Source organism: Salmonella sp. SAL03688 (genome assembly GCF_046551895.1).
GTDB classification, from domain to species: domain Bacteria; phylum Pseudomonadota; class Gammaproteobacteria; order Enterobacterales; family Enterobacteriaceae; genus Salmonella; species Salmonella enterica.
In genome coordinates this window covers 1-56,101 of record NZ_JBGDVI010000002.1, presented here as the reverse complement: position 1 = coordinate 56,101, position 56,101 = coordinate 1, and the positions used below count along the sequence as shown (strand labels likewise).

General features: G+C 53.2%; 59 protein-coding genes, 1 other RNA gene and 1 pseudogene (1 of these 61 cut by a window edge). 25 read left to right on the top strand and 36 right to left on the bottom strand.

Going from position 1 to position 56,101, the window contains the following annotated elements:
• Together ACLJR2_RS02095 and sdhE are read right to left on the bottom strand one after the other, a co-directional pair.
• Positions 1-403: the 5' portion of a protein YgfX gene (locus ACLJR2_RS02095; protein WP_000244756.1), read on the bottom strand. Its footprint begins 11 nt before the window's first position; 403 of the gene's 414 nt are visible here — the first part of the coding sequence; it begins with the start codon at positions 401-403; its stop codon lies off the left edge, out of view.
• Complete coding sequence (gene sdhE / locus ACLJR2_RS02090) at positions 384-650, bottom strand: FAD assembly factor SdhE (RefSeq protein ID WP_000351186.1); 267 nt, start codon at positions 648-650, stop codon at positions 384-386. Before sdhE ends, ACLJR2_RS02095 begins: the two co-directional genes overlap by 20 nt.
• A gap of 249 nt (positions 651-899) precedes the next feature.
• Between sdhE and ygfZ the strand changes: the two genes are divergently transcribed.
• Entirely contained in the window at positions 900-1,880 is a 981-nt protein-coding gene (ygfZ, locus tag ACLJR2_RS02085; RefSeq protein WP_000874178.1) for a tRNA-modifying protein YgfZ, read from the top strand.
• 115 nt (positions 1,881-1,995) lie between these two features.
• Here ygfZ and trhA read toward each other — a convergent pair whose 3' ends face one another.
• Both trhA and yqfB read right to left on the bottom strand, forming a co-directional pair.
• Complete coding sequence (gene trhA, locus ACLJR2_RS02080) at positions 1,996-2,655, bottom strand: PAQR family membrane homeostasis protein TrhA (protein WP_000250289.1); 660 nt, start codon at positions 2,653-2,655, stop codon at positions 1,996-1,998.
• Between the two features lie 163 nt (positions 2,656-2,818).
• Positions 2,819-3,130 (bottom strand): N(4)-acetylcytidine aminohydrolase, encoded by a 312-nt coding sequence (gene yqfB / locus ACLJR2_RS02075; protein WP_001182978.1) that lies wholly within the window; start codon positions 3,128-3,130, stop codon positions 2,819-2,821.
• 149 nt (positions 3,131-3,279) lie between these two features.
• Here yqfB and bglA point away from each other — a divergent pair, with 149 nt between their 5' ends.
• Positions 3,280-4,713, top strand: coding sequence for a 6-phospho-beta-glucosidase BglA (gene bglA / locus ACLJR2_RS02070; RefSeq protein ID WP_001230140.1), 1,434 nt, complete (start codon positions 3,280-3,282; stop codon positions 4,711-4,713).
• 47 nt (positions 4,714-4,760) lie between these two features.
• Here bglA and ACLJR2_RS02065 read toward each other — a convergent pair whose 3' ends face one another.
• From ACLJR2_RS02065 to ACLJR2_RS02030, 8 genes are all read right to left on the bottom strand, one after another.
• On the bottom strand, positions 4,761-5,654 hold the full coding sequence (locus ACLJR2_RS02065) for a transporter (RefSeq protein ID WP_000819375.1): 894 nt from the start codon (positions 5,652-5,654) through the stop codon (positions 4,761-4,763).
• 455 nt (positions 5,655-6,109) lie between these two features.
• On the bottom strand, positions 6,110-8,983 hold the full coding sequence (gene gcvP, locus ACLJR2_RS02060) for an aminomethyl-transferring glycine dehydrogenase (protein ID WP_000194971.1): 2,874 nt from the start codon (positions 8,981-8,983) through the stop codon (positions 6,110-6,112).
• Positions 8,984-9,145: 162 nt separating this feature from the next.
• Complete coding sequence (gene gcvH / locus ACLJR2_RS02055) at positions 9,146-9,535, bottom strand: glycine cleavage system protein GcvH (protein ID WP_001295377.1); 390 nt, start codon at positions 9,533-9,535, stop codon at positions 9,146-9,148.
• A gap of 25 nt (positions 9,536-9,560) precedes the next feature.
• Positions 9,561-10,655 (bottom strand): glycine cleavage system aminomethyltransferase GcvT, encoded by a 1,095-nt coding sequence (gcvT, locus tag ACLJR2_RS02050; protein WP_000068738.1) that lies wholly within the window; start codon positions 10,653-10,655, stop codon positions 9,561-9,563.
• Positions 10,656-11,109: 454 nt separating this feature from the next.
• Complete coding sequence (gene ubiI / locus ACLJR2_RS02045) at positions 11,110-12,312, bottom strand: FAD-dependent 2-octaprenylphenol hydroxylase (protein ID WP_001192144.1); 1,203 nt, start codon at positions 12,310-12,312, stop codon at positions 11,110-11,112.
• A 124-nt stretch (positions 12,313-12,436) separates the two neighbouring features.
• Positions 12,437-13,615 (bottom strand): 2-octaprenyl-6-methoxyphenyl hydroxylase, encoded by a 1,179-nt coding sequence (gene ubiH / locus ACLJR2_RS02040; RefSeq protein ID WP_000111144.1) that lies wholly within the window; start codon positions 13,613-13,615, stop codon positions 12,437-12,439.
• Positions 13,612-14,928, bottom strand: a complete 1,317-nt coding sequence (pepP, locus tag ACLJR2_RS02035) for a Xaa-Pro aminopeptidase (RefSeq protein ID WP_000193681.1) — start codon at positions 14,926-14,928, stop codon at positions 13,612-13,614. The genes ubiH and pepP overlap by 4 nt, the downstream gene beginning before the upstream one ends.
• A gap of 25 nt (positions 14,929-14,953) precedes the next feature.
• On the bottom strand, positions 14,954-15,532 hold the full coding sequence (locus tag ACLJR2_RS02030; protein ID WP_000027236.1) for a YecA family protein: 579 nt from the start codon (positions 15,530-15,532) through the stop codon (positions 14,954-14,956).
• Positions 15,533-15,698: 166 nt separating this feature from the next.
• Between ACLJR2_RS02030 and zapA the strand changes: the two genes are divergently transcribed.
• The 3 genes from zapA to ACLJR2_RS02015 all read left to right on the top strand — a co-directional run bounded on the left by zapA (position 15,699) and on the right by ACLJR2_RS02015 (position 16,870).
• Entirely contained in the window at positions 15,699-16,028 is a 330-nt protein-coding gene (gene zapA / locus ACLJR2_RS02025) for a cell division protein ZapA (protein WP_001276011.1), read from the top strand.
• A gap of 41 nt (positions 16,029-16,069) precedes the next feature.
• Positions 16,070-16,253, top strand: a non-coding RNA gene (gene ssrS / locus ACLJR2_RS02020) — 6S RNA.
• 20 nt (positions 16,254-16,273) lie between these two features.
• The gene (locus ACLJR2_RS02015; protein WP_001534147.1) at positions 16,274-16,870 is read left to right on the top strand and encodes a 5-formyltetrahydrofolate cyclo-ligase; all 597 of its coding nucleotides are present in this window, start codon (positions 16,274-16,276) and stop codon (positions 16,868-16,870) included.
• Positions 16,871-17,251: 381 nt separating this feature from the next.
• On the opposite strand, the gene serA is transcribed toward ACLJR2_RS02015, so the two are convergent.
• Positions 17,252-18,484, bottom strand: a complete 1,233-nt coding sequence (gene serA, locus ACLJR2_RS02010; protein WP_001151627.1) for a phosphoglycerate dehydrogenase — start codon at positions 18,482-18,484, stop codon at positions 17,252-17,254.
• Between the two features lie 266 nt (positions 18,485-18,750).
• Positions 18,751-19,410, bottom strand: coding sequence for a ribose-5-phosphate isomerase RpiA (gene rpiA, locus ACLJR2_RS02005; protein ID WP_000189741.1), 660 nt, complete (start codon positions 19,408-19,410; stop codon positions 18,751-18,753).
• A gap of 153 nt (positions 19,411-19,563) precedes the next feature.
• On the opposite strand from rpiA, the gene argP reads away from it, so the two are divergent.
• The gene (gene argP / locus ACLJR2_RS02000) at positions 19,564-20,457 is read left to right on the top strand and encodes a DNA-binding transcriptional regulator ArgP (protein ID WP_000828345.1); all 894 of its coding nucleotides are present in this window, start codon (positions 19,564-19,566) and stop codon (positions 20,455-20,457) included.
• A gap of 265 nt (positions 20,458-20,722) precedes the next feature.
• Here the strand turns inward: argP and ACLJR2_RS01995 are convergent, their stop codons facing one another.
• The 6 genes from ACLJR2_RS01995 to epd all read right to left on the bottom strand — a co-directional run bounded on the left by ACLJR2_RS01995 (position 20,723) and on the right by epd (position 26,884).
• A complete protein-coding gene (locus ACLJR2_RS01995; protein WP_000669858.1) occupies positions 20,723-21,469 on the bottom strand; it encodes an oxidative stress defense protein in 747 nt (248 codons plus the stop codon).
• Positions 21,470-21,562: 93 nt separating this feature from the next.
• Positions 21,563-22,198: an arginine exporter ArgO gene (gene argO, locus ACLJR2_RS01990; RefSeq protein ID WP_000626863.1), complete on the bottom strand. Its 636-nt coding sequence runs from the start codon at positions 22,196-22,198 to the stop codon at positions 21,563-21,565.
• A gap of 187 nt (positions 22,199-22,385) precedes the next feature.
• Positions 22,386-23,246, bottom strand: coding sequence for a small-conductance mechanosensitive channel MscS (locus ACLJR2_RS01985; protein WP_000389833.1), 861 nt, complete (start codon positions 23,244-23,246; stop codon positions 22,386-22,388).
• Between the two features lie 225 nt (positions 23,247-23,471).
• A complete protein-coding gene (gene fbaA, locus ACLJR2_RS01980; RefSeq protein WP_000034389.1) occupies positions 23,472-24,551 on the bottom strand; it encodes a class II fructose-bisphosphate aldolase in 1,080 nt (359 codons plus the stop codon).
• A gap of 101 nt (positions 24,552-24,652) precedes the next feature.
• Complete coding sequence (gene pgk / locus ACLJR2_RS01975; RefSeq protein WP_000111274.1) at positions 24,653-25,816, bottom strand: phosphoglycerate kinase; 1,164 nt, start codon at positions 25,814-25,816, stop codon at positions 24,653-24,655.
• Between the two features lie 21 nt (positions 25,817-25,837).
• On the bottom strand, positions 25,838-26,884 hold the full coding sequence (epd, locus tag ACLJR2_RS01970) for an erythrose-4-phosphate dehydrogenase (RefSeq protein ID WP_000218338.1): 1,047 nt from the start codon (positions 26,882-26,884) through the stop codon (positions 25,838-25,840).
• Positions 26,885-27,257: 373 nt separating this feature from the next.
• Here epd and ACLJR2_RS01965 point away from each other — a divergent pair, with 373 nt between their 5' ends.
• From ACLJR2_RS01965 to ACLJR2_RS01945, 5 genes are read left to right on the top strand one after another with little or no spacing between them, the layout of a single operon-like run.
• Positions 27,258-27,683 carry a PPC domain-containing DNA-binding protein gene (locus ACLJR2_RS01965; RefSeq protein ID WP_000218566.1) on the top strand — a complete coding sequence of 142 codons (426 nt, stop codon included), beginning with the start codon at positions 27,258-27,260 and terminating at the stop codon, positions 27,681-27,683.
• A gap of 25 nt (positions 27,684-27,708) precedes the next feature.
• Positions 27,709-28,287, top strand: coding sequence for an ECF transporter S component (locus tag ACLJR2_RS01960; RefSeq protein ID WP_000124001.1), 579 nt, complete (start codon positions 27,709-27,711; stop codon positions 28,285-28,287).
• A complete protein-coding gene (locus ACLJR2_RS01955; protein ID WP_000553280.1) occupies positions 28,288-28,995 on the top strand; it encodes an energy-coupling factor transporter transmembrane component T in 708 nt (235 codons plus the stop codon).
• Positions 28,983-29,660 carry an ABC transporter ATP-binding protein gene (locus ACLJR2_RS01950; RefSeq protein ID WP_001534176.1) on the top strand — a complete coding sequence of 226 codons (678 nt, stop codon included), beginning with the start codon at positions 28,983-28,985 and terminating at the stop codon, positions 29,658-29,660. Before ACLJR2_RS01955 ends, ACLJR2_RS01950 begins: the two co-directional genes overlap by 13 nt.
• The gene (locus tag ACLJR2_RS01945) at positions 29,654-30,343 is read left to right on the top strand and encodes an energy-coupling factor ABC transporter ATP-binding protein (protein ID WP_000956937.1); all 690 of its coding nucleotides are present in this window, start codon (positions 29,654-29,656) and stop codon (positions 30,341-30,343) included. Before ACLJR2_RS01950 ends, ACLJR2_RS01945 begins: the two co-directional genes overlap by 7 nt.
• Here ACLJR2_RS01945 and ACLJR2_RS01940 read toward each other — a convergent pair.
• From ACLJR2_RS01940 to tkt, 7 genes are all read right to left on the bottom strand, one after another.
• Positions 30,312-31,028: a nucleoside/nucleotide kinase family protein gene (locus ACLJR2_RS01940; RefSeq protein ID WP_000684839.1), complete on the bottom strand. Its 717-nt coding sequence runs from the start codon at positions 31,026-31,028 to the stop codon at positions 30,312-30,314. The genes ACLJR2_RS01945 and ACLJR2_RS01940 overlap by 32 nt on opposite strands.
• Positions 31,025-31,534, bottom strand: a complete 510-nt coding sequence (locus ACLJR2_RS01935; protein ID WP_001534165.1) for an MltR family transcriptional regulator — start codon at positions 31,532-31,534, stop codon at positions 31,025-31,027. The genes ACLJR2_RS01940 and ACLJR2_RS01935 overlap by 4 nt, the downstream gene beginning before the upstream one ends.
• 213 nt (positions 31,535-31,747) lie before the next feature.
• On the bottom strand, positions 31,748-32,719 hold the full coding sequence (gene glpX / locus ACLJR2_RS01930; RefSeq protein WP_001534136.1) for a class II fructose-bisphosphatase: 972 nt from the start codon (positions 32,717-32,719) through the stop codon (positions 31,748-31,750).
• Positions 32,716-33,990, bottom strand: a complete 1,275-nt coding sequence (locus tag ACLJR2_RS01925; protein ID WP_000853174.1) for a zinc-binding dehydrogenase — start codon at positions 33,988-33,990, stop codon at positions 32,716-32,718. Before ACLJR2_RS01925 ends, glpX begins: the two co-directional genes overlap by 4 nt.
• A gap of 23 nt (positions 33,991-34,013) precedes the next feature.
• Positions 34,014-35,393: a PTS mannitol transporter subunit IICB gene (locus ACLJR2_RS01920; protein WP_000400413.1), complete on the bottom strand. Its 1,380-nt coding sequence runs from the start codon at positions 35,391-35,393 to the stop codon at positions 34,014-34,016.
• 27 nt (positions 35,394-35,420) lie between these two features.
• Positions 35,421-35,864 (bottom strand): PTS mannitol transporter subunit IIA, encoded by a 444-nt coding sequence (cmtB, locus tag ACLJR2_RS01915; protein WP_001534154.1) that lies wholly within the window; start codon positions 35,862-35,864, stop codon positions 35,421-35,423.
• 316 nt (positions 35,865-36,180) lie between these two features.
• On the bottom strand, positions 36,181-38,172 hold the full coding sequence (gene tkt / locus ACLJR2_RS01910) for a transketolase (protein ID WP_000098656.1): 1,992 nt from the start codon (positions 38,170-38,172) through the stop codon (positions 36,181-36,183).
• Between the two features lie 275 nt (positions 38,173-38,447).
• On the opposite strand from tkt, the gene ACLJR2_RS01905 reads away from it, so the two are divergent.
• Positions 38,448-39,206: a M48 family metallopeptidase gene (locus tag ACLJR2_RS01905; RefSeq protein ID WP_000701830.1), complete on the top strand. Its 759-nt coding sequence runs from the start codon at positions 38,448-38,450 to the stop codon at positions 39,204-39,206.
• A 12-nt stretch (positions 39,207-39,218) separates the two neighbouring features.
• Here ACLJR2_RS01905 and ACLJR2_RS01900 read toward each other — a convergent pair.
• The 6 genes and pseudogenes from ACLJR2_RS01900 to ACLJR2_RS01875 form a co-directional block, all read right to left on the bottom strand.
• Positions 39,219-39,303: pseudogene (locus ACLJR2_RS01900) on the bottom strand (hypothetical protein); the annotation flags it as partial.
• Between the two features lie 3 nt (positions 39,304-39,306).
• Positions 39,307-40,227: an agmatinase gene (gene speB, locus ACLJR2_RS01895; protein ID WP_000105550.1), complete on the bottom strand. Its 921-nt coding sequence runs from the start codon at positions 40,225-40,227 to the stop codon at positions 39,307-39,309.
• 228 nt (positions 40,228-40,455) lie between these two features.
• Positions 40,456-42,432 (bottom strand): biosynthetic arginine decarboxylase, encoded by a 1,977-nt coding sequence (gene speA / locus ACLJR2_RS01890; RefSeq protein ID WP_001278580.1) that lies wholly within the window; start codon positions 42,430-42,432, stop codon positions 40,456-40,458.
• A gap of 8 nt (positions 42,433-42,440) precedes the next feature.
• On the bottom strand, positions 42,441-42,572 hold the full coding sequence (gene yqgB, locus ACLJR2_RS01885; RefSeq protein ID WP_000729109.1) for an acid stress response protein YqgB: 132 nt from the start codon (positions 42,570-42,572) through the stop codon (positions 42,441-42,443).
• Between the two features lie 85 nt (positions 42,573-42,657).
• On the bottom strand, positions 42,658-42,807 hold the full coding sequence (locus ACLJR2_RS01880; RefSeq protein WP_001751809.1) for a hypothetical protein: 150 nt from the start codon (positions 42,805-42,807) through the stop codon (positions 42,658-42,660).
• 59 nt (positions 42,808-42,866) lie between these two features.
• Positions 42,867-43,166 carry a hypothetical protein gene (locus ACLJR2_RS01875; protein WP_001540882.1) on the bottom strand — a complete coding sequence of 100 codons (300 nt, stop codon included), beginning with the start codon at positions 43,164-43,166 and terminating at the stop codon, positions 42,867-42,869.
• Between the two features lie 55 nt (positions 43,167-43,221).
• Between ACLJR2_RS01875 and metK the strand changes: the two genes are divergently transcribed.
• From metK to ruvX, 8 genes are all read left to right on the top strand, one after another.
• Positions 43,222-44,376 carry a methionine adenosyltransferase gene (gene metK / locus ACLJR2_RS01870; protein ID WP_001062140.1) on the top strand — a complete coding sequence of 385 codons (1,155 nt, stop codon included), beginning with the start codon at positions 43,222-43,224 and terminating at the stop codon, positions 44,374-44,376.
• 492 nt (positions 44,377-44,868) lie between these two features.
• Positions 44,869-46,263: a galactose/proton symporter gene (gene galP / locus ACLJR2_RS01865; protein WP_001113171.1), complete on the top strand. Its 1,395-nt coding sequence runs from the start codon at positions 44,869-44,871 to the stop codon at positions 46,261-46,263.
• Between the two features lie 78 nt (positions 46,264-46,341).
• Positions 46,342-46,839 carry a SprT family zinc-dependent metalloprotease gene (locus ACLJR2_RS01860; protein WP_000856775.1) on the top strand — a complete coding sequence of 166 codons (498 nt, stop codon included), beginning with the start codon at positions 46,342-46,344 and terminating at the stop codon, positions 46,837-46,839.
• Positions 46,840-46,934: 95 nt separating this feature from the next.
• A complete protein-coding gene (gene endA / locus ACLJR2_RS01855) occupies positions 46,935-47,642 on the top strand; it encodes a deoxyribonuclease I (RefSeq protein ID WP_000286115.1) in 708 nt (235 codons plus the stop codon).
• A 76-nt stretch (positions 47,643-47,718) separates the two neighbouring features.
• Positions 47,719-48,450: a 16S rRNA (uracil(1498)-N(3))-methyltransferase gene (gene rsmE / locus ACLJR2_RS01850; RefSeq protein ID WP_001675718.1), complete on the top strand. Its 732-nt coding sequence runs from the start codon at positions 47,719-47,721 to the stop codon at positions 48,448-48,450.
• A gap of 19 nt (positions 48,451-48,469) precedes the next feature.
• Positions 48,470-49,417 carry a glutathione synthase gene (gshB, locus tag ACLJR2_RS01845; RefSeq protein WP_000593248.1) on the top strand — a complete coding sequence of 316 codons (948 nt, stop codon included), beginning with the start codon at positions 48,470-48,472 and terminating at the stop codon, positions 49,415-49,417.
• Between the two features lie 215 nt (positions 49,418-49,632).
• On the top strand, positions 49,633-50,196 hold the full coding sequence (locus ACLJR2_RS01840) for a YqgE/AlgH family protein (protein ID WP_001053171.1): 564 nt from the start codon (positions 49,633-49,635) through the stop codon (positions 50,194-50,196).
• Entirely contained in the window at positions 50,196-50,612 is a 417-nt protein-coding gene (gene ruvX, locus ACLJR2_RS01835; RefSeq protein WP_001285491.1) for a Holliday junction resolvase RuvX, read from the top strand. Before ACLJR2_RS01840 ends, ruvX begins: the two co-directional genes overlap by 1 nt.
• A gap of 46 nt (positions 50,613-50,658) precedes the next feature.
• On the opposite strand, the gene ACLJR2_RS01830 is transcribed toward ruvX, so the two are convergent.
• Entirely contained in the window at positions 50,659-51,345 is a 687-nt protein-coding gene (locus ACLJR2_RS01830; protein ID WP_000098337.1) for an IclR family transcriptional regulator, read from the bottom strand.
• Between the two features lie 131 nt (positions 51,346-51,476).
• The gene (locus ACLJR2_RS01825) at positions 51,477-52,457 is read right to left on the bottom strand and encodes a type IV pilus twitching motility protein PilT (RefSeq protein ID WP_001055644.1); all 981 of its coding nucleotides are present in this window, start codon (positions 52,455-52,457) and stop codon (positions 51,477-51,479) included.
• Between the two features lie 17 nt (positions 52,458-52,474).
• Between ACLJR2_RS01825 and ACLJR2_RS01820 the strand changes: the two genes are divergently transcribed.
• Genes ACLJR2_RS01820 through hemW form a run of 5 tightly spaced genes read left to right on the top strand, consistent with a single transcriptional unit; the run spans position 52,475 to position 55,781 of the window.
• Positions 52,475-53,179 carry a YggS family pyridoxal phosphate-dependent enzyme gene (locus tag ACLJR2_RS01820; protein WP_000997812.1) on the top strand — a complete coding sequence of 235 codons (705 nt, stop codon included), beginning with the start codon at positions 52,475-52,477 and terminating at the stop codon, positions 53,177-53,179.
• An 18-nt stretch (positions 53,180-53,197) separates the two neighbouring features.
• The gene (locus ACLJR2_RS01815) at positions 53,198-53,764 is read left to right on the top strand and encodes a YggT family protein (RefSeq protein WP_001094845.1); all 567 of its coding nucleotides are present in this window, start codon (positions 53,198-53,200) and stop codon (positions 53,762-53,764) included.
• A complete protein-coding gene (yggU, locus tag ACLJR2_RS01810; protein ID WP_001277203.1) occupies positions 53,761-54,051 on the top strand; it encodes a DUF167 family protein YggU in 291 nt (96 codons plus the stop codon). Before ACLJR2_RS01815 ends, yggU begins: the two co-directional genes overlap by 4 nt.
• Before the next feature lie 7 nt (positions 54,052-54,058).
• Positions 54,059-54,652 (top strand): XTP/dITP diphosphatase, encoded by a 594-nt coding sequence (locus ACLJR2_RS01805; protein ID WP_001174769.1) that lies wholly within the window; start codon positions 54,059-54,061, stop codon positions 54,650-54,652.
• On the top strand, positions 54,645-55,781 hold the full coding sequence (gene hemW, locus ACLJR2_RS01800; protein WP_001096532.1) for a radical SAM family heme chaperone HemW: 1,137 nt from the start codon (positions 54,645-54,647) through the stop codon (positions 55,779-55,781). Before ACLJR2_RS01805 ends, hemW begins: the two co-directional genes overlap by 8 nt.
• A gap of 91 nt (positions 55,782-55,872) precedes the next feature.
• On the opposite strand, the gene ACLJR2_RS01795 is transcribed toward hemW, so the two are convergent.
• On the bottom strand, positions 55,873-56,101 hold a 229-nt coding region (locus ACLJR2_RS01795), incomplete at its 5' end, for a DUF1202 family protein (RefSeq protein ID WP_254044445.1).

The following is a 56,101-nucleotide window of genomic DNA, read 5'->3' as shown; positions in this document are numbered from 1 at the left end:
CTGATATCGGCTGCTGTAACAGTATCCGACGCAACTCACGCCATTCCGCTTCTTCCATGCTATCCGCCGCCAGCCATAAATGCTGATGACGTCCAGACTCTGCGCGTAAACGCAACACCATCCCGCTCTTCAGTAACCAGGGCGGACGCAAGAGCGTCCAGTCCTGCCCCTGCCAGCGTAAGCGCCCGTCCATGAGTAGCTTGATCTCTCCCTGACAGGTATTAATCCTGCGCTGGCTACGTACACAGTCAAACACGACCAGCGACAGTAGTATCATCCATAACGGGGTATAACTCAGCGGCCAGGGCATCAATAAAATCACCGCGGCAACCAGCCCATGAATGAGCAATGAGATCCACTGAGCGCGCCATGAGACGCGTAAATCAGATTGCCACAGGACCACGTTCCCGATTCCGTGTCTGAATGAGTCGGACCATCTGTTCCAGTTCAGCGTCAGCCGGTTTACCGTGATTCATTAACCAGTTAAATAAATCCGGGTCATCACTCTGCAACAAACGGACAAAAATACGCTTTTCTTCATCACTTAAACTATCGTACTCATGTTCAAAAAACGGCATGATGGAAATATCAAGTTCGCGCATACCGCGACGACATGCCCAGTGAATACGTGCTTTATTGTGAATATCCATGTTCTTCCTGCCTCGCGAAAATGAAGTACCGGGCTATTGTAACGTGTTTTTGGCGTTGTTTTACGGGAATCTCAGTAATCTGGAACGCGATCGCGAAATAAAAGGCTGGGAATCAATATGTTCATCCATTTTGGATACCGCCTCGCAAAACGATCAATCCGCTCTCAATGGGCTATTTAAAGCACTTGCAATGACCGATGGCTCTTTTACCATTAACCATTATTGTTGCAGCTAACCAGGACATTATTTATGGCTTTTATCTCCTTTCCACCACGTCATCCTTCATCGTCAGCCCGCCTGCCGCTGACGCTGATCGCGCTTGACGACTGGGCGCTGTCGACCATTACCGGCGTAGACAGTGAAAAGTATATTCAGGGCCAGGTCACCGCTGACGTAAGCCAGATGACTGAACAGCAACACCTTCTCGCCGCCCACTGCGATGCTAAAGGTAAGATGTGGAGCACTCTGCGCCTGTTCCGTGAGCGCGACGGTTTCGCCTGGATTGAACGCCGTAGCGTGCGTGAAGCGCAATTAACGGAGCTGAAAAAGTACGCCGTATTTTCCAAAGTGGTCATCGCGCCGGATGACGAACGCGTATTGCTTGGCGTGGCAGGTTTTCAGGCCCGCGCGGCGCTGGCTAATGTCTTTAGCGTACTGCCCAATAGCGAAAATCAGGTGGTCAGAGACGGCGCCTCTACGCTGCTATGGTTTGAACATCCTGCGGAACGATTCCTGCTTGTCACCGATGTCGCGACGGCCAACATGTTAACGGAGAAGTTGCATGGCGAAGCCGAACTGAATAACAGTCAACAGTGGCTGGCATTGGATATTGAAGCAGGCATTCCGGTGATTGACGCGGCGAACAGCGGTCAGTTTATCCCCCAGGCGACTAACCTACAGGCGCTGGGCGGCATCAGCTTCAAGAAAGGCTGCTACACCGGACAGGAGATGGTCGCACGGGCAAAATTCCGCGGCGCCAATAAACGCGCGCTTTGGTTGCTGGCGGGCAAAGCCAGCCGGGTACCGGAAGCAGGAGAAGATCTGGAGCTACAGATGGGCGAGAACTGGCGTCGTACCGGCGCTATTCTGGCGGCGACACAGTTGGACGATGGTCAGTTACTGGTTCAGGCCGTCATGAATAACGATTTAGAAGCCGAAAGCGTCTTCCGTGTTCGCGACGATGCCAACACCCTGCATATCGTCCCGCTGCCTTACTCGCTGGAAGAGTGATATCACGTTAAAAGCCGGATAGCCTGATAGCGCAACGCCATCAGGCTCGCACGTGCTGCTCTCGTAGGCCGGATAAGGTACGACAGCGCCGCCATCCGGCACGGGCATCCGGGAATTACGCCTGTCCCACATACAAATAGATGGCCAGGAAGTGGCACACGCTGCCGCCCAGCACAAAGCCATGCCAGATGGCGTGGTTATAAGGTATGCGTTTGCAAACATAGAAAATTACGCCCAGCGAGTAAACGACGCCACCTACCGCCAGCAGCGTCACGCCGCCTATCGCCAGCTTAATCGCCAACTGATAAACCACTATCAGCGACAGCCAGCCCATTGCCAGATACGTAACCAGTGAAAGCACTTTAAATCGGTGCGCAATCGTCAACTTGAAGAGGATACCGAATAGCGCCAGGCTCCAGATCACAATCATTAGTCCGCGCGCCAGCGGCGAATCCAGACCTACCAGCAGAAATGGCGTATAGGTTCCGGCAATGAGCAGATAGATAGCGCAGTGATCAAATTTCTTTAACCAGATTTTTGCCCGCTGATGAGGAATGGCATGATAAAGCGTTGAGGCAAGAAAAAGCAGGATCATGCTCCCGCCATATAAACTGTAGCTGGCGATAGCCGTCATACCCGCATTCGCCTCTACCGCCTGAACCAACAACAGCACCAGGCCGACAATACCAAATACCAATCCAATGCCGTGGCTAATACTGTTGGCGATTTCCTCAGCCAGCGAATATCCCTGCGTCATTAATGGTTTTTGCACCATAACTTACTCCGGAGAAACGTTCATAACGATGAACTGCGCCTCTAGCGTAACTGAGAATGGTTCCAGTGAACACATGTTAGCTAAAATAAATTCGCAAAATTAAATTTTGTTTATTATTCAATAAGTTAATTACAATAACTCAACTAACACGCGTTCATATTTATCAAAGGCATTTAAAATCAATCACATAAAATTGCGTCTGGTTGGGATAGATTTCAGCAATGACCCGTTTCAGCTCATCAAGCGACATATTTTCCTGTTGCGCATGTTTTTTGTTCAGCGTATCCAGCGTCACAGTTGACGTTCCTGTCACTTCGATTGTGCAAAAATAGCCATCATCTTCGAACCGCCCCACGCGTAGCACATCGCCTGCTTTAAAGTGGGACTCGGAGGCATCACGAATAGTGATGGTTTTACGCCCTGCCAGAATGTCATTCTGGAAACGTTGAAAGAAAGTAATGTCATTTGGCTGCATGTGGTTATCCCCCTGAATATGGCCCCTTGAAGTGGATGTTACGATCTGAATGTGTTCTTGCCCCGACACCTGGAATTTTGCGTACGCTTTACATGTCATTTGGTGCAGAATGAATGATAACAGACTAAATAAATTGAGATTATGCAACAATGAGAAAACTCACCCTGCCAAAAGATTTTTTATGGGGCGGCGCGGTTGCTGCACACCAGGTTGAAGGCGGCTGGAATAAAGACGGTAAAGGCCCCAGCATCTGCGACGTGCTAACCGGCGGCGCACACGGCGTGCCACGCGAAATCACCCAGAATGTCGTTGCTGGCAAATACTATCCGAACCACGAGGCGGTGGATTTTTACGGACATTACAAAGAAGACATCCGTCTTTTCGCCGAAATGGGGTTCAAATGCTTCCGTACCTCTATTGCCTGGACGCGTATCTTCCCGAATGGCGACGAATCCCAGCCAAACGAGGCCGGTCTGAAATTCTACGACGACATGTTTGATGAGTTACTCAAATACAACATCGAACCGGTCATTACCCTTTCTCACTTTGAAATGCCATTACATCTGGTACAGCACTACGGCGGCTGGACCAATCGTAAAGTGGTTGATTTCTTTGTCCGTTTTGCTGAAGTCGTGTTTGAACGCTACAAACATAAGGTCAAATACTGGATGACCTTCAACGAAATTAACAACCAGCGAAACTGGCGCGCGCCGCTGTTTGGCTACTGCTGTTCCGGCGTGGTGTATACCGAGCATGAGAATCCAGAAGAAACCATGTATCAGGTCTTACATCATCAGTTTGTCGCCAGCGCGCTGGCGGTAAAAGCGGCACGTCGTATTAATCCACAGATGAAAGTGGGTTGTATGCTGGCGATGGTCGCGCTGTATCCTTTCTCCTGTAAACCAGAAGATGTGATGTTTGCTCAGGAATCGATGCGTGAACGCTACGTCTTTACCGATGTGCAGCTGCGCGGCTATTACCCGTCCTATGTGTTGAACGAGTGGGAGCGCCGCGGATTTAACATCAAAATGGACGATGGCGATCTTGAAGTGCTGCGCGAAGGCACCTGCGATTATCTTGGTTTCAGTTATTACATGACCAACGCGGTCAAAGCCGAAGGCGGTAGCGGCGATGCGATTTCCGGTTTTGAAGGCAGCGTACCGAACCCCTATGTTAAAGCATCTGACTGGGGCTGGCAGATTGACCCGGTGGGTCTGCGCTATTCATTGTGTGAACTGTACGAACGCTATCAAAAGCCGCTATTTATTGTCGAAAACGGTTTTGGTGCTTACGACAAAGTAGAAGAAGATGGCAGCATCAACGACGACTATCGCATTGACTACCTGCGCGCCCATATTGAAGAGATGAAAAAAGCGGTCACTTACGATGGTGTCGACCTGATGGGCTACACGCCGTGGGGCTGCATCGACTGCGTGTCGTTCACCACCGGTCAGTACAGCAAGCGCTACGGCTTCATCTACGTGAACAAGCACGATGACGGTACGGGCGATATGTCGCGTTCGCGTAAGAAGAGCTTCAACTGGTACAAAGAGGTGATTGCCAGCAACGGCGAGAAGCTTTAACCCCTGCACGTTACCCGCCAGTCGGCGGGTAACACTTTGAACGAGTCTTACCAGGTCTTACCTATTTTAAATTCCCAGCGTACATCTTCCATTTTGGTTGGCGACTTCGCTTCCTGCATTACCGGGAAGAAGGCTCCGGCACCAAACCATAATTTCAGTGAATCGACGGCAATATTAAATGACGGACCAACAACCCATTCGGTAGTTCCAGAATGGTTATTAATTACGCTGCCATTAGACAGTTTTTTCGTTCCAGAGGCATTATTGCTGTAGGCACTTTCCAGACCAAGATCCAGCGGTAAATCGCTAAACATATACCGCACCTGGGTATTCCACTGGAATTCGTTACCTCGTTTCACGTCCTGGTTACCGCGCTCAAATGGTCCCTGATATACAAAACCCATATCCCCTTTAATGTTAGGAGTAAATAATTTTGTTAAAGTGAGTGTTACTCTTCCTCCCCAGGCGCTATTCCCAGGCAAATGATTATCTCCATCTTGCCCGGTGGGTAGTAATACTGCCCCGCCTACCGTAACCCAAAACGGATCACCTCTTCGCTGGCTCATTAAAGCATAATTGACCCCCACCGATTGGTCGCCCATTCCCTCTATGTGCTCAGGAGACAGATTGTCTCGTTTGTTATTGATATAGGAACCCACAGTTGATAATTCCAGTCTGTCGGTCAAACCGTAACGAATCTTCAATAACCATATCTGGGAGTAAACATCCGGACTTCCGTGCCCCTCGATTTGATGATCTTTATCGCGAAATGAGCTATTCACGGCGGTTAATAACTTTCCTTCCGGCAATACTGAACCACCAGAAATAGCGGTATTAACTGGTGCACCTAATAGATTACTGGGATTATTTTCTCCGTTAGCTGCCATTGCATTCATTAATAGAAAATATGTCATTAATGGCAGAAATATAAATCGTTTCATTATTCCCTCCAGGTATAAAAAACAAAGCGCTAAGTTAATAAATATTTACGTTATTTATGTTTATTTTTAATTTATAATTTAAATTAATAACTTGATGAATTTAATATACGGAAATTTTTGTAACTATATTGAGAGGTAAATAACGATTCCGGAGAGAAACTATTTGTAACTACATGTAAATATACTGTGTTGTTTTGATTAAATAACAGCAAGGTAAAAATGATGCACAATGAATCATTAGGCTCTAAAAAAGCGGTAATTTAATTCTGGCTAATACACTGATACAAACGCCAGGTTGCCTGACAGGAGCCAACGATTTAGTGTAATATATTGAATTAGTAACACTTTGTAGCCTGAATAAGGCACTCACACTGCATCCGACATAAACAAAGCGCACTTTATTAACAAGCTGAAAAGGCGCCGAAGCGCCTTTAGAAAACAGTCGAATCAGTAAATTACTGGTAGTCCCTAATCGGTACGCAGGAGCAGAACAGGTTACGGTCGCCATAAACATCATCCAGACGTTTCACCGTCGGCCAGTATTTGTCTGCCACGCCTGCCGGGAATACGGCAACTTCACGGCTGTACGGATGCGCCCACTCGGCGACCAGTTCGCTCTGAATGTGCGGCGCGTTCACCAGCGGGTTATCTTCCAGCGGCCAGACACCCGCTTTCACCTGGTCAATCTCTGCGCGAATAGCCAGCATCGCATCGATAAAGCGATCCAGCTCAGCCTTACCTTCAGATTCCGTCGGCTCTACCATCAGCGTGCCCGCCACCGGGAACGACATGGTTGGCGCATGGAAACCGTAGTCGATCAGACGCTTGGCAATATCCAGCTCGCTGATGCCGGTTTCTTCTTTCAATGGGCGAATATCAAGAATACATTCGTGCGCCACACGGCCATCGCGACCAGTATACAGTACCGGATAGGCATCTTTCAGACGGCTGGCAATGTAGTTAGCGTTAAGAATCGCGACCTGACTTGCCTGCTTCAGGCCTTCTGCGCCCATCATGCGGATGTACATCCAGCTGATTGGCAGGATAGAGGCACTACCGAACGGCGCCGCAGAAACCGCGCCCTGACGGGTTAACATGCCTTCGATTTGCACCACGCTATGGCCCGGTACGAACGGTGCCAGATGCGCTTTCACGCCGATCGGTCCCATGCCTGGGCCACCGCCGCCGTGCGGAATGCAGAAAGTTTTATGCAGGTTAAGATGCGAAACGTCCGCGCCAATAAAGCCCGGTGAGGTAATGCCGACCTGAGCGTTCATGTTCGCGCCGTCAAGGTAAACCTGACCGCCGAACTGGTGCACAACTTCACACACCTCACGGATCGTTTCTTCATACACGCCGTGGGTGGACGGATAGGTCACCATGATGCAAGAAAGGTTCGCAGCATGTTGTTCTGCTTTTGCCCGCAGATCGTCCAGGTCGATGTTGCCGTTCTTATCACACGCCACAACCACCACCTGCATTCCTGCCATATGTGCAGAAGCAGGGTTAGTGCCGTGAGCAGAGGCCGGGATCAGGCAGATATCGCGATGCCCTTCGTTGCGGCTTTCGTGATAGTGACGAATCGCCAGCAGCCCCGCGTATTCCCCCTGTGCTCCGGAGTTAGGCTGCATACAGACGGCGTCGTACCCGGTGAGTTTCACCAGCCAGTCAGAAAGCTGGCTAATCATCTGATGATATCCTTCGGCCTGTTCCGGCGGGCAGAACGGATGCAGTTCAGCGAATTCCGGCCAGGTGATAGGAATCATCTCGGCGGCGGCGTTCAGCTTCATGGTGCAGGAACCCAGCGGGATCATCGCCTGGTTCAGCGCCAGATCTTTACGCTCCAGCGAGTGCATATAGCGCATCATCTCGGTTTCGCTGTGGTAACGGTTAAATACCGGATGCGTCAGAATCGCATCGTCACGCAGCATACTTTGCTGAATGGAACGGCTATCAAGCGCCACGTCTTTATCCAGTGTTTCAATGTTCAGACCGTGGCTGTCGCCCAGCAAAACATTGAACAACTGCGCCACATTCTCACGGGTGGTGGTTTCATCAAGGGTAATACCCACCGCGTTATGAATATCGCTGCGCAGATTGATCTCTGCCGCTTCCGCACGCGCCAGTACCGCAGCTTTATCAGCTACTTCCACACACAGCGTGTCAAAGTAGTGCGCATGACGCAGCTTTAAGCCTTTCTGTTGCAGACCTGCCGCCAGAATATCGGTCAGGCGGTGGATACGATTCGCAATGCGTTTCAGGCCAACCGGTCCATGATAAACGGCATACAGACTGGCGATGTTAGCCAGCAGTACCTGCGAGGTACAAATGTTGGAGTTCGCTTTCTCACGGCGGATATGCTGCTCGCGAGTCTGCATCGCCATGCGCAGTGCGGTATTGCCCGCCGCATCTTTTGAGACGCCGATAATACGGCCTGGCATGGAGCGTTTAAATTCGTCTTTGGCGGCAAAGAACGCCGCATGCGGGCCACCGTACCCCATCGGTACGCCGAAGCGTTGCGCAGAGCCGAAAACAATGTCCGCGCCCTGTTTGCCCGGAGCCATCAGCAGCACCAGCGCCATAAAATCGGCGGCGACGCTGACCACAACTTTACGGGATTTCAGCTCAGTAATCAGTGCGCTGTAGTCGTGAATTTCGCCCGTGGTGCCTACCTGTTGTAACAGCACGCCAAACACATCCTGGTGATCCAGTGCTTTCGCCGCGTCATCCACAATGACGTCAAAGCCAAAGGTTTCGGCACGCGTACGCACGACGTCCAGAGTTTGCGGATGGACATCAGAGGCGACAAAGAACCGGTTGGCATTTTTCAATTTGCTGACGCGCTTTGCCATCGCCATCGCTTCAGCGGCGGCGGTCGCTTCATCCAGCAGAGAGGCGGAAGCCATGTCCAGTCCCGTCAGGTCCAGCGTCACCTGTTGGAAGTTGAGCAGCGCTTCCAGACGCCCCTGAGAGACTTCCGGCTGATAAGGAGTGTAGGCGGTATACCAGCCTGGATTTTCCAGCATGTTGCGCAGGATAACCGGCGGTAGCTGCACGGCGGTGTAGCCCATGCCAATATAGGACGTGAAGCGCTTGTTACGCCCGGCGATGGCTTTTAATTCCGCCAGTGCGGCATATTCGGTTGCCGCCTCGCCAACCTGCGGCGGAGTCGCGAGCTGAATGTCTTTCGGCACAATCTGACCTGTCAGCGCGTTTAACGACTCGGCGCCAACCGCATTCAGCATCTCTTGCTGCTGTGCGGCGTCCGGTCCGATGTGGCGTTCAATGAAAGCGCCGCGGTTTTCAAGCTGGCTTAACGTCTGTGTCATGGGCGATGGTTCCTGAAACGTGCAGTGAATCGTGATTGTCTCTAACTCAATTGCCCGGTGGCGCTGACGCTTACCGGGCCTACGCGTGCGAAAACGAATACGCAAAATAATTCGCGTTGCAGTGAGTAGGCCGGATAAGCATTAGCGCCATCCGGCACAACATTATTCGTCTTCTAACAATGCCTCGTACGCGGTGGCATCCAGCAGCGATTCAAGTTCGCTTTCATCGCTGGCTTTGATTTTAAAGATCCAGCCACCGGCATACGGTTCGCTGTTCACCAGCTCCGGGGAGTCGCTCAGCGCATCGTTTACCGCCACGATCTCGCCGCTTACCGGCGCATAAATGTCGGACGCCGCTTTTACGGACTCCGCCACGGCGCAGTCGTCGCCCGCGCTTACGGTCGCGCCGACTTCCGGCAGATCAACAAAAACCATATCGCCCAACAGCTCCTGAGCGTGTTCAGTAATGCCAACGGTGTAAGTGCCATCCGCTTCTTTACGCAGCCATTCGTGTTCTTTGCTGTATTTCAGTTCTGCGGGTACGTTGCTCATCAATTAATCTCCAAAAAAGGATGAATCACGCGACGGCTTTGCCGTTACGCACAAAAACAGGTTTAGTCACTTTTACCGGCATTTCACGGTTACGAATTTGTACAATCGCCGTCTCGCCGATGCCCGCCGGAACGCGCGCCAGCGCAATGCTGTAGCCCAACGTTGGGGAAAACGTCCCGCTGGTGATAATGCCTTCTTGCTGATTGCCCTGCGCATCGGTAAAACGCACCGGCAATTCATTACGCAATACGCCCTTCTCGGTCATCACCAGACCGACAAGCTGCTCATGGCCTTTTTCACGCTGCATCTCCAGCGCCTCACGGCCAATAAAGTCGCGGTCAGCAGGTTCCCAGGCGATAGTCCATCCCATATTAGCCGCCAGCGGAGAGATACCTTCATCCATCTCCTGACCGTACAGGTTCATGCCTGCTTCCAGACGCAGCGTGTCGCGCGCGCCAAGACCGCACGGCTTCACGCCCGCCTCCACCAGCGCACGCCAGAAATCCGCCGCTTTTTCATTCGGCATGGCGATTTCATAGCCCGCTTCGCCGGTATAACCGGTGGTGGCGATAAACAGATCGCCCGCCTGAACGCCGAAGAACGGCTTCATACCTTCTACTGCATGGCGCTGTTGGTCAGTAAACAGAGTCGCCGCTTTTTCCTGCGCATTCGGCCCCTGTACCGCAATCAGCGACAGGTCGTCACGAACGGTAATGTCGATGGCATAAGGTTCAGCGTGTTGGGTAATCCAGGAGAGGTCTTTTTCGCGGGTGGCGGAGTTAACAACGAGACGGAAGAAATCTTCAGTGAAGTAGTAGACGATAAGGTCATCAATCACGCCGCCCGATGCGTTAAGCATACCGGAGTAGAGGGCTTTACCCGTCTTCGTTAGCTTCGCGACGTCGTTTGCCAGCAGATAACGTAGAAACTCTCGTGTGCGGCTGCCATGAAGATCGACAATGGTCATATGCGATACATCAAACATCCCGGCATCGGTGCGCACAGCGTGGTGTTCATCAAGCTGAGAGCCGTAATGCAGGGGCATCATCCAGCCATGAAAATCGACCATGCGGGCGCCGCATAGCGTGTGTTGTTCGTACAAAGGCGTCTGTTGGGCCATCTTTTCCTCGTTGAATTAGCGGGGGCTAACAACCATTTTCATGGGAAATCTTCGCCACGAAACCTGGCATCGACGCCCTTTTTCCTGCGCCGACGCAAACGTTCTCTTGCTCCTGAACTTACCACCGAACCAGGCGCTAAACCATAAGGCTGAATTTACCATCACATTAGCTTATGACTAAAAAACGCCAAAACCCCATCAGCACAAAAAACCACTATTACGCTAAATAACCTCCATAAAAATGAAGCTGATACGATTTATCACAACATAAATTAATATTAAATGTGGAAAAAATGTCGAAAATCTCGTTCGCAAAAAATAGTGGCATTAGAAAATATAATGCGAAATAAGCGGTGAAATTAGATTATTTCAAACGAGGAAAGCCCCCCGGCGCGATAGCCGGGAAAGCAAAGTGTGACGGGTTTCAAACTCTTGCTGGCGTGCAGTCAGACGCTTAACGAAGCCATTGCGGAAGGTCGTTTAGCCCCATTGCCTGGCGAAGCAGTTGGGGTTTGACGCCGGGGAGCGTATCCGCCAGTTTCAGTCCGATGTCGCGCAGCAATTTTTTTGCCGGATTTTCGCCGGCAAACAGGTCACGAAAACCTTGCATCCCGGCAAGCATCATCGCCGCACTATGTTTACGGCTACGCTCATAACGACGGAGATAAAGATGTTGGCCAATGTCTTTGCCCTGGCGCTGAAGCCGACGCAGATCGTCCACCAGTTCGGCCGCGTCCATAAAGCCGAGGTTGACGCCTTGCCCTGCCAGCGGATGGATGGTGTGCGCGGCATCGCCGACTAACGCCAGACGATGCGCGGCAAACTGGCGAGCATAGCGGCCCGTCAGCGGAAAAACCTGCCGTTCGCTTTCCAGGCGGCATAAGCCCAGCCGATTATCGAAGGCGATAGTCAACGCCTGGTTAAACGCCTCGTCGCCGCTCTGTTGCATACGCTCCGCATCCTGCGGAGAAAGCGACCAGACAATGGAACACAGATGCGGATCGCTTAACGGCAAAAACGCCAGAATACCTTCACCATGAAACACCTGGCGAGCAACCGCGCCGTGCGGCTCTTCGGTGCGGATAGTCGCTACCAGCGCATGGTGACGGTAGTCCCAGAAAGTTAAGGGAATATCCGCTTTGTTACGCAGCCAGGAGTTGGCGCCATCCGCGGCAATCACCAGACGCGCGGTTAACATCGCGCCGTCTTTTAAAGTCAGGAAGGCGTCGTTCTCTCCCCAGGCAACCTGCTGTAACTCCGCTGGCGCCATTAAGGTGATATCCGCCGCTTGCTGCGCTTTTTGCCACAATGCGTAGTGAATGACGCTGTTTTCAACAATATGCCCCAGATGGCTATATCCCATGCTTGCGTCATCAAACGTAATACGGCCAAAGCTGTCTTTATCCCAGACTTCCATACCGTGGTAGCAACTTGCCCGTCGCGCCACAATGTTTGACCATACGCCAAGACGGGTAAGCAGTTTTTCGCTGGCGGCATTAATCGCCGACACCCGAAGCTGAGGCGGCGCATCGTTCGCCAACGGCTGGGGGACAACGTGATCCAGTACCGCAACGCGCAAACCGCTCCCCTGCAAGCCGCAGGCGACAGCCAGTCCCACCATGCCTCCGCCAACTATTGCTACATCAACACTTTGCACTATTTACTCCTGGAAACCGGAACAATCAAACCGTAGGCCGGATAAGGCGAAGCCGCCATCCGGTATTTTTACGAACACGATGCCGGATGGCGGCATAAATGCCTTATCCGGCCTACAGATCGGCTTAACGCGCAACCCAACCTAAGGTCCGCTGTGCCAGCGCATCGCGCGCAGGCGGTAATAACTCCATCGCCATTAAACCGATATTGCGCCCAATAACCAGCGGCACCCAACGATTTGCAAACACATGGACCAGACCGTTCGTTACGCCAATCGTCGTATCCCGGTCAACCTGACGACGCTGCTGATAGCGCGATAATACGTGCCAGGCGCCAATATCCTCGCCCGCGTCCTGTGCCGCGACCAGCGTTTCCGCCAGGCTCATGACATCGCGCAGACCGAGATTAAACCCTTGTCCGGCGATAGGATGCAACGTCTGCGCCGCATTGCCGACCACGACAGTCCGGTGAGTAAACACTTTCGCCGCCGTAGTCAGAGCAAGCGGATACGCGCTGCGCTTACCCGCCTGAGTAATTCGCCCCAGCCGCCAGCCGAACGCGGCCTGCAACGCATGACAAAACTGCGCATCGGACCAGCTCAGCACCTCATCGCGCTGGTCGAGCGGGTGACACCAAACCAGCGAACATCGGCCATGCGACATCGGCAACATCGCCAGCGGGCCATTGGGGGTAAAACGTTCAAAGGCGCGTCCCTGGTGCGGGATAGCGGTCGCGACATTCGCTATTACCGCTAACTGTTCGTAAGGCTCCTGACGCCAGTCAACGCCGCAGGCTGACGCCAGCGCGGAGTGGGTACCGTTAGCCGCCACCAGCACGCTGCCAGCTATCACATTGCCGTTTTCCAGAGTGACGTTAACCTGCTGTTGGGTACGCGACACGCTGGCTACGCGCTCCGGGCAGTGCAGCGTAACGCCTGGCGCTTTACGCAAGAGCGCAAACAGACGCAGCCCGATATCATGCAGCTCCGCAACGTGACCCAACGCTGCCAGGCTGTAATCCTGCGCGTCGAGAGTCACAAATCCGGCATGACCGCGATCGCTGACGTGTACGGTGTTGATTGCCGTTGCGCAATCGGAAATCGCCTGCCAGACGCCAATTCGCGCCAGTTGCTGACAAGTGCCCGCCGCCAGCGCAATCGCTCTGGCGTCAAAGCCGGGATGACCGTCGGCTTCAGGCGCTTTCGCTTCAATCAGGTGTACCGGCAACGTCCCATGACTGAACTGAGAGATGGCTAGCGCCAGCGTTGCGCCTGCCATGCCGCCGCCAACGATAATGACGCTCATTGCTGCCGCGCCGCCGCCATTAATGCTTCAATGTCATCCGCCTTCTTCACAACGCCAGCGGTCAGGTTTTCATTACCGGTTTCGGTAATGACAATGTCATCTTCAATTCGAACGCCAATGCCGCGATACGCTTCCGGCACGTCGGCATCCGGCGCGATATAGAGGCCTGGCTCTACGGTCAGCACCATGCCCGGCTCCAGGATGCGGGAGCGATCCGGCCCATAAACCCCGACATCATGAACATCCAGCCCCAGCCAGTGGCTCAAGCCATGCATAAAGAAAGGACGATGCGCATTTTCGGCAATCAGTTGATCAACCTCTCCTTGCAAAATCCCCAGCTTCACCAGCCCGGTTATCATGATGCGCACGACTTCGCCGGTCACCTCCTGAATAGAGGTACCAGGACGGAACAGTCGCAGGCTGGTCTCCAGCGATTCCAGAACGATGTCATAAATTTCACGCTGAGCTGGCGTAAATTTCCCGTTCACCGGGAAAGTACGCGTGATGTCGCCCGCGTAACCTTTATATTCACAGCCCGCGTCGATAAGCACTAAATCGCCGTCGCGCATTTCACTTTCGTTTTCAGTGTAATGCAGGATACAGCCATTTTCACCGCTGCCGACAATGGTGTTATAGGAGGGATAGCGCGCGCCGTGGCGATTAAATTCGTGGTGAATTTCCCCCTCCAGCTGATACTCAAACATCCCCGGACGGCATTTTTCCATCGCGCGGATATGCGCCAGCGCGCTAATTTCCCCGGCGCGGCGCAGGACAGCAATCTCTTCCGGCGATTTGAACAGGCGCATCTCATGGACGATCGGTCGCCAGTCAGTCATGGTGGCCGGCGCGGTCAGATTCTGGCGGGAGCCTTTACGCAGCTTCTCCAGCGCAGCCAGAACAATCTCGTCGGCATACGCATATTCGCCCTGCGCGTGGTACACCACATCCAGACCATTAAGCAACTGAAAGAGTTGCTGGTTGATTTCGCTAAACGCCAGCGCCCGGTCAACGCCCAGTTTTTCCGGCGCGGCATCCTGTCCTAAACGGCGACCAAACCAGATTTCCGCCGTCAGGTCGCGAACGCGGTTGAACAAAACGCTGTGGTTGTGGGTGTCATCACTCTTAATCAGTACCAGCACGGCTTCCGGTTCGTTAAAACCGGTGAAATACCAGAAGTCGCTACTCTGGCGATACGGATATTCACTGTCTGCGCTGCGCGTCGCCTCCGGCGCGGCAAAGATCAGCGCGGCGCTGCCGGGCTGCATTTGCGCCAGTAATGCCTGGCGACGGCGTTGGTATTCCTGCTGAGTCATGACATGGCCTCCATTTCGTTTTTTCTTAGTGTAGCGTCGGTTTACGCACTTCCGGCGCGGTCGGCTGTTGGCGCGTGAAAGTGTCATGACATAACAGCGCCGCAACACGGACATATTCGATGATCTCTTCGAGCGACATCTCCAGCTCTTCCTGATCTTCGCTCTCATCATAACCAAGCTGCGCAATATTACGCAGGTCGTCAATCGCTTCACCCGTTTCGCCGGTGACTTTATCAAGTTTAGGCTGCGTTACGCCGAGGCCAAGCAAAAAGTGGTTAACCCACCCGGCTAATGCATCTGCGCGATCGAATACGCTGACATCGTCGCCTTCAGGCAGATAAAGCTGAAAAAGAAAGCCGTCGTCTTCCAGCGCGTCGCTGGTCGCCGCGTGCATTTTGCGCAGCGCCTGAGCAAGCTCATGCCCGAAGGCCAGACCTTCGTTCGTCAGGTCGTGCAACAGCGGCTGCCATGAGCTATCGTTGTTGCCGCCGCAAATCATCCCGCTGATTAAACCATGCATTTCAGCCGGGGTCAGACCGGCCCCTTGTTGATTCAAAAACCGGTTCATTTCGTTGTAACCAGGCATTTCGTTCTGTATAGACATAAGCATTCGTCATCAAAGGGAGGATATTCATGATATGCTACCACTTTGGACCCTGGTGAACCAGAAAAGGGCTTGTATCTTCACACCAGGGTAGCTATAGTGTCGCCCCTTCGCGGACCCTGGGTCTGGAGACGAAGGCAGCGCAGTCAATCAGCAGGAAGGTGGCATGTCTGCACAACCCGTCGATATCCAAATATTTGGCCGTTCACTGCGAGTGAATTGCCCGCCTGACCAAAGGGATGCGTTGAATCAGGCTGCGGACGATCTGAATCAGCGGTTGCAAGATCTGAAAGTTCGCACTAGAGTCACAAATACTGAGCAGTTGGTTTTCATTGCCGCATTGAATATCAGCTATGAGTTAACTCAGGAAAAAGCGAAGACCCGCGATTACGCGGCGAGCATGGAACAACGTATTCGGATGCTACAACAGACCATCGAACAGGCGTTGCTTGATCAAGGTCGCATAACCGAAAAAACGGGCCAAAACTTTGAATAACACTTTTCGCTTTACTATGGTAAAGTGATTGTGAAAACAGAATTTCTCTGAGATGTTTGCAAGCGGGCCAGTCCCCTGAGCCGATATTTCATACCACAAGAATGTGGCGCTCCGCGGTTGGTGAGCATGCTCGGTTCGTCCGAGAAGCCTTAAAACTGTGACGACACATTCACCTTGAACCAAGGGTTCAAGGGTTACAGCCTGCGGCGGCATCTCGGAGATTCCCCTTCTGACTGGCGACAGCCATGACGCAACTTCCCGAACTCTCTTTATCACGACAAGAAATCCGCCGAATGATTCGGCAACGTCGCCGTGCGCTGACGCCAGAGCAGCAACGCCGCTTTGGTCAACAGGCCGCCGCCCGAATGCTCAGCTTTCCTCCCGTCGTGATGGCGCACACTGTCGCCGTGTTTCTCTCCTTTGATGGAGAACTCGACACCCAGCCGCTGATTGAACAGCTATGGCAAGCGGGCAAGCGCGTCTACCTTCCGGTTCTTCATCCCTTCAGCCCTGGCAACCTCCTGTTCCTGCACTATCATCCGCAGAGTGCGCTGGTGACCAACCGCTTAAAGATCCGGGAGCCACGGCTTGATGTCCGCGACGTATTACCGCTGGCAAAGCTGGATGTGCTGGTAACGCCGTTAGTCGCGTTTGACGAAGACGGGCAGCGCCTGGGGATGGGCGGCGGATTTTATGACCGTACGTTGCAAAACTGGCAGCAGCATAAGATCCAGCCCGTGGGCTACGCACATGATTGCCAGTTAGTAGAAAAGCTGCCGGTTGAAGAGTGGGATATCCCGCTGCCTGCGGTGGTGACGCCGTCCAAAATTTGGGAGTGGTAGCCGTGTTTTGTCGATTGACAGCGTCGCTTTTTTGACCTAAATTTCTCGGTGAAGGGTGAGGGAGGCGAACCTCCCTCCTGCGTACTCTCTGTTAATATGCTGGCGTAGCGATGATTAACAGGATCAGCAGCATGATGACGTATCTCATCATCGTCCCTTTCCTTTTTAGAGCCCCTGCTTCGGTAGGGGCTTTCCCGTTTCAGCGCTATGCTGAGCCCTTATCGTAAATTCCTTTTATTGCTGTACAACACGCAACGCTGCCTTTAATTACCAATTGCGGCAAGGCTCGAAAACAGAATGTATGCGTTACACGAAGAGATGTTGAGGCAGGGAAACCAGAAGAAAGGATGGGCAGGTCATCTCCTGCCCATTTAGAGGAAATTAGTACAGCAGACGGGCGCGAATGGTGCCCGGAATCGCCTTCATCGCCAGCAGCGCTTTCTCCGCCACATCGCCATCGGCTTCTATATCAATTACCACATACCCCATTCGGGCGGAGGTTTGCAGATACTGTGCGGCAATGTTAACGCCCTGCTCGGCAAAGATCTGGTTAAGCGCGGTCAATACGCCCGGGCGGTTTTCGTGGATGTGCATCAGGCGACGACCGCCGTGCAGCGGCAGCGACACTTCCGGGAAGTTCACGGCGGACAGCGTCGAGCCGTTATCCGAGTACTTAATCAGTTTTCCTGCGACTTCCAGACCGATGTTTTCTTGCGCCTCCTGCGTCGAGCCGCCGATATGCGGCGTCAGGATCACGTTATCGAATTCGCACAGCGGAGAGGTAAACGGATCGCTATTAGTGGCCGGTTCCGTCGGGAAGACGTCGATAGCCGCCCCCGCCAGATGTTTCGTCGCCAGCGCGTCGCACAAAGCCGGGATATCCACTACCGTACCGCGCGCGGCGTTAATCAGCAGCGAACCCGGCTTCATCAGGGCTATCTCTTTTGCGCCCATCATGTTTTTGGTGGAGGCGTTTTCAGGTACGTGCAGACTGACCACATCGCTCATATTCAGCAATTCAGACAGGTGCTGCACCTGAGTTGCATTACCGAGCGGCAGTTTATTTTCAATATCATAGAAATAGACATGCATCCCCAGCGATTCCGCCAGAATGCCCAACTGCGTTCCGATATGGCCGTAACCGATAATGCCAAGCTTTTTACCGCGCGCTTCGAACGATCCCGCCGCCAGTTTATTCCATACGCCGCGGTGCGCTTTGGCGTTCGCTTCCGGCACGCCGCGCAGCAGCAGCAATAGCTCGCCAATCACCAGCTCCGCCACGGAACGGGTATTCGAGAATGGCGCGTTAAAGACCGGAATACCGCGTTTTGCCGCCGCATTTAAATCCACCTGGTTGGTGCCGATGCAAAAACAGCCAATCGCCACCAGCTTCTCTGCGGCGTTAATCACTTCTTCTGTCAGATGAGTACGGGATCGCAGACCGATGAAGTGGGCATCGCGGATGGACGCTTTCAACTGTTCAGCGTCCAGCGCGCCCTTGTGATATTCAATGTTGGTGTAACCTGCCGCACGAAGGCTTTCCAGCGCCTTTTGATGCACCCCTTCAACCAGCAGAAATTTAATTTTATCTTTCTCCAGCGATACCTTTGCCATTTCCCCGATCCTGTCTTTTTTTGCCATCTGATGTTGTGTGTGGATTTGCATCCGTCCTTCAACATATCAAAAAAAATTATCACGGCAATATGAACGTTTGCGCCAGCGTCGTGAAGGAATCGCATACAGCGGGAAATAGCAGATGAAAATACCGGGAATAACTTTTTCTTTGGAGGGATCGGCAGGGCAAACGATTAAACGTGATACATGTCACCAAATTTGCCCTGACCGAATTTTTTACGCGGCAGGAAATACGCCTGGCGGGATCATTTTACGATGGTTTTCACCCCGTCCGGCGTGCCGATCAGTGCGACATCGGCGCCACGGTTGGCGAACAACCCTACGGTCACGACGCCCGGAATCGCGTTAATGGCGTTTTCCAGCGCGATGGGATCAAGGATTTCCATACCATAAACATCCAGAATCACGTTGCCGTTATCCGTGACCACGTTCTGACGGTACTCCGGACGCCCGCCCAGCTTCACCAGTTGACGAGCGACCGCGCTGCGCGCCATCGGAATCACTTCGACCGGCAACGGGAATTTGCCAAGAATATCCACCTGTTTAGAGGCATCCGCAATACAAATAAATTTCTCTGCCACGGAAGCAATAATTTTCTCACGGGTTAATGCCGCGCCGCCGCCTTTGATCATCTGCATATGACCGTTGATTTCGTCCGCGCCATCGACATAGATACCCAGGCTATCCACTTCGTTGAGATCAAACACATGAATACCGAGGCCTTTGAGTTTTTCAGTCGAGGCGTCCGAGCTGGAGACCGCGCCTTCAATCTGGCCTTTCATTGTGCCCAGCGCATCAATAAAGTGTGCGGCCGTTGAGCCTGTACCAACGCCCACAATGGTGCCGGGCTGTACATACTGAAGTGCCGCCCATCCTACCGCTTTTTTCAGTTCATCCTGCGTCATAGATCGTTTCGCCTGTGGTGTGAAAATACAGCCGCATTATAGAACATTGTCGGGAAAAATCTCCGTGTCCGTACACAGGCTACGGATTTCATCTGTACCGACGGCAAATTTATGTCATAGTGCGGAAAAAAATAACAGGAGCATGACACAACAATGAAACGTCCGGACTACAGAACACTACAGGCGCTGGATGCCGTTATACGTGAACGAGGATTCGAGCGCGCCGCCCAGAAGCTGTGCATCACGCAATCCGCCGTCTCACAGCGCATAAAACAGCTTGAGAATATGTTCGGACAACCTTTGTTGGTGCGTACCGTTCCTCCTCGCCCCACGGAGCAAGGGCAAAAATTACTGGCTCTGCTGCGTCAGGTTGAACTGCTGGAAGAAGAGTGGCTGGGCGATGAACAAACCGGCTCTACGCCGTTGCTGCTGTCGCTGGCGGTTAACGCCGACAGTCTGGCGACCTGGCTGCTTCCGGCGCTGGCGCCGGTGCTGGCGGACTCCCCTATCCGTCTCAATTTACAGGTGGAAGATGAAACGCGCACGCAAGAACGTCTGCGTCGCGGCGAGGTGGTGGGCGCGGTGAGTATTCAGCATCAGGCGCTGCCCAGTTGCCTGGTAGACAAACTGGGCGCGCTCGACTATCTGTTTGTCGCGTCAAAGCCGTTTGCCGAGCGCTATTTCCCCAATGGCGTTACCCGGTCGTCGCTGCTGAAAGCGCCCGCCGTCGCGTTCGACCATCTGGATGATATGCATCAGGCCTTTTTGCAACAGAATTTCGATCTACCGCCCGGCAGCGTGCCGTGCCATATCGTTAATTCATCCGAAGCGTTTGTACAACTTGCGCGTCAGGGCACGACCTGCTGCATGATCCCTCACCTGCAGATTGAGAAAGAGCTGGAAAGCGGCGAGTTGATCAACTTAACGCCTGGTTTGCTACAGCGCCGGATGCTTTACTGGCACCGCTTTGCCCCGGAAAGCCGGATGATGCGCAAAGTGACCGACGCGCTGCTGGAGTACGGGCACAAGGTGCTGCGTCAGGATTAGCCTCTCTATGAATGCCGGATGGCGGCGTGAACGTCTTATCCGGCCTGCATGACCCCTTATTCCCTCGTCACTTCTTTGAAGTTCATCACAAAATCATTGCGTTCAGGCGGCAAAAAACGACGCGCCATTGGCTATTTTTTGCTGGCGACAAGGCGATTCAAAACGCTCACCGTATTAGCAAATCTTCATTTCATTGCGTAATACGGAGCAAAAAACGAGAACACCGGGAGAAAACGCGGCCTGGAAGCGCCCAGGCCGGGCAAGATTACTGCGTGCTGGCGGCCGTTGTCGACGTCTGCCCTGTTCCAGGTTCAAGCTGGAATACCACATCGACCTGATCGTCGAACTGAATGGTCGGCTGCTCGTAAGTTTCCTGCGCGGATACTGGCGTAGCATCTGCGGCTTTCATCATTCGCACCACCGGACTCGGCTGATAATTAGAGACATGATAACGAACGCTGTAAACCGGCCCCAATTTGCTGTTAAAACCGGCTGCCAGCGCTTGCGCCTGATGAATCGCGTCATCAATGGCGGCTTTGCGGGCCTTGTCTTTATAGGCGTCCGGTTGCGCCACGCCCAGCGATACCGAACGAATCTCGTTCAGACCCACCTTCAGCGCGCCGTCCAGCAGCGAATTGAGTTTATCTAACTGACGCAGCGTCACCTCAACGGTTCGCACCGCGCGATATCCTTTCAGAATGCTTTTACCGTTTTGGTAATCATAATCCGGCTGCGTGCGCAGATTCGCCGCGCTAATGTCTTTTTTCGCAATCTGATTTTGCTCAAGGAAGGAAAGATATTGCGCCACGCGCTCATCGGCCTGCTTCTTCGCCGTCGCCGCATCCTTCGCCGCGACGTTCACTTCAATCGCTAAGGTGGCGATATCAGGCACAGCATCGACGCTTGCCGTACCGGAAGTCACGATGTGCGGGCCTTCCGGCAATTCGCTTGCCTGCGCCGACATTGCACTTAAACCCACTAATGCCGCCAGGGCCATCACTTTGAACTTCACAGTCTCTCCTCCATATTGCAGTCATTGCCCTGATATACAGGGCGCATGCAGGCAAGCTTAGCGGATATCGGCCTGTTGTCCATCAGACAACGCTTAGTTGAAAAGCGCGTGCATATGCGCGACGCCTTCCCGCGCCAGTTGGAAGGCGATAAGCCACATCACCACCCCAACCAGAATGTTGATAATGCGTTGAGCTTTCGCCGTACGCAGTCGAGGCGCAAGCCAGGCCGCCAGTAGCGCTAACCCAAAAAACCATAAGAACGACGCGCTAATCGTGCCGAGGGCGAACCAGCGCTTTGGCTCCATAGCCAGTTGTCCGCCGAGACTGCCCAACACGACAAACGTATCCAGATAAACGTGCGGATTCAGCCACGTTACCGCCAGCATCGTAGCAATAATTTTCCAGCGCCCCTGCTTCATAACCTCGGCGCTGGCCAGCTCCAGATTACTGCTCATTGCCGTTTTCAGCGCGCCAAAACCGTACCATAACAAGAACGCGACCCCGCCCCATGTGACCAGCGCCAGCAGCCACGGCGACTGCATCAGCAACGCGCTACCGCCAAAAATACCGGCGCTAATCAGGACTAAATCACTTAACGCGCAAAGCAGCGCTATCATGAGGTGGTACTGGCGACGAATTCCCTGATTCATCACAAACGCATTTTGCGGGCCAAGCGGAAGGATCATGGCGGCGCCAAGGGCAAACCCTTGAAAATAATAAGATATCACGTTAACTACCCTGAGCTGTTTTTCTTAAAGGCAGACTATAGCGCGGGAATATTATTAGCGGAAATTGATAATTTTAATCACTAATAAGAAAAGATAATGAAGAGACTGAATAACGGATGGCGGCTACGCTTATCCGCTCAATAACCAGAGAATACTGGAGGCGGATAAGCGCAGCGCGGGAGAAAAATTACTCCGCGGCGTTATCTTTCACGCGTTTAAAATTGACGTCCATCTGCGGGTACGGGAAGCTAATACCAGCGGCGTCGAATTCACGTTTAATACGTTCCAGCACGTCCCAGTAGACATTTTGCAGGTCGCTGCTTTTACTCCAGACACGCACCACAAAATTAATCGATGAGGCGCCCAGCTCATTCAAACGCACCGTCATTTCGCGATCTTTTAAAATACGATCGTCGGACTCGATAATCGTCGTTAGCAGCTGTTTCACCTGATCGATATCCGAATCGTAGGCCACCCCAATAATGAATTCGTTACGGCGAACCGGCTCACGAGAATAGTTGATGATATTTCCCGCGATAATTTTGCCATTCGGAATTACAATAATTTTGCCGTCTACCGCGCGCATTGTTGTGGAAAAGATTTGCACATTCAGTACCGTACCGGCAACGCCGCCTAAATCGACATACTCACCGGCGCGGAACGGACGGAACATAACCAGCAATACCCCAGCCGCAAGGTTAGAAAGCGATCCCTGTAATGCCAGGCCAACGGCTAAACCAGCGGCGCCCAGTACGGCAATAACCGAGGCGGTTTGAACCCCCACGCGACCCAGAGCCGCAATCAGCGTAAAAGCGATAACCCCATAGCGCACCAGCGCAGAAAGAAAGTCGGCCACTGTCGCATCAATATGACGCGCACGCATCAGACGATTTACCGTATTGGAGATCACGCGCGCTACAATCAAGCCGATGATGATAATAGCGATAGCCGCAACAATATTCACAGCATAGCTGAGCAATAACGCCTGGTTGCGTACCAGCCAGGTGCCCGCACCATTTATGCTGTCGACAACATTCAAATCTTCCATTCAATATTCCTTGGTCATAGCAAAACAAGCAAATGAGATCATTCTCACGAAAAGAACTTTTTAAAGGTAAACAAAAACAGAAGAATATGCCATTTTTCGGCATCATCCCAAAAAGGCAGGTACACTGTGAGTTGGCCGGATGAAAGCGCTAACTAACGCCGCTCTCCGGAAATAACGATAAAAAAATGGCTTCCCAAGGGAAGCCATTTCAATCAGCAGACTATATTACAGAACGTCAATCGCGTTCAGTTCTTTAAATGCTTTTTCCAGACGAGCGATCATCGAAGTCTGGCCAGCACGCAGCCATACGCGCGGGTCATAGTATTTCTTGTTCGGCTGATCTTCGCCTTTCGGGTTGCCCAGCTGACCTTGCAGATACGCTTCGTTTTCTTTGTAGTAGTTCAGAACACCTTCCCAGGTTGCCCATTGGGTATCGGTATCGATGTTCATTTTCACTACGCCGTAGCTTACGGAGTCTTTGATTTCCTGAGCAGTAGAACCGGAACCGCCGTGGAAAACGAAGTTCAGGCTGTTGTGCGGCAGGTTGTGTTTCTTAGAAACATAGTCCTGAGAATCACGCAGAATGGTCGGGGTCAGAACCACGTTACCCGGCTTGTAAACGCCGTGTACGTTACCGAAGGAAGCGGCAATGGTGAAACGCGGGCTGATTTTGCTCAGCTCAGTGTACGCGTAATCAACGTCTTCCGGCTGGGTGTACAGGGCAGAAGCGTCCATGTGGCTGTTGTCCACGCCGTCTTCTTCACCACCGGTGCAACCCAGTTCGATTTCCAGAGTCATGCCAATTTTGGACATGCGCGCCAGGTATTTGGAGCAGATTTCGATGTTTTCGTGCAGAGACTCTTCAGACAGGTCAATCATGTGAGAAGAGAACAGCGGTTTACCGGTAGCCGCGAAGTGTTTTTCACCCTCGTCCAGCAGACCGTCGATCCACGGCAGCAGTTTCTTCGCGCAGTGGTCAGTGTGCAGGATAACCGGAACGCCATAATGTTCAGCCATCTGATGAACGTGATGCGCGCCAGAGATAGCGCCCAGGATTGCCGCGCCCTGAGGTACGTCAGTTTTCACGCCTTTACCCGCGATGAAGGACGCGCCGCCGTTGGAGAACTGAACGATGACCGGTGCTTTAACTTTTGCAGCGGTTTCCAGAACAGCGTTGATGGAATCAGTGCCCACGCAGTTAACTGCCGGCAGAGCAAAATTGTTTTCTTTTGCTACCTGGAACACTTTCTGTACGTCATCACCAGTGATCACGCCTGGTTTTACGAAATCAAAAATTTTAGACATGTTTCGTTGTCCTGTATCGTCGGGCTTTGGGAAAAAACACGGGCCGCCCTGAATGTCAGATCGGCGATAAATCAACGGGCAGGAATCCCTGCCCGTAACGATTACTTCTTAGCGCGCTCTTCGAGCATCGCTACGGCTGGCAGAACTTTACCTTCCACGAATTCGAGGAATGCGCCGCCGCCAGTAGAAATGTAGGAAATTTTGTCAGCAATGCCGAACAGGTCGATTGCCGCCAGGGTGTCGCCGCCGCCAGCGATGGAAAACGCTTCGCTATCAGCGATGGCATTCGCCACGATTTCAGTCCCTTTACGGAAGTTCGGGAACTCAAACACGCCAACCGGGCCGTTCCACAGAATGGTTTTGGCATTCTTGAGGATTTCAGCCAGCTGCTGAGCGGAAGCATCGCCGATATCCAGGATCTGCTCGTCTTCTTTCACGTCGTTAACGGATTTCAGAGTCGCCGGTGCGGTTTCGGAGAACTCGGTGGCAACGCGAACATCGGTCGGAACCGGGATATCGCAAGTGGTCAGCAGACGTTTTGCTTCGTCAACCAGGTCAGCTTCGTACAGGGATTTACCGACACTGTGGCCCTGAGCGGCAACGAAGGTGTTGGCGATACCGCCGCCGACAATCAGCTGGTCAGCGATTTTAGACAGGGAATCCAGAACGGTCAGTTTGGTAGATACTTTAGAACCACCAACGATAGCCACCATCGGACGAGCCGGTTCTTTCAGCGCTTTACCCAGCGCATCCAGTTCAGCGGCCAGCAGCGGGCCTGCGCACGCAACATCAGCAAATTTGCCGATACCGTGGGTAGAAGCCTGCGCGCGGTGCGCGGTACCAAAGGCGTCCATCACGAATACGTCACACAGGGCGGCGTATTTTTTAGACAGCGCTTCGTCGTCTTTCTTTTCGCCTTTGTTAAAGCGAACGTTTTCCAGAACCACCAGCTCACCTTCGGCCACGTCAACGCCGTCCAGGTAATCTTTGACCAGGCGAACCGGGTTAGACAGTTTGTCTTTCAGGTAGTTAACAACCGGCAGCAGAGAGAATTCTTCGTTGTACTCGCCTTCGGTAGGACGACCCAGGTGGGAAGTTACCATCACTTTCGCGCCCTGTTTCAGAGCCAGTTCGATGGTCGGCAGAGAGGCGCGGATACGCGCGTCGCTGGTCACTTTCCCTTCTTTAACAGGTACGTTCAGATCCGCACGGATAAAAACGCGTTTCCCGGCCAGATCCAGATCGGTCATCTTAATTACAGACATGGTGAATCCTCTCAATGATGCTTAAAGTTTTGTCGACGCTGACGCGTCGAGCCTGAAACCAACTGCGGCCATCGCTAACGTGGTGTCGAGCATCCGGTTAGCAAAGCCCCATTCATTATCGCACCAGACCAGCGTCTTGATCAGGTGGGCGCCACTGACCCGGGTTTGCGTGCCATCAACAATGGCGCTGTGCGGGTCGTGGTTAAAATCTATCGAGACCAACGGTGATTCCGTATAGTCAACTATACCATGAAATGCACCTTGTGCTGCTTTTTGCAGCAACTGGTTGACTTCACTGGCTTTTACTGGTTTTTTCACCGTTACGCTTAAATCGATCGCCGTCACATTAATGGTTGGAACGCGCACCGCAATCGCCTCAAAACGGTCGTTAAACTGCGGGAATATACGCGTAATGCCTGCCGCCAGTTTTGTATCTACCGGGATAATCGACTGGCTGGCCGCGCGCGTGCGCCGTAGATCGGAGTGATACGCGTCGATCACCTGCTGATCGTTCATCGCGGAGTGGATCGTCGTGACGGTACCAGACTCGATGCCGTAAGCATCATCCAACAATTTAATGACGGGAATTATGCAATTCGTGGTACAGGACGCGTTTGAGACAATACGATGTTCCGCACGCAGTTGGTTCTGGTTCACGCCAAAAACGACGGTGGCGTCAAGATCGTTGCTGCCCGGATGAGAAAAGAGCACTTTCTTCGCGCCAGCGGCAATATGCGCCTCGCCATGCTCCCGGTTGCCATATACGCCCGTACAATCCAACACGACATCCACGCCCAGTTCGCGCCACGGCAGATCCGCCAGCGTTCGTTCATGCAGAATACGAATGACATCGTCGCCGACAAAAAGCTGCTCGCGCTCGTGGCGAACCTCCCATGCAAAACGCCCGTGGCTGGTATCGTATTTCAACAAATGCGCCATGCCTGCGGCATCCGCCAGCTCGTTGATGGCCACCACGGTAATTTCCGCCCGACGTCCGGATTCATACAAAGCACGAACCACGTTACGCCCGATGCGACCAAAGCCATTAATCGCTATGCGTACGGTCATAGGTCTCCTGCAAGGCTATCCCGATTCAGATGAGGCTGACAGAGTAATGCAGCTCATCGTCGAGTAAAACCTCACCTGTCGCAAACTGCGACTGATTGGTTAATTGTCGAACATTTAATTAACTGAAACGCTTCAGCTAGAATAAGCGAAACGGGGAATAAAAGGAATGTTTGTCCAGTCGAAGAAGACAGTTATCTGACCTGCATCACATTTCATGGCCGCTTACGCTGCAATTTATTCCATATTTAAGAATCACCAGTACATCCGTCAGATCTTTTCATCGTCGCGTCACAAATACTGATTTATATCAGAAAGCGCTGTCGCCAGCGTCTATATTATCAGCGCCACGTCCGAGTCTCGGAGTCCTGTAACGATGACTGTATCTCACCACAATGCCTCTACAGCGCGCTTTTACGCGCTTCGTCTGCTTCCCGGCCAGGAAGTGTTTTCCCAATTACACGCCTTTGTGCAACAGAACCAATTACATGCCGCCTGGATTGCAGGGTGTACCGGCAGTCTGACCGACGTTGCGCTGCGTTATGCCGGGCAAGAAGCGACCACATCGCTCACCGGCACGTTTGAAGTTATCTCGCTAAACGGCACGCTTGAATTGACCGGCGAGCATCTGCATCTCGCGGTATCGGATCCCTACGGGGCCATGCTCGGCGGCCATATGATGCCAGGGTGTACCGTGCGTACCACGCTGGAGCTGGTTATCGGCGAGCTGCCAGCGCTGACGTTCAGCCGTCAACCGTGCACCATTTCCGGTTATGACGAACTGCATATTTCTTCCCGTTAATTGACGACTCTTTAAGAGGTACTTTATGGCGCGTCGCCCGTTTTCCAGCCAGTCTCTGGTGCTGATTGTCATCGCTATTGCCATCAATATGATTGGCGGACAGCTTATTAGCATGTTGAAGCTGCCTATTTTTCTCGACTCGATCGGCACCTTAATTAGCGCGGTACTGTTAGGGCCGTTCATCGGCATGTTGACTGGGCTTCTGACCAACTTGCTGTGGGGGCTGCTTACCGACCCTATCGCTGCCGCGTTTGCCCCGGTAGCGATGGTTATCGGTCTGGTCGCCGGGTGGCTGGCGCGCGCAGGCTGGTTTCGTACCCTGCCCAAAGTGATCGTCAGCGGGGTCGTCATTACGTTGGCGGTGACGCTGGTCGCCGTACCGCTTCGTACCGCGCTTTTTGGCGGCGTTACCGGTAGCGGCGCTGATTTGTTCGTCGCCTGGATGCATTCAATGGGCCAAAACCTGGTGGAGTCAGTCGCGATTACCGTCATAGGCGCTAATCTGGTCGATAAAATTCTGACGGCGATCATCGTTTGGGTGCTGCTGCGTCAGCTACCGTTACGTACGACACGGCATTTTCCTGCGATGTCAGCTGTACGCTAAATGCATCCGTTTACCTCGTTAACCTTATGGGCGCTGGCGGCCTGCACCACGCTGCTACTCCCTGTGCAGACCGTGCTCCCGGTTTATAGCGCGGCGGCCTTCCTCTGTCTGCTGGCGCTGAAATCAACGCGGCGGCGGGCGAAGTATGTCGCCTGGCTGATGCTGTCTTTAGGGTTTGGGCTATGGCTGGTACATGGCGGTTGGCTAACGGAATGGATAAGCGGGCAGCCTCGCGATCCGCAGCGCTGGATATATGCCGTTACGCTATGGCTACGCCTGCTGGCGATCGTGTCGACGTCGCAGCTATGGATGCAGTATGTGCCGGTTCAGCGATTTATTCGCGCCCTGTTCGCTTCACGTTTGCCGCCCGGCATCGCTTACCTGTTCGCTGGCCCACTGCTGGTCGTCGAACAGCTCAAACGACAACTGACGATCGTTCATGAAGCCCAGCGCGCGCGCGGCGTACCGCTGGATGAAGGCTGGTATCAGCGGCTACGGGCGATGCCTGCGCTGATCGTGCCGCTTACGCAAAATGCGCTTAACGATCTGACAATACGCGGCGCGGCGTTGGATATGCGGGGGTTTCGGCTGCATCGAGCCCGAACCACGCTGTGGGCACCGAAAGATAGCGTGTTACAACGGGTTGCGCGGTATGGCATGGTACTGCTAATACTGGCGGAAGCGGGAGTATGGATATGGTTACGTTAGAGCAGTTTCGTTATCTTCCGTCCGATGCGACACGCCCGCCGGCATGTTTTGATTTCCACTATTCAACACCCGGAATAGTGGCGATAGTCGGCGATAACGGCAGCGGAAAAAGTACGCTGGCGCAACTGATGGCTGGCTGGTATCCGGATTATCTCCCCGGCGATATTGACGGCACAGGCTTACTGCTTGGCGTCCCTATCGGGCAGCTCCCGCTGGTAGAACAGTCGCCCACCATCCAGCTGGTGCAGCAATCGCCATATTTACAGCTTTCCGGCTGTACCTTTAGCGTAGAGGAAGAGGTGGCGTTTGGCCCGGAGAATCTCGGCCTCCATGAAGCGGAGATTCTACGGCGCATTGACGAGGCGCTGACCCTGACAAACTGCCAGTCGTTACGCCATCGCCATCCCGGCACGCTCTCCGGCGGCGAAACGCAGCGGGTAGTGATTGCCAGCGCGCTTGCCATGCAGCCCAGGCTATTAGTTCTTGATGAAGCCTTCAGTCGGCTGACGTCAGCGGCCACCGGGACACTGCTGGAACGGTTACAACAGTGGGCGCTGGAACGTCATTCTCTCATTGTGCTTTTTGAACGTAATCACTTTCCTTTTCTGACGCGATGCCAGCGGGTATGGCAATTGCGCGACGGAGCGCTAACCCCATTATGTTGACGTTAAATCAGGTCACTTATCGCTGGCCGGATGCCGCAGCCGACTGTCTGCACGCCATCTCGCTTGAACTTCGTGACGGCGAATGGCTGGCGTTGACCGGCGATAACGGCGCGGGAAAATCAACGCTGTTACGGATTATGGCCGGCCTGCTTTCCCCCACTTCCGGCTCGGTAACGCTTAATGGAGAGCCGATTGCGCAGCTTAAAAATCGTCAACGCGCCGCCGCTATCGGCGTACTCTTTCAGGAAGCGGAAAACCAGATTTTCCACAGCAATGTCGCACAAGAGGTCGCTTTTGGGCTGAAACTACAACGCTTATCGGCGGAGGAAATTTCACGGCGCACGCAGGCCGCGCTGCGGTTATGCCAGCTAACGGACGTCGCCGAGGCACACCCGCTTGATCTGCACGCCGCGCAGCGCCGGATGGTGGCGGTCGCCAGTCTGGAGGCGATGGCGCCGCCGGTGTTATTGCTGGATGAACCCAGCCGGGATTTTGACGCCCACTGGCTAACCGTATTTGAACACTGGCTGGCGACATGCCGGGCACGGGGAACCAGCGTCGTGGCGATTAGCCATGACGCTGCGTTTACCCGGCGTCATTTTTCACGGGTGGTACGGCTGCATAATGGCGCGATAACACCGCGTAACATCATTAAGGACACGCCATCCGATATTCGCCCGTAGAGGTCATTTCCAGCATGAGATCGGCTGGCAGGCTACTTTCCAGCACCCGGCGCACATTTGGGCCGTCGGTGCGTTCATAAAAGGTTTCCGCCTCCGCCTGTGATAATCCTCCCGCCAGTTTACGTCCAATCAACCGGGCGCGTAAGGTTTCCGCCGGGGCGCGAATAAATAATGAGAAATCGCAAAACTCCGCTAACGCGCGCCATCTCTCGTCATCCCGCAGGAGCCAGTTTCCTTCCACAATCACGATCGGCGCCGTGACCACAACAGCGTGTTCCACCGGGTCGTGCCGCTGTCGGTCGTACTGCGGCCAGGTCGCTTCGCCAGCCCGCACCAGACGCAGATTTTCCGCCAGCTTATCAACGTCAAAGGTTTCCGGCGCGCCTTTACAGGCACGTAAATGATGCGCCTCCAGCCAGCGGTTATAGTAATGAAAGCCATCCATGGGAAGCGTTTGAATTTCCGGCAGGCCAGCATCCTGACGAGAGAGATATTCCCAGAAGGTGGTCAGCGTGGATTTGCCTGTGCCGGGCGGCGCGCTAAGAAAAACGATGGTACGGCGCTCAGGTTTAGCGGCATGTATTTTAGCCAGTTGTTGCAGTAAGGGCTTGTGAACCTTCTCTATTTCATCATCATGATAATGTGCTTCAACGTGCAGCCCATTAACCGTTAATGCGATTTTCACGGCGTTAATTCCTTTAAAATTGTCGTTACCGCCAGCGCCATCGCCGTTTTGACCATACCGGTAAAGCGCACCTCAGACCACGCGGCGAAGTCGGCAAACTTCATCGACTCCAGCGCGCCATATAAGGGCGCATTACGGGTAATACAGTTAACGTTACTGATAAAGTCCCAGGTAATGTCGTCGGCAAAACCGGGAATCGCGTCCTGTTCATGCAGGTACTGATAAAACTGAGAAAAATGGGTGATGTCAGCGTAGAGCCATTTATCCATTTTCCCCAGCGCATAAATCAGACGTAATGCAACGTCGATATCGTCAAGCGGCCCGCTTTGGGCGAGTAACGGCTTCACTGCATATTCCACAATTTCTTCATCATTATCGACAAATAGCGACGGCAGAAAGCGCTTAATGCCCTGGAGCAAAATTTTATGTGCCGTCGTCATAAACGAAAGTAAATTATTTTGAGCATCCAGTTGCTCAAGCACATCGTCTTCTGTCAGCGTCGTCATTTGTGTCCCGATATACTCATCGTCTTTCAAGCTACAGGTGGGCGTGGACTTGCCACCGTCCTTCATCCTGAAAAGCCCAGAGTATATACCCTAAATAATTCGAGTTGCAGACAAGCGGCAAGAGAGAGAACCACCAGGAGCTTACATGAGTAAGTGACTGGTGTGAACGCGCGTCGCCAACGTACTTGCAACGTGAAGAATGACGGGGATAAGTCACCATGAATGCAGAGAGTCTATAATATTACACGTTCGATCTGCGCTACCGATCAGTAAAGTTTGCGTGCGCACACCGTTCGCAACCCGTTGGATCCCGTTAACCAGATCGCCGCCCGTAACGCCCGTCGCGCTAAAGAGAATGTCATTACCGGCAGCCAGCTCGTCAAGGGAGTAGACGCGGTTAACCGCAACGCCCATTTCTTCGCAGCGTTGACGCTCCTGTTGCGCCACCAGGCGGTTGTCAGCGTTGTCCCCTTTCGCTTCACAAAAGTCGAGCAGCTCCGCCTGCATATCACCGCCCAGCGCTTTTACCGCACAGGCGGAAATTACGCCTTCAGGCGCGCCGCCAATGGTATACATCAGATCATAAGGGTTATCCTGCAAACAGGTCAGGACACTGGCCGCCACATCACCATCGGGGAGAGCGAATACCTTAACCCCAAGTTGCGTCGCCTGTGTAATGGCCGGTTTCAGCCGCGGTTTATCTAACGTGACCATACGCAGATCCTCCAGCGGTTTATTTAGCGCCCTGGCGACATTTCGCAGGTTATCGGTTAACGATAACGCCAGATTGATCACGCCTTTCGCCTGCCGATTTACAACCAGCTTTTTCATATACATATCGGGCGCATGTAACAAGCTGCCCCGGGACGCAAACGCCATGACGGCCAGCGCATTACTTTGTCCCATGGCGACCATTCGGGTGCCTTCTATAGGATCGACGGCGATATCCACCTCCGGCCCCTCGCCGTTACCCACCTCCTCGCCAATCCACAGCATGGGCGCATGATCGATTTCCCCCTCGCCGATGACGATCCGCCCACGGATGGCGATATCATTCAATGCCTGTCGCATCGCGGTAACAGCCAGCCCATCAATTCTGTTCTTATCGCCGCATCCGGTTTGCGGCCAGGCAGCCAGTGCTGCCTGCTCCGTAATGCGAAATAGCGGCCATGCCAGAGACATCATGCCGCCTCCCCGATATCCACGCCAAATTGCGCCAGCAGGTATCTTTCCGCTTTTTCGTTCCAGATGCCGTGCGTCTCTTCAACCAGACGCGCCAGCTCCCTGAACAACGGATCCGTTTTTCCTTTTTCGGCGAAATCAGTAATCGCCGTCAGCGGCATGGTGACGCCGTTATAGATAAGCTTCTTACCGCCGGGAATATCCGGCAGGTTGAGTACGGTGTCCGGTACTGCATCCAGCCCACCAATATGCGTCACCATGAATGAAGGTTGGAGCTGTCCTGTTGCGCTTAACGTAATAGCCTCTTTCATATCATCCGTGGAGCCGCCGGATGTCCCTACGACATGGGTACTGTTGTAATGCACATTGTAAAAATTAAACGGCACCTTGAACTGGCTATCTGTCGGCCCGGCAAAGAAATTCAGGCAACCGTCTTCGGCGAGAAGATCGTCAGCCATTTCAACGACGGACGGAACGGCGGCATAAACAAAGACATCATCAAATCCTGCGCCATCGGTTAATGTCCGAAGTTGCGCAGCAGGATCAACCATGCCCGCGGTATTCACATAGATAAGCTCAATGCCTTTCTCGGCGGCCTGTTTGACCGGCAGCAGTTTTTTCGCCTGCGCCAGGCGGGCTTCATCGATATCTACCACCACAACTCGCGCCGGCTGGATCCCGCCGTTAATGGCATAATCAATCGCGCCAATGCCCATCGGTCCGGCACAGGCCAGGAGCGCGATATTACCGCCGGGTTTGACTCCCATCCGATGTTCATAAACATAAGGTGTTGTATGGTAATTGGCGTTATAAGCGCCAATAATGCAGCACATCGGTTCCGCCAGCGATGCCGCGGCAAAATATGAGCCGTGATACGGTAAAACACAGCCCAGATTAATCGCTACTTCCGGGATTATCATGTACGTGGCGTTACCTCCAAAATATTCGTAACTGTAGCCAGCAGAATAACCGCTCGGCAGGCCCATCGCCGGTTGTAAAACAAAACGCTGTCCTTTTTTATATTTATCAGTCAGATTTTTTCCTACTTCGACAATAATTCCGGCACATTCATGACCCGTAATGACTGGATGATTTTCCAGGTCATCTGGCACTCGTTTATGTTCACTACCTAATAAAGCGGCTTTCCAGGTAGAGAGACATACGCTGTCGGAAATTACGCTTACGAGCAGTTCATTCTCCGTAATGTCAGGTAATTCAAACTCACGGATACGGACATCCCGCTTGCCATATATAGCAGCTACTTTCGTTTTCATATTTACTCCAGAAACCTGAAATATTAATTCGATGTCAAATGGTTAAATAAATCATCAAGACACGGATCGCCAATATAGTTTTTAATAAGTATTAAGGGCTTATCGCTGACTCGCTTAACCCGTCCTTCAAGGCTGGCGTGGGTAACGATAATATCGGCATCATCCGGTACATTTTCGATAGCGTAATGTTTAACGTCGATAGTCAGGCCCGCCTTTTCCAGACGTCGGCGGAACGTTGTGGCGCCCATTGCGCTGGAGCCCATCCCCGCATCGCAGACAAAGGCGATACGTTTCACGTCGCGATATGAAAAATTGCCTTCTTGCTTCATGGCTTTCACCGCTTTAGCGGAATCACTAAAAGTATCTTCGCTGTCGGCTTCGCTACTTTTTTCCATTTTCAAAATGAAAGCGGTGATAATAAAGGTCACTGCCGTTCCCGCCGTTACGCCAGCAATCGTAGCAAGGAAAGAACCTTTCGGCGTCAGCGCCAGGTAAGCGAAAATTGAACCCGGACTTGGCCCTGCAACCAGGCCGCCATCCAGCAGGTTAAACACCCATGTTCCGCTCATCCCGCCGGCGATCATGGCGATGAGTGTTAATGGCTTCATCAACACATAGGGGAAATAGAGCTCATGAATCCCACCGAGGAAATGGATAATCATGGCGCCAGGCGCAGATTTCTTTGCCATTCCTTTGCCGAATAGCGTAAAGGCAAGCAGCAAACCTAAGCCAGGCCCCGGGTTAGAGGCCACCATAAAGAAAATGGACTTTCCGGTTTCCGACGCCTGTTGCATTCCCAACGGATAATAAACGCCCTGATCGATGGCATTGTTCAAAAAGAGGATTTTTGCCGGTTCATTGATTAAAGACAGCAGCGGCAGATAGCCCGCATGTACCAATGATTCAATACACTCCTTCACAAAGTTATTGGCAATAAGTACCGCCGGACCAATCACTTCAAAACCCAGCAGGCACAAAATCATCCCGGCGATACCCAGCGAGAAGTTATTAATCACCATCTCAAAACCGGCGGGAATCCGCTTTTCCAGCAATCGATCAATATATTTAATGACCAGACCGCCGAGAGGCCCCATAATCATTGAGCCAAGAAACATGGGGATATCAGCGCCGATGATAACGCCAATGGTGCCAATTCCCCCCATCACGGCGCCACGCTTTCCACCGACCAGATGTCCACCGGTAGAACCAATCATTACCGGCAGTAAATAAGTAATCATTGGGCCGACAATTTTGGCGAAATGCTCATTTGGCATCCACCCGGTTGGAATAAATAATGCAGTGATAAAACCCCAGGCAATAAAAGCGCCGATATTGGGAATGACCATCGCGGTCAAAAAGCCCCCAAAAGCCTGGACCTTTGCACGAGCAGACTTGTGTTCCATATTAATATCCTGTAAAGGAGAGAATAATTATGCGCGAGCTATAATATCCGCCAGCTCTTTTTCTGATTTCGCAGCTAATAACGCCGCTAAAACATCCTCTTCACATAATAGTTCGCTTAACGCCTGGATAGCGCCAATATGTGAATCTGAATCTGCTGCTGACAGGCCGATTAATAATTTTATGCCGTCATCCTCGTCGGTAAACTGCACATTCTGCCTGAGCAATGTTAATGACATCCCGGTTTTTAACGCGCCGCATTCGGGGCGAGCATGAGGCATCGCGACACCAGGTGCCAGAATATAGTAAGGACCATTACTGATTGTTGAATCTTTGATAGCCTGAATATAATTTTCATTTATATAACGATTAGCCAAAAGAGATGACATGGAAAAATCAACAGCTTTCTGCCAATTTTGTGCCAATGGCCTTATTGTAATAGATGCTTCAGGAAAATAATCTATTAACCGCATAAACTATCCTTATTTTATTTTTAGGGTACAACTTGTCGTTAAAAATAAAATACGCGGGCGGCAAAATGAAATCAATCCAGGCGAAAAAGCGAGCGCTTAAAATGACATAATTATAATTCATCTGCAAAACAATTAGTTATAGCCATAAAAATAAAAAGCAATCTTTATTTTGTGATATGCATTACAAATACAATAAATAACATAATATCAAAATTGTAATGAAAATCACAAATAAAACCTTGTTAGCGGCAAAATAAATGTATCTAAAAATAAAAAACGGGTCGCCGAAGCGACCCGTTTTATGCCGTATTAAGGATTACAGCAGCGCTTTCGCTTTGGCGATCACGTTGTCCACCGTGAAGCCAAACTCTTCAAACAGCAGCTCTGCCGGGGCGGATTCACCGAAGGTGGTCATCCCGACAATAGCGCCGTTCAGGCCGACGTATTTGAACCAGTAGTCAGCGATACCCGCTTCAATCGCCACACGCGCAGAGACCGCTTTCGGCAGCACGGATTCACGGTAGGCCGCATCCTGCTTGTCGAATGCGTCGGTGGACGGCATGGAAACCACGCGCGCCTTCACGCCTTCGGCAGTCAGTTTTTCGTAAGCGGCAACCGCCAGCTCAACCTCTGAACCGGTCGCAATGAAGATAATCTGCGGCTGGCCCACACAATCTTTCAGTACGTAACCACCGCGGGCGATATTCGCCAGTTGCTCTTCAGTACGTTCCTGCTGCGCCAGGTTCTGACGGGAGAGGATCAGCGCGGTTGGGCCATCCTGACGCTCTACGCCATATTTCCACGCCACCGCGGATTCCACCTGGTCGCACGGACGCCATGTGGACATGTTCGGCGTTACGCGCAGGCTTGCCACCTGCTCGACCGGCTGGTGCGTCGGGCCATCTTCGCCCAGACCGATGGAGTCGTGGGTGTACACCATCACCTGACGTTGTTTCATCAACGCTGCCATACGCACTGCGTTACGGGCATATTCGACGAACATCAGGAAGGTGGAGGTGTACGGCAGGAAACCGCCGTGCAGGGCGATACCGTTGGCGATAGCGGTCATACCGAATTCGCGCACGCCGTAGTGAATGTAGTTCCCCGCTGCGTCTTCGTTGATAGCCTTAGAACCGGACCACAGGGTCAGGTTAGACGGTGCCAGGTCTGCAGAGCCGCCAAGGAATTCCGGCAACAGCGGACCGAAGGCTTCGATGGCATTCTGGGACGCTTTACGGCTGGCGATTTTGGACGGGTTAGCCTGCAGTTTAGCGATGAACTCACTCGCTTTCGCATCGAAGTCAGCCGGCATGTCGCCTTTCATACGACGGGTGAATTCAGCAGCTTCCTGCGGGAAGGCTTTCTCATAAGCCGCGAATTTCTCATTCCATGCAGACTCTTTCGCCTGGCCGGCTTCTTTCGCATCCCACTGGGCGTAGATTTCAGACGGGATTTCGAACGGCGCGTATTTCCAGCCCAACTGTTCGCGGGTCAGCGCGATTTCCGCGTCGCCCAGCGGCGCGCCGTGGGAATCGTGGGTACCCTGTTTGTTCGGCGAACCGAAGCCGATGATGGTTTTGCACATCAGCAGGGACGGTTTGTCAGTCACGGCGCGAGCTTCTTCCGTGGCGCGTTTAATGGCGTCGGCATCGTGACCGTCAATGCCACGGATAACGTGCCAGCCGTAGGCTTCAAAACGTTTCGCGGTGTCATCGGTGAACCAGCCTTCAACGTGACCATCGATAGAGATACCGTTGTCATCATAGAACGCGATCAGTTTGCCCAGTTTCAGAGTACCAGCCAGAGAGCACACTTCGTGAGAAATGCCTTCCATCATGCAGCCGTCGCCCATAAAGACGTAGGTGAAGTGGTCAACGATGTCGTGGCCAGGACGGTTAAACTGCGCCGCCAGAGTTTTCTCGGCAATCGCCATCCCGACGGCGTTGGCAATACCCTGACCCAGCGGGCCAGTAGTGGTTTCAACACCAGCGGTGTAGCCCACTTCCGGGTGACCAGGGGTTTTTGAATGTAGCTGACGGAAATTCTGCAGTTCGGACATCGGCAGGTCATAACCGGTGAGGTGCAGCAGGCTGTAAATCAGCATTGAGCCGTGGCCATTGGACAGCACGAAGCGGTCGCGGTCGGCCCAGGACGGGTTGGTCGGGTTGTGGTTCAGGAAATCACGCCACAGGACTTCGGCAATGTCAGCCATACCCATCGGGGCACCCGGGTGACCGGATTTGGCTTTCTGTACTGCGTCCATGCTCAGCGCACGAATAGCATTGGCAAGCTCTTTACGTGAGGACATTTTGACTCCAGATCGGATGTTGAAAGGCCATGCCCGTAACGACTTGACGACAGCGCGTTTTGGGCTACGCCGGAAAATTTGCCAACAATTTACCCCAAGCCGCGCGTCATGTACATGGAACATCCTTTTACCGCTTCAGAAATCTCCGGATCGTGCTCGCATGTTGCGCAATTAGCTAACTTGCCTGCCACGCTTTTCTTTATACTTAACCCAGGCGCTAATTCATCTGCAACGGGCGCATTTCAAAATAATATTAATTCGTATGGAAGAGAAAAATGAAAATTCGCGCTTTACTGCTTGCTTTGGGCATGGCGACGGTGCTGACCGGTTGCCAGAATATGGACTCTAATGGACTGCTTTCTTCGGGTGCTGAAGCTTTTCAGGCCTATACGTTAAGCGATGCGCAGGTAAAAGCGCTGAGCGATCAATCCTGTCAAGAGCTCGACAGCAAAGCGAAAATCGCGCCGGCGAGCAGCGAATACACTAAACGACTGGCAAAAATTGCCGCCGCGCTGGGGGATAACATTAACGGCCAGCCGGTGAACTATAAGGTTTACGAGACGAAAGACGTCAACGCGTTTGCCATGGCGAACGGTTGTATCCGCGTCTACAGCGGACTGATGGATATGATGACCGACAACGAAGTTGAAGCCGTGATCGGCCATGAAATGGGCCATGTCGCGCTGGGTCATGTAAAGAAAGGGATGCAGGTCGCGCTGGGCACTAACGCCGTTCGTGTTGCGGCGGCATCGGCAGGAGGCGTTGTCGGCAGCCTGTCGCAATCACAGCTTGGCGATCTTGGCGAAAAACTGGTGAACTCGCAGTTCTCCCAGCGTCAGGAGTCCGAAGCGGATGATTATTCTTACGATCTGTTGCGCAAACGCGGTATCAGTCCGGCAGGACTCGCCACCAGCTTTGAGAAACTGGCAAAACTGGAAGCGGGTCGTCAAAGCTCGATGTTCGACGATCACCCGGCGTCCGCCGCACGCGCACAGCATGTGCGCGATCGTATGAGCGCGGACGGGATCAAATAATCCCCGAACAGTGCCGGATGGCGGCGTGAACGCCTTATCCGGCCTACAAGCATCAATCAGCTGTAGGCCGGATAAGCGCAGCGCCATCCGGCAAAACAACTTACTCGCCTTTCTTCGCCGCCTGGATATAGAGCATTTCTAATGCCAGCGTCGCGGCCGCCAGAGCGGTGATCTCCGACTGATCGTAAGCCGGCGCGACTTCCACTACATCCATACCGACAATGTTCAGATCTTTCAGACCGCGTACCAGTTTAATGGCGCGATCGGAGGTCAGGCCGCCGATCACCGGCGTACCGGTACCAGGCGCAAACGCCGGGTCCAGACAGTCGATATCAAAGGTCAGATAGACCGGCATATCGCCGACGATCTGTTTCACCTGAGCGAGAATATCATCCACGCCGCGATCGTTGACCTGGCAGGCATCCAGCACGGTAAAGCCATTGTCTTTGTCAAACTCCGTGCGAATACCGATCTGTACCGAATGATGCGGATCGATCAGGCCTTCTTTCGGCGCGGTGTAGAACATCGTGCCGTGATCGAATTCGCAGCCGTTAGCGTAGGTATCGGTATGCGCGTCAAAATGTACCAGCGCCATTTTGCCAAAATGTTTCGCGTGGGCGCGCAGCAGCGGCAGCGTGACGAAGTGGTCGCCGCCGAAAGAGAGCATACGCTTGCCTGCAGACAGCAGTTTTTCAGCGTGCGCCTGTAATTTTTCGCTCATTTCACGGGCATCGCCAAACGCATACACCAAATCGCCGCAGTCCACGACGTTCAGGCGCTCGCGCATGTCAAAATTCCACGGGAAACGGTGATGTTCCCAGGCGAGGTTGGTCGACACCTGACGGATCGCCGCCGGGCCATGACGGCCGCCAGCGCGACCGGACGTTGCCATATCAAACGGTACGCCAGTGATCACCCAGTCGGCATCGCTGTCATACGGCTGGAAGTTCATTGGCAGACGTAAAAAACCAAACGCATTAGAAACCAGTGAGTTATCGTACTGATGACCTAAGGTGCTCATGTCCTGACCTCTTTTAGAGTCGTTGCATTAAAACAGATGAAAAAAAATCCCCTCCGCGTCGTTAAACCCGACGAGGAAGGGATTGATTTGTAAATCGCTATTGCGGCGAATTATCGCCGTTAATTCATACGGGTTCAAGTGAGTATAGCATTCTGCCGGGTGGCGGCTTTACCTTATCCAGCCTGCATTCGTAGGCCCGGTAAGCACAGCGCCACCGGGCATCAACGGCTACTCATCTTCAAGATAAGTATAACCGTACAGTCCCGCTTCAAATTCCTCAAGGAACTGCTGCTGCAACGCATCGTCCAGATCCGTCTGTTTTACCTGGTCGCGGAAATGCGTTAACAGCGTTTTTGGATCCAGTTGCACATATTGCAGCATATCCGCAACGGTATCGCCTTCGTCCGACAGTTCAACCTCGACGCTACCATCCGGGAAGACAAACACGTCAACCGCTTCAGTATCGCCAAACAGGTTGTGCATGTTACCGAGGATCTCCTGATAGGCGCCGACCATAAAGAAGCCGAGCATCGGCGGATTCTCTGGATCGTATTCCGGCATCGGCATCGTCGTGGCGATACCGTCGCCATCGATATAGTGGTCGATAGCGCCATCGGAATCACAGGTTATATCCAGCAGCACGGCACGACGTTCCGGTACCTGATCTAACCCTTCCAGCGGCAGTACCGGGAAAAGCTGATCGATTCCCCACGCGTCCGGCATTGACTGGAACAGCGAGAAGTTGACGTACATTTTGTCCGCCATCCGCTCTTGCAGTTCGTCGATAATCGGACGATGCGCACGGTTTTGCGGGTCCAGTTGCTTCTGCACTTCATGGCACATGCTGAGATAAAGTTGTTCCGCCCAGGCGCGCTCCTGCAAACTAAACGCGCCGGAAGAGTAGCCGATATGAATATCGTGCAGATCCATTTGGCTATCATGCAGCCATTCACGCAGCGAGCGGCGGGTGCCAGGCTTATGCATCTCCTGCCAGGTTTCCCACAGATTTTGCAGCGCGCGCGGCGCATCTTCAGCAGGGGCAGTCGGATCCGTGTATTCGTTACGCTCCACGCCGATAATGTTAGAGACCAGTACCGTATGGTGCGCAGTGACGGCGCGGCCAGACTCGGTAATCACCGTCGGATGCGGTAAACCATGCTCTTCGCAGGCATCGCCAATCGCCCAGATGATGTTATTGGCATATTCGTTCAGGCCATAGTTCACCGAACAGTCGGACTGCGAACGAGTACCTTCATAATCCACGCCCAGACCGCCGCCCACGTCGAAGCACTGGATATTAACGCCCAGCTTATGCAGCTCAACATAGAAACGCGCGGACTCGCGCACGCCGGTCGCGATATCGCGAATGTTCGCCATCTGCGATCCCAGGTGGAAGTGCAACAATTGCAGACTGTCCAGACGCCCGGCGTCACGCAGGGTCTCCACCAGTTGCAGCACCTGCGTCGCCGCCAGGCCGAATTTTGATTTTTCGCCGCCGGAGGATTGCCACTTACCGGACCCCTGAGAGGCCAGACGCGCACGCACGCCCAGGCGAGGAACCACGTTCAGGCGCTCGGCCTCTTCCAGCACAATCGCGATTTCAGACATCTTTTCGATGACCAGATAAACCTTATGGCCCATCTTCTCGCCAATCAGCGCCAGCCGAATGTATTCACGGTCTTTATAACCATTACAGACGATCACGCTACGGGTCATGCCGGCATGCGCCAGCACCGCCATCAATTCCGCTTTCGACCCCGCTTCCAGCCCCAACGGTTCACCGGAATGGATAAGGGACTCGATCACGCGGCGATGCTGATTGACCTTAATCGGGTAAACGAGGAAGTAGTCGCCGTTATAACCGTAAGATTCACGCGCACGCTTAAACGCCGCGTTAATTGAACGCAAACGGTGTTGCAGGATCTGTGGGAAGCAGAACAGCGCCGGCAGACGCTGACCTTGCGCTTCGCGCGCTTTCACCAGTTTGGCAAGATCGACACGCGCTTCCGGTACGTCGGGATCGGGGCATACGCTAATATGGCCCAGCTCGTTGACGTCGTAGTAGTTATTGCCCCACCAGGCAATATTGTAAGTGCGCAGCATCTTGCTGGCTTCCTGGGAGCTCATTGCAACCTCCTGCATGGAGCGTAGTACACCCTGTTCGCCTGCTGACGAAGGCGAACCCATAGACATGTCGTCAGACATAGCGAACCTCAATTTTTATTAGCAAGTGTAAAACAGTTGACTACTATCGCAATCCGAAGACGCGATAACAACCCATAGACAAGCGGATTTTCCAGCAGATAGCGCTGATGCTCCGCCTGCGCGACCGGTTTCTTTTTCATATCATTGTAAACACGTAACCGAACTCACAGATAACGGTTCGGCGAAACCACGAGAAAACTCTTGCGTTAACAAGAGCGCCCTTGTTCAGTCTTCAGCGCCATTGCCGGCTCTGGAATCCTGAGAAGCGCCGAGATGGGTATAACATCGGCAGGTATGCAAAGCAGAGATGCAGATTGCGGGGGACATGCGCGCACCAGAACGATGCGACAGATTCAGCAGAATACAACGGTTCATTATCTCGTATCACCTCCACGGCCGCCTCGTAAGACGAACCCACAAGCCAAAGCAACGTTTTAACCCGGCTGGAAGTGGCGACACGAAGAAAACGTCGTGTGCTTTTGTATGAGCCGCGCGTCGCGTTTTATACCCAGAACGCAGAAAAAAAGCAAAGCATAAATGCGCATAATGTCAGCATTATCAGAAACGTTTACCGCCTGATTTTGACCGACATTGCGACGGCCTTCAAAAAAAGCTGGAAATTGGGCGAAGAAGTGACCTAAAATAGCCGTCCAGATGTTAATCCATCCATACTGATTAACACTCAAACTGCCAGTGTCAGCGACCTTCAGACTCATGGTAGAATCTTCTGTCATGACTATTCCGCACAACAGTTTGAGCTAACTAAATTCTCCTTAGGTGAAATTAAATATGGCAAAACACCTTTTTACGTCTGAGTCCGTATCAGAAGGGCATCCTGACAAAATCGCAGACCAAATCTCTGATGCCGTGTTGGACGCTATCCTGCAACAGGATCCGAAAGCACGCGTCGCCTGTGAAACCTACGTTAAAACCGGCATGGTTTTAGTTGGCGGTGAGATCACCACCAGCGCCTGGGTCGATATCGAAGAGATTACCCGTAATACGGTGCGCGAAATTGGCTATGTGCATTCCGACATGGGCTTTGACGCCAACTCTTGCGCGGTACTGAGCGCAATTGGCAAACAGTCTCCGGATATCAACCAGGGCGTTGACCGCGCAGACCCGCTGGAACAAGGCGCGGGCGACCAGGGCCTGATGTTTGGCTACGCGACAAATGAAACCGACGTACTGATGCCTGCGCCAATCACCTACGCGCACCGTCTGGTACAGCGTCAGGCTGAAGTGCGTAAAAATGGCACCCTGCCATGGTTGCGCCCGGATGCAAAAAGCCAGGTCACTTTCCAGTATGACGACGGCAAAATCGTCGGTATCGACGCCGTGGTTCTCTCTACGCAGCACGCAGAAGATATCGACCAAAAATCGCTGCAAGAAGCGGTGATGGAAGAGATCATCAAACCCATTCTGCCGTCTGAATGGTTAAATACGTCCACTAAATTTTTTATCAACCCAACCGGGCGTTTTGTTATCGGCGGCCCGATGGGCGATTGTGGTCTGACCGGTCGTAAGATCATCGTTGATACCTACGGCGGTATGGCGCGTCACGGCGGCGGCGCCTTCTCCGGTAAAGATCCGTCTAAAGTTGACCGTTCTGCAGCTTACGCTGCGCGTTATGTCGCGAAAAACATCGTGGCGGCAGGTCTGGCGGATCGCTGTGAAATCCAGGTCTCCTACGCTATCGGCGTAGCGGAGCCGACGTCCATCATGGTGGAAACGTTCGGTACTGAAAAAGTGCCTGCTGAACAGTTGATTCTGCTGGTACGCGAATTCTTCGACCTGCGCCCGTACGGCTTGATTCAGATGCTGGATCTGCTGCACCCGATCTACAAAGAAACTGCGGCTTATGGCCACTTCGGTCGCGAAAACTTCCCATGGGAAAAAACCGACAAAGCGCAACTGCTGCGCGATGCTGCCGGTCTGAAATAATCGCCCGCGCCTGACGCTGTTTTTCAGTCAGGTAAACCATACCGTACTTATCAAGGCCAGCGCCCTGCTGGCCTTTATCATTGCTGATACACGCAACGTTATCAGATATTCCAGCGTGAATTTATACTGACCTTTTTGTGATGCGCAGCACAATCCACTCTCCCCTTTCGTTTCTTCGACTACACTTTTTATCATTCAGTTTCAGTCATCATGAAAGCGGTTACATTCATTTTCATTAAGAACTGACCGCCTCACTATCGGTATGCTAATTCTGCGATGAAAATATTACATAATTTTTCAACTTTGTCTGAATACCAGGCGATTGATATGGTTATAAGATTATTAAAACTATTATTTTTCAGATAATTAAATAATCACCGAGATAAATAGTAGTGTAAACGATTACACCATTGTGATTAGCCTCACATCTTTTTACGGCGTACTCACCTACTCTTAACATCGATAAAATTGCTAACCCAACCGGAGGGCATAATGCCTGACAATAAAAAACAAGGGCGTTCCAACAAGGCCATGACATTTTTTGTCTGCTTTCTTGCAGCCCTGGCAGGATTACTTTTTGGCCTGGATATCGGCGTTATCGCCGGTGCTTTACCCTTCATTACCGACGAGTTTCAGATTACCGCACACACTCAGGAATGGGTGGTCAGCTCCATGATGTTTGGCGCGGCCGTCGGCGCTGTCGGCAGCGGCTGGCTCTCCTTTAAGCTGGGCCGTAAAAAAAGCCTGATGATCGGCGCTATCCTGTTCGTCGCCGGTTCGCTGTTCTCCGCTGCGGCGCCTAACGTTGAAGTCCTGATTATTTCTCGCGTGCTGCTGGGTCTGGCCGTCGGCGTCGCTTCCTACACTGCACCGTTGTACCTGTCCGAGATCGCGCCGGAAAAAATTCGCGGCAGTATGATCTCAATGTACCAACTCATGATCACCATCGGGATTCTGGGCGCTTATCTGTCCGATACCGCGTTCAGCTACAGCGGCGCATGGCGCTGGATGCTCGGCGTGATCATCATCCCGGCCATTCTGCTGCTGATCGGCGTCTTCTTCCTGCCGGACAGCCCGCGCTGGTTTGCGGCGAAACGCCGTTTCCATGATGCTGAACGCGTCCTGTTGCGCCTGCGTGACACCAGTGCGGAAGCAAAACGTGAGCTCGATGAAATTCGCGAAAGTTTGCAGGTTAAACAGAGCGGTTGGGCGCTGTTCAAAGAGAACAGCAACTTCCGCCGCGCCGTGTTTCTTGGCATTTTGTTGCAGGTCATGCAGCAATTTACCGGGATGAACGTCATCATGTATTACGCACCGAAAATCTTCGAACTGGCGGGGTACACGAATACCACGGAGCAGATGTGGGGCACCGTTATTGTTGGTCTGACTAACGTCCTGGCAACCTTCATCGCTATCGGCCTGGTTGACCGCTGGGGCCGCAAGCCGACCCTGACGCTGGGCTTCCTGGTCATGGCGATTGGTATGGGGATTCTGGGTACGATGATGCACATCGGCATCCATTCGCCGTCTGCACAATACTTCGCTATCGCTATGCTGCTGATGTTCATCATTGGATTTGCGATGAGCGCTGGTCCGCTGATTTGGGTACTGTGCTCCGAAATCCAGCCGCTGAAAGGCCGCGATTTCGGCATCACCTGCTCCACCGCGACCAACTGGATCGCCAATATGATCGTCGGCGCAACGTTCCTGACCATGCTGAACAATCTGGGTAACGCCAACACCTTCTGGGTCTACGCTGGCCTGAACGTGCTGTTTATCCTGCTGACCCTGTGGCTGGTGCCGGAAACCAAACACGTTTCGCTGGAACACATTGAACGTAACCTGATGAAAGGTCGTAAACTGCGCGAAATCGGCGCCCACGACTAATCCCTCCACGCTTCCTCCTGCCACAGGAGGAAGCGTTTTTCTTGCAGTCCCTCTTCCGTCGCACTATTCTCTGCCGCTATGAAAACCCCTCGTCTCCCTATCGCTATCCAGCAGGCCGTGATGCGCCGTCTGCGGGAAAATCTCGCCCAGGCGAACCTCAAGCTCGATAGACATTATCCGGAGCCGAAACTGGTGTATACGCAACGCGGCACCTCGGCGGGCACCGCCTGGCTGGAGAGCTACGAAATCCGCCTCAACCCGGTGTTACTGCTGGAAAACATCGACACCTTTATAGCAGAGGTCGTGCCGCATGAACTGGCGCATCTGTTGGTGTGGAAGCACTTCGGACGCAAGGCTCCGCATGGCAAGGAATGGAAGTGGATGATGGAAAGCGTGCTGGGCGTTCCGGCCAGACGTACTCATCAATTTGCGCTGCAATCCGTACGGCGCAACACCTTTCCCTACCATTGCCAATGCCAGCAACATCAACTCACCGTCCGCCGTCATAATCGGGTAGTACGCGGCGAAGCGGTTTATCGTTGCGTTCACTGCGGCGAACCACTGGTCGCCGGGTAGTTTCCCGAAACGTCCGGGAACTTTCCTGAGCGGACTGATTGCATACAGACACAACTTTCGTTACGTTGCGGGCTCGTTTTGCTATGGAGTGTGCAATGTACCGTAATTTTTCTTTTGCCGCTGCGTTGCTGGCCGCAGCGTTTTCAGACCAGGCCCTGGCCGATGGCATTAACAATTTTTCTCAGGCCAAAGCGGCGAGCGTCAAAGTCAATGCTGACGCGCCCGGCAGCTTTTACTGCGGGTGCCAAATCCGCTGGCAGGGTAAAAAAGGCGTCGTAGACCTGGAGTCCTGCGGCTATAAGGTGCGTAAAAACGAGAATCGCGCCAGACGCATTGAGTGGGAGCACGTTGTCCCCGCCTGGCAATTCGGTCATCAGCGCCAGTGCTGGCAGGACGGCGGGCGAAAAAACTGCGCTAAAGACCCTGTCTACCGCAAAATGGAAAGCGATATGCATAACCTGCAACCCGCGATTGGCGAAGTGAATGGCGATCGCGGCAACTTTATGTATAGCCAGTGGAACGGCGGCGAAGGTCAGTATGGGCAATGCGCCATGAAAGTGGATTTTAAAGCGAAGCTCGCCGAGCCGCCCGCCCGCGCCCGTGGCGCAATCGCCCGCACTTATTTTTATATGCGCGACCAATACCAACTGAAACTTTCCCGCCAACAAACGCAGCTTTTTAACGTCTGGGATAAGCAGTACCCCGTTACCGCCTGGGAGTGCGAGCGCGATGCGCGTATCGCGAAGGTCCAGGGTAATCATAATCCCTATGTGCAACGCGCTTGCCAGGCGCGAAAGAGCTAACCTACACTAGCGGGATTCTTGTTAACCCATGCCCTGGATAGCCAAACGCCGGGGCCATGACGCGGATTTTTTTATTATGCGTATTCCCCGCATTTATCACCCTGAATTGTTGACGTCCGGTACGCAGATTTCGTTATGCGAAGATGCGGCCAACCATATTGGTCGTGTACTGCGCATGGGAGCGGGACAAGCGTTACAGCTGTTTGACGGCAGTAATCAGGTATTCGATGCTGAAATCATTAGCGCCAGTAAGAAAAGCGTTGAAGTGCAAGTGATGAAAGGCGAAATCGACGATCGTGAATCGCCGCTACATATCCATCTGGGCCAGGTGATGTCGCGCGGTGAAAAAATGGAATTTACTATCCAGAAATCGATCGAACTAGGTGTAAGCCTCATTACGCCACTGTTCTCTGAGCGCTGTGGCGTTAAACTGGATAATGAACGTCTGAACAAAAAGCGCCAGCAGTGGCAGAAGATCGCCATCGCCGCCTGCGAACAATGCGGGCGTAACCGGGTGCCGGAAATTCGCCCGCCGATGGCGCTGGAAGCCTGGTGCGCCGAGCAAGATTCCGGGCTGAAGCTCAATCTTCATCCGCGCGCCCATGCCAGCATCAACACTCTGCCGCTGCCGGTTGAACGCGTCCGACTGCTGATCGGCCCGGAAGGCGGGCTGTCGGCGGACGAAATCGCGATGACCGCGCGCTATCAGTTTACTGATATTCTGTTAGGACCTCGCGTTCTGCGTACTGAGACAACCGCGCTCACCGCCATTACCGCGCTACAGGTGCGTTTTGGCGACTTAGGATGAAGCGTTAACGGAGAAAATAATGATCAAGCTCGGCATCGTGATGGACCCCATCGCACACATCAACATCAAGAAAGACACCAGTTTCGCTATGCTGCTGGAAGCCCAACGTCGTGGTTATGAACTTCATTATATGGAGATGGCCGACCTTTATCTGATTAACGGCGAAGCCCGCGCCCGCACGCGAACGTTGAGCGTGGAGCAAAATTACGATAAATGGTACGAGTTCGGCAGCGAGCAGGAGATTAAACTCGCCGACCTCGACGTTATCCTGATGCGTAAAGATCCGCCGTTTGATACCGAGTTTATTTATGCGACCTATATTCTGGAACGCGCTGAAGAGGAAGGGACGCTGATCGTCAACAAACCGCAAAGCCTGCGCGACTGTAATGAAAAACTGTATACCGCCTGGTTTGCCGATCTGACGCCGGAAACGCTGGTAACGCGCAATAAAGCGCAGCTCAAAGCGTTTTGGGAAAAGCACGGCGATATCATTATGAAACCGCTGGACGGTATGGGCGGCGCGTCCATTTTCCGCGTTAAGGAAGGCGATCCTAACATAGGCGTTATTGCCGAAACGCTGACCGAGCTGGGCAACCGCTACTGCATGGCGCAGAACTATCTGCCCGCTATCAAAGATGGCGATAAGCGCGTCCTGGTCGTCGACGGCGAGCCGGTGCCTTACTGCCTGGCGCGTATTCCGCAGGGCGGCGAAACCCGCGGCAACCTGGCGGCAGGTGGTCGCGGCGAACCCCGTCCGTTGAGCGAAAGCGACTGGGAAATCGCCCGCCGCGTTGGGCCGACGCTTAAAGCCAAAGGGCTTATTTTCGTCGGTCTGGATATTATCGGCGACCGCTTAACGGAAATTAACGTGACCAGCCCAACCTGCGTGCGTGAAATTGAAGCGGAATACCCGATCTCTATCACCGGGATGTTGATGGACGCCATCGAAGCGCGTCTGGCGAAGTAAAGGTTTATTGCCCGGTGGCGTGCGCTTACCGGGCCTGAGCAATCACGCCGCCCCGGTCGGATAAGGCGGCGCATCAGCATCGCCATCCGGCAATCTATTGCCCGATAAGGCCGCCGTCCTTTGGCAAAAGACGGCTTATATGAGTGACAACCGTCCGCTTTCCCCACATACTGAACACTGTCGTTTTTTTGAACCAGGAAACAGAACCTCTGACAATGAATTTACAGCATCACTTTCTTATTGCCATGCCTGCGCTCCAGGACCCGATTTTCCGCCGTTCCGTGGTGTATATTTGCGAACACAACCAGGACGGCGCTATGGGGATTATTGTTAATAAGCCTTTGGAAAATCTGCAAATTGAAGGGATTCTGGAAAAATTAAAAATTACGCCGGAACCGCGCGATTCGGCAATTCGTCTTGATAAAGCCGTGATGCTCGGCGGCCCGCTGGCGGAAGATCGCGGATTTATTCTCCATACTCCGCCGTCACGTTTCGCCTCCAGCATTCGTATCTCAGACAATACCGTGATTACCACCTCCCGCGATGTGCTGGAAACGTTAGGTACCCAACAACAGCCTTCCGATGTACTGGTCGCGCTGGGCTACGCCTCCTGGGATAAAGGCCAGCTTGAACAAGAGTTGCTTGATAACGCCTGGCTTACCGCGCCCGCCGATCTCAATATTTTGTTCAAAACGCCCATTGCCGAGCGCTGGCGCGAAGCGGCAAAACTTATTGGCATTGATATTCTGACCATGCCTGGCGTTGCGGGGCACGCCTGATGAGCGACACCTTACTGGCCTTTGACTTCGGCACAAAAAGCATCGGCGTTGCAATAGGACAACGCATTACCGGCACCGCCCGTCCGCTTCCGGCAATCAAAGCACAGGACGGCACGCCCGACTGGACGCTCATTGAACGTTTGCTGAAAGAGTGGCAGCCGGACGAAATTATTGTCGGGCTACCGCTCAATATGGATGGCACTGAACAACCGCTGACGGCGCGCGCACGTAAATTCGCCAACCGTATTCATGGGCGTTTCGGGGTAACTGTCACGCTGCACGATGAACGACTCAGCACCGTTGAAGCACGCTCTGGTCTGTTTGAACGAGGTGGGTATCGCGCGCTGAACAAAGGCAAAGTGGACTCGGCCTCCGCCGTGATTATCCTCGAAAGCTATTTTGAACAGGGGTATTAAAGCCGTTTTTGTCAGCAGGCGGATAACGCGGTCACGGTTGCCAGGCTTACTGGACAATAAGCTGGTTTAATGTCTTCAACGCCTGTAAACGCGCAGCCGCCTCCGCCTCATCAATCCGCCACATTCCCGCAAAGGCCAGCGCTGCGGCGTGCTTGCCTAGCGGTTGCGCCATAGAAACTTCACCATCAGCGTGATGCCACAGCACGTATCCCCGCTGGCGCTGCTGCGCCACATGCGGCGCCAGATTACGCCACTGCTCCGGAGTAAAACGCTGCATTAGCGCCTCGTCGCTTTCTGCCGCCAGTAACGCCACTCCTGTTACCGACTGCCAGGCCGGGCACATGCGAAACCCCGCCAGCGCCTGACTTCCCTGCGAACCCGGCGTAGAGTGATAAATATAGATAATCTGATCCTCCCATAGCACGCCTAATGCCACCACGATGTCTCTGGGCGCATGGCGCTCAAGGATAGGCAACGCATGGGAGAACAGCGCTGAACCGCGAATCGCCTGCGCCGCCAAAGCATGAATGCCTGGCCCGGGTAAATAGCGTCGGTGCTCATCCTGCATCGTGAGTCCAATAGAGGCCATCGTCATTAACAGGCGATTAACGCGCGTGGTATTAATATCCATCAGCCGGGCAAGCTCGCGACATCCGATAGCACGGTCGCTGGAGACCAGATATTGCAGACAGCGAATGCCATCTATCAGGCTTTGATTCGGTTGTGATGACATCGTTAAATGGCTTCGCTGTGGTTTTAACAAAGCTGCGATTTTAACGCCGGTTCGCCAGGATACAAGCCTGCATGCCGTTCAATCCACCGCGCCAGCCAACACTTTACAACGCCCCTACGCCGCCATCTTCGCTACAGTCGTCCCTGCGCCTGACGCCATTGCGCGCTCTGGGCGAATGTCATCATCCCCTGCTGCTGCCCGGTTTGTATCACGTGGGCCAACTGATGGAGTTTGCCTTCACGGATCAAATTCCCTGTGGCTGGCGTATTAATCAGTAATTCAAACAACGCCACGCGCCCCTCCTGCCTGTCGACCTCCAGTTTTTGCGATAGTACAGCGCGCAGACTACCCGCCAGTTGACTGCGTACCGGTTCTTTTTCCTGCGCCGGAAAACTATCCACTAATCTTTCCACCGCCTGCGCCGCACCGCGAGTATGCAGGGTTGCCAGTACCAGATGCCCCGTTTCCGCCGCCGTCAGCGCCAGGCGAATGGTCTCGCTGTCACGCAGCTCTCCCAGCAAAATGACATCGGGATCTTCACGTAACGCCGCGCGCAGCCCGGCGGCAAAAGTGGCGCAATGCTGGCCGATTTCCCGCTGCTGTATCAGGCAACGCTTGCTGGTGTAACGGTACTCAATAGGATCTTCCAGCGTCAGGATGTGTTTATCGGCATGTTGATTAAGATGTCCCACCATCGCCGCCAGCGTGGTGGATTTCCCGCAGCCAGTAGCGCCAGTGACCAGAATCAGTCCGTTCTCGCTGGCAAGCAGTGCGGGTACTATCGGCGGCGTCTGGATTTCCGCCAGATCAGGACAACGCTCGGGCAATAGCCGTAGCGCCAGCGACGTTCCCTGTTGATGTGTGAACGCACTGGCGCGCAGGCGCCGCGTGCCAGACAGCGAGACGGCGAAATCAAGCTGGCCGTGCGTTCGCCACTGATATTGTTGCGCATCATTAAGCCAATCAAGCAGAAGCCTGTCGACATCAGGCGCGGTAAAAGGCGCGTTCTCCATGCGTCCTTGTTTGCGCCATCGCGCAGGCCAGGCGTTACACAGGTGTAGATCCGAGACGTTATGCTTTACACTAAGCGTCACAATTTCTTCCATATTCATATAAACATCCTCGGAAAATGAACGATATCGCGCATAACCTGGCATACATCCGGGACAAAATCTCCGCCGCGGCGACGCGTTGCGGCCGCTCTTCAGAAGAAGTTACGTTGCTTGCAGTGAGTAAAACCAAACCTGCGAGCGACATCGCAGAAGCCATTGCCGCCGGACAACGGGCATTTGGTGAAAATTATGTACAAGAGGGGGTGGAAAAAATCCGCCACTTTCAGGAAGCGAAAGTGGAAGGCCTGCACTGGCACTTTATTGGCCCTTTACAGTCCAACAAAAGTCGGCTGGTGGCCGAGCATTTTGACTGGTGTCATACCATCGATCGCCTGCGTATCGCCTCGCGGCTGAGCGAACAGCGTCCGGATAATCTGCCGGCGCTAAATGTTCTGATCCAAATTAATATCAGCGATGAAAACAGCAAATCAGGCATTCCGCTGGCGGAACTGGATGAGCTGGCCGCGGCGGTGGCAACACTGCCGCGTCTGCGGCTTCGCGGACTGATGGCGATCCCGGCGCCAGAGTCAGATTATGTAAGGCAGTTTGAAGTCGCACGTCAAATGGCTGTAGCATTTGCCGGGCTGAAAGCGCGCTACCCTGACGTTGATACCCTATCTCTGGGTATGAGCGACGATATGGAAGCCGCGATTGCGGCAGGTAGCACAATGGTGCGCATCGGCACCGCTATCTTTGGTGCTCGTGATTACACAAAAAATTAAGGAAAACTGAGGAACGCCATGAATACGTTGACCTTCCTGCTCTCAACGGTAATTGAGCTGTATACCATGGTGCTATTATTGCGCGTGTGGATGCAGTGGGCCCGCTGTGACTTTTACAACCCTTTCTCCCAGTTCGTGGTGAAAATTACGCAGCCCATCATCGGACCGCTGCGTCGTATTATCCCGCCAATGGGGCCGATTGACAGCGCTTCCCTGCTGGTGGCGTTTATTCTTAGCGTTATTAAGGCGATAGTGCTGTTTAAGGTAATTACGTTTCAGGCGATTATCTGGATTGCCGCGGTGCTTATCTTGCTTAAAACAATCGGCCTGCTGATCTTCTGGGTGCTGCTGGTCATGGCTATCATGAGCTGGGTGAGCCAGGGTCGTAGCCCAATTGAATATGTATTGATTCAGCTTGCCGAGCCGCTGCTCAGCCCGATTCGCCGTATACTGCCTGCGATGGGCGGCATCGACTTCTCGCCGATGATTCTGGTGCTGCTACTGTATGTCGTTAATATGGGGATCGCTGAAGTCTTACAAGCGACAGGCAACATGTTGCTGCCGGGGCTGTGGATGGCGTTATGAGTGCTGTGACTCGCTGCGAAGACGGTCTGGTGTTACGGCTTTATATTCAGCCGAAAGCCAGCCGCGACAGTATTGTGGGCTTACATGGCGACGAGGTGAAAGTCGCCATTACCGCCCCGCCGGTTGACGGTCAGGCAAACAGCCATCTGATCAAGTTTCTCGGTAAACAGTTTCGCGTGGCGAAAAGTCAGATCGTCATCGAAAAAGGCGAGCTGGGCCGTCACAAACAGGTAAAAATTATTCACCCGCAACAGATCCCGCCGGAAATTGCGGCGTTAACTGAGTAGGTATTCCATGCAAAAAGTTGTTCTCGCAACCGGCAACGCCGGTAAAGTGCGCGAGCTCGCGTCGCTGTTAAGCGATTTTGGGCTTGATGTGGTAGCGCAAACGGAACTGGGCGTTGACTCCGCGGAAGAAACCGGCCTGACGTTTATTGAAAACGCGATTCTCAAAGCGCGCCATGCCGCTAAAATGACCGGTCTGCCCGCCATTGCCGATGACTCCGGTCTGGCCGTTGACGTTTTAGGCGGCGCGCCGGGTATCTATTCCGCGCGCTATTCTGGCGAAAACGCGACAGATCAGCAAAATCTGGAAAAACTGCTGCATACTCTACGAGATGTTCCGGACGACAAACGCCAGGCGCGATTCCATTGTGTACTGGTTTATTTGCGTCATGCCGAAGATCCCACACCGATAGTCTGTCACGGTAGCTGGCCTGGCGTCATTACTCGCCAGGCGGCCGGAAATGGCGGATTTGGCTATGATCCCATTTTCTTCGTACCGTCTGAAGGCAAAACCGCCGCAGAACTGACCCGTGAAGAAAAAAGCGCGATTTCCCACCGTGGACAAGCGCTCAAGCTGCTGCTGGATGCGTTACGCAATGGCTAAACTACCGCCGCTCAGTCTTTATATTCATATTCCCTGGTGTGTACAAAAATGTCCATATTGCGACTTCAATTCCCATGCGTTGAAGGGCGAGGTGCCGCATGACGACTACGTCCAGCATCTGTTAAGCGATCTGGATGCCGACGTCGCCTGGGCGCAAGGGCGTGAAGTAAAGACCATTTTTATTGGCGGCGGTACGCCAAGCCTGCTTTCCGGGCCGGCGATGCAAACGCTGCTGGACGGCGTGCGTGCGCGCCTGAATCTGGCGGCGGATGCGGAAATTACCATGGAAGCGAACCCCGGCACGGTCGAAGCCGACCGCTTCATCGACTATCAGCGCGCCGGCGTAAACCGGATCTCCATTGGCGTACAGAGCTTTAGTGAGCCTAAGCTGAAACGTCTTGGCCGTATTCACGGTCCACAAGAGGCGATGCGGGCAGCAAGACTGGCAAATGGGCTTGGGCTACGCAGCTTTAACCTCGACTTGATGCATGGATTGCCGGACCAAACGCTGGAAGAGGCGCTGAACGATTTGCGACAGGCAATTGCGCTTAATCCGCCGCATCTCTCATGGTATCAATTGACGATTGAACCCAACACTCTGTTCGGTTCGCGTCCGCCGGTTTTACCGGACGATGACGCACTGTGGGATATCTTTGAGCAGGGCCACCAGTTATTAACCGCTGCTGGCTATCAGCAATACGAAACGTCGGCCTATGCCAAACCCGGTTATCAGTGCCAGCATAATCTGAACTACTGGCGCTTTGGCGACTATCTGGGGATTGGCTGCGGCGCCCACGGTAAAGTCACCTTCCCGGGCGGCAGGATCCTGCGCACCACCAAAACCCGTCACCCACGCGGTTATATGCAGGGACGTTACCTGGAAAGCCAGCGTGACGTGAGTGATGACGATAAACCCTTTGAGTTCTTTATGAATCGTTTTCGGTTGCTGGAGCGCGCGCCTCGCGCCGAATTTGTCGACTACACCGGGCTTACGGAAGCGGTTATTCGTCAGCCAATCGACGAGGCTATTGCCCAGGGCTACCTGACCGAATGCGAGCAATACTGGCAGATTACCCGGCACGGTAAACTGTTTTTAAACTCTCTTCTTGAGTTGTTTCTCGCGGAATAACAAGGAATAAGCCTGTCGCGCCAGCGGGTAAAATACCTGATAGCGCGACGCTTACCGACCTGTGGCGGTTAATGCGCCGCCGGCAAGCGCATTATTTAATAACCTCTTTACGACGCAAATCGTCCGTATCTTTTTTCCAGCGCTCGTAACCGTCATTAATATCCATAATTTTCACACGGATATCACTCTGTTGCATCTGAAGTTTCTGTACCGCTATATTCGGGAGTGTTAGAAATTCTGTGTCATTCCAGTAATATACAATCAAAAAGGAATGACACATGTCCCAGCCCTTCGATTTCGATAAAGCGCTTAAGGCACTC

What these genes read in the sequence shown, in the direction of transcription:
- sdhE (WP_000351186.1), bottom strand. Translation starts at nt 650, where the DNA reads ATGGATATTCACAATAAAGCACGTATTCACTGGGCATGTCGTCGCGGT.
- ygfZ (WP_000874178.1), top strand. Translation starts at nt 900, where the DNA reads ATGGCTTTTATCTCCTTTCCACCACGTCATCCTTCATCGTCAGCCCGC.
- trhA (WP_000250289.1), bottom strand. Translation starts at nt 2,655, where the DNA reads ATGGTGCAAAAACCATTAATGACGCAGGGATATTCGCTGGCTGAGGAA.
- yqfB (WP_001182978.1), bottom strand. Translation starts at nt 3,130, where the DNA reads ATGCAGCCAAATGACATTACTTTCTTTCAACGTTTCCAGAATGACATT.
- bglA (WP_001230140.1), top strand. Translation starts at nt 3,280, where the DNA reads ATGAGAAAACTCACCCTGCCAAAAGATTTTTTATGGGGCGGCGCGGTT.
- ACLJR2_RS02065 (WP_000819375.1), bottom strand. Translation starts at nt 5,654, where the DNA reads ATGAAACGATTTATATTTCTGCCATTAATGACATATTTTCTATTAATG.
- gcvP (WP_000194971.1), bottom strand. Translation starts at nt 8,983, where the DNA reads ATGACACAGACGTTAAGCCAGCTTGAAAACCGCGGCGCTTTCATTGAA.
- gcvH (WP_001295377.1), bottom strand. Translation starts at nt 9,535, where the DNA reads ATGAGCAACGTACCCGCAGAACTGAAATACAGCAAAGAACACGAATGG.
- gcvT (WP_000068738.1), bottom strand. Translation starts at nt 10,655, where the DNA reads ATGGCCCAACAGACGCCTTTGTACGAACAACACACGCTATGCGGCGCC.
- ubiH (WP_000111144.1), bottom strand. Translation starts at nt 13,615, where the DNA reads ATGAGCGTCATTATCGTTGGCGGCGGCATGGCAGGCGCAACGCTGGCG.
- pepP (WP_000193681.1), bottom strand. Translation starts at nt 14,928, where the DNA reads ATGACTCAGCAGGAATACCAACGCCGTCGCCAGGCATTACTGGCGCAA.
- ACLJR2_RS02030 (WP_000027236.1), bottom strand. Translation starts at nt 15,532, where the DNA reads ATGTCTATACAGAACGAAATGCCTGGTTACAACGAAATGAACCGGTTT.
- zapA (WP_001276011.1), top strand. Translation starts at nt 15,699, where the DNA reads ATGTCTGCACAACCCGTCGATATCCAAATATTTGGCCGTTCACTGCGA.
- ACLJR2_RS02015 (WP_001534147.1), top strand. Translation starts at nt 16,274, where the DNA reads ATGACGCAACTTCCCGAACTCTCTTTATCACGACAAGAAATCCGCCGA.
- serA (WP_001151627.1), bottom strand. Translation starts at nt 18,484, where the DNA reads ATGGCAAAGGTATCGCTGGAGAAAGATAAAATTAAATTTCTGCTGGTT.
- rpiA (WP_000189741.1), bottom strand. Translation starts at nt 19,410, where the DNA reads ATGACGCAGGATGAACTGAAAAAAGCGGTAGGATGGGCGGCACTTCAG.
- argP (WP_000828345.1), top strand. Translation starts at nt 19,564, where the DNA reads ATGAAACGTCCGGACTACAGAACACTACAGGCGCTGGATGCCGTTATA.
- ACLJR2_RS01985 (WP_000389833.1), bottom strand. Translation starts at nt 23,246, where the DNA reads ATGGAAGATTTGAATGTTGTCGACAGCATAAATGGTGCGGGCACCTGG.
- fbaA (WP_000034389.1), bottom strand. Translation starts at nt 24,551, where the DNA reads ATGTCTAAAATTTTTGATTTCGTAAAACCAGGCGTGATCACTGGTGAT.
- pgk (WP_000111274.1), bottom strand. Translation starts at nt 25,816, where the DNA reads ATGTCTGTAATTAAGATGACCGATCTGGATCTGGCCGGGAAACGCGTT.
- epd (WP_000218338.1), bottom strand. Translation starts at nt 26,884, where the DNA reads ATGACCGTACGCATAGCGATTAATGGCTTTGGTCGCATCGGGCGTAAC.
- ACLJR2_RS01965 (WP_000218566.1), top strand. Translation starts at nt 27,258, where the DNA reads ATGACTGTATCTCACCACAATGCCTCTACAGCGCGCTTTTACGCGCTT.
- ACLJR2_RS01960 (WP_000124001.1), top strand. Translation starts at nt 27,709, where the DNA reads ATGGCGCGTCGCCCGTTTTCCAGCCAGTCTCTGGTGCTGATTGTCATC.
- ACLJR2_RS01955 (WP_000553280.1), top strand. Translation starts at nt 28,288, where the DNA reads ATGCATCCGTTTACCTCGTTAACCTTATGGGCGCTGGCGGCCTGCACC.
- ACLJR2_RS01950 (WP_001534176.1), top strand. Translation starts at nt 28,983, where the DNA reads ATGGTTACGTTAGAGCAGTTTCGTTATCTTCCGTCCGATGCGACACGC.
- ACLJR2_RS01945 (WP_000956937.1), top strand. Translation starts at nt 29,654, where the DNA reads ATGTTGACGTTAAATCAGGTCACTTATCGCTGGCCGGATGCCGCAGCC.
- ACLJR2_RS01935 (WP_001534165.1), bottom strand. Translation starts at nt 31,534, where the DNA reads ATGACGACGCTGACAGAAGACGATGTGCTTGAGCAACTGGATGCTCAA.
- glpX (WP_001534136.1), bottom strand. Translation starts at nt 32,719, where the DNA reads ATGATGTCTCTGGCATGGCCGCTATTTCGCATTACGGAGCAGGCAGCA.
- ACLJR2_RS01925 (WP_000853174.1), bottom strand. Translation starts at nt 33,990, where the DNA reads ATGAAAACGAAAGTAGCTGCTATATATGGCAAGCGGGATGTCCGTATC.
- ACLJR2_RS01920 (WP_000400413.1), bottom strand. Translation starts at nt 35,393, where the DNA reads ATGGAACACAAGTCTGCTCGTGCAAAGGTCCAGGCTTTTGGGGGCTTT.
- cmtB (WP_001534154.1), bottom strand. Translation starts at nt 35,864, where the DNA reads ATGCGGTTAATAGATTATTTTCCTGAAGCATCTATTACAATAAGGCCA.
- tkt (WP_000098656.1), bottom strand. Translation starts at nt 38,172, where the DNA reads ATGTCCTCACGTAAAGAGCTTGCCAATGCTATTCGTGCGCTGAGCATG.
- ACLJR2_RS01905 (WP_000701830.1), top strand. Translation starts at nt 38,448, where the DNA reads ATGAAAATTCGCGCTTTACTGCTTGCTTTGGGCATGGCGACGGTGCTG.
- speB (WP_000105550.1), bottom strand. Translation starts at nt 40,227, where the DNA reads ATGAGCACCTTAGGTCATCAGTACGATAACTCACTGGTTTCTAATGCG.
- speA (WP_001278580.1), bottom strand. Translation starts at nt 42,432, where the DNA reads ATGTCTGACGACATGTCTATGGGTTCGCCTTCGTCAGCAGGCGAACAG.
- yqgB (WP_000729109.1), bottom strand. Translation starts at nt 42,572, where the DNA reads ATGAAAAAGAAACCGGTCGCGCAGGCGGAGCATCAGCGCTATCTGCTG.
- ACLJR2_RS01880 (WP_001751809.1), bottom strand. Translation starts at nt 42,807, where the DNA reads ATGAACCGTTGTATTCTGCTGAATCTGTCGCATCGTTCTGGTGCGCGC.
- ACLJR2_RS01875 (WP_001540882.1), bottom strand. Translation starts at nt 43,166, where the DNA reads ATGACAGAAGATTCTACCATGAGTCTGAAGGTCGCTGACACTGGCAGT.
- metK (WP_001062140.1), top strand. Translation starts at nt 43,222, where the DNA reads ATGGCAAAACACCTTTTTACGTCTGAGTCCGTATCAGAAGGGCATCCT.
- galP (WP_001113171.1), top strand. Translation starts at nt 44,869, where the DNA reads ATGCCTGACAATAAAAAACAAGGGCGTTCCAACAAGGCCATGACATTT.
- ACLJR2_RS01860 (WP_000856775.1), top strand. Translation starts at nt 46,342, where the DNA reads ATGAAAACCCCTCGTCTCCCTATCGCTATCCAGCAGGCCGTGATGCGC.
- endA (WP_000286115.1), top strand. Translation starts at nt 46,935, where the DNA reads ATGTACCGTAATTTTTCTTTTGCCGCTGCGTTGCTGGCCGCAGCGTTT.
- rsmE (WP_001675718.1), top strand. Translation starts at nt 47,719, where the DNA reads ATGCGTATTCCCCGCATTTATCACCCTGAATTGTTGACGTCCGGTACG.
- gshB (WP_000593248.1), top strand. Translation starts at nt 48,470, where the DNA reads ATGATCAAGCTCGGCATCGTGATGGACCCCATCGCACACATCAACATC.
- ACLJR2_RS01840 (WP_001053171.1), top strand. Translation starts at nt 49,633, where the DNA reads ATGAATTTACAGCATCACTTTCTTATTGCCATGCCTGCGCTCCAGGAC.
- ruvX (WP_001285491.1), top strand. Translation starts at nt 50,196, where the DNA reads ATGAGCGACACCTTACTGGCCTTTGACTTCGGCACAAAAAGCATCGGC.
- ACLJR2_RS01830 (WP_000098337.1), bottom strand. Translation starts at nt 51,345, where the DNA reads ATGTCATCACAACCGAATCAAAGCCTGATAGATGGCATTCGCTGTCTG.
- ACLJR2_RS01825 (WP_001055644.1), bottom strand. Translation starts at nt 52,457, where the DNA reads ATGAATATGGAAGAAATTGTGACGCTTAGTGTAAAGCATAACGTCTCG.
- ACLJR2_RS01820 (WP_000997812.1), top strand. Translation starts at nt 52,475, where the DNA reads ATGAACGATATCGCGCATAACCTGGCATACATCCGGGACAAAATCTCC.
- ACLJR2_RS01815 (WP_001094845.1), top strand. Translation starts at nt 53,198, where the DNA reads ATGAATACGTTGACCTTCCTGCTCTCAACGGTAATTGAGCTGTATACC.
- yggU (WP_001277203.1), top strand. Translation starts at nt 53,761, where the DNA reads ATGAGTGCTGTGACTCGCTGCGAAGACGGTCTGGTGTTACGGCTTTAT.
- ACLJR2_RS01805 (WP_001174769.1), top strand. Translation starts at nt 54,059, where the DNA reads ATGCAAAAAGTTGTTCTCGCAACCGGCAACGCCGGTAAAGTGCGCGAG.
- hemW (WP_001096532.1), top strand. Translation starts at nt 54,645, where the DNA reads ATGGCTAAACTACCGCCGCTCAGTCTTTATATTCATATTCCCTGGTGT.